The organism is Corynebacterium sp. LK31, assembly GCF_014335015.1.
GTDB lineage: Bacteria > Actinomycetota > Actinomycetes > Mycobacteriales > Mycobacteriaceae > Corynebacterium > Corynebacterium jeikeium_D.
This window is the reverse complement of the sequence record NZ_PDGW01000025.1, coordinates 57672-115342: the sequence shown is the minus strand read 5'-3', so window position 1 is coordinate 115342 and position 57671 is coordinate 57672. Positions and strand designations below refer to the sequence as shown.

Below are 57671 nucleotides of genomic sequence, written 5' to 3'. Positions count from 1 at the left end.
GGCTCCGGCCCGTCTTCACGCTGCCCAATCAGCTTCAGCCGCGAACCGGCGATACGCCCCTGCGCACGGCCGATGACATTGTTGGCCAGCTCGACGACCTGTGGGGTCGATCGGTAGTCCCGCTGCAGGCGGACCACTGTGGCTTCCGGGTAGTCCCGAGAGAAGTTCATTAGGTACTGCGGAGTCGCCCCTGTGAAGGAGTAAATCGTCTGGTTGGCGTCCCCGACAACTGTGAGGTTGTCACGGTCTCCCAGCCAGGCGTTGAGAACTCGCTGCTGTAACGGGGTGACATCCTGGTACTCATCGACGACGAAGCACCGATACTGGTTGCGGAATTCCTCCGCCACTGCACGGGAATTCTCCATCGCACCGGCGGTGTGGATGAGCAGGTCGTCGAAGTCAAGCAATAGCCCGTCAGGAGTGGTTTTTATGTCCTCGTAAGCGCGATAGCAATCGACAATTTTTTCCGCAGACAGAGGCGCCGTGCGCCCATGTTGCCGCAACGCGGCCTGGTACTGATCCGCACCGGCCAGAGTGGCCTTCGCCCACTCAATCTCGCCCATGACATCGCGGATCGTTTCCTTGGAGGTGTCCAGGCCCACCCGGCGTACTGCTTGGGCGACGACACGGAATTTCTTGTCATCCAACAGCTGCCAGGGCATATCACCGGCGACTTGGGGCCAGAAGTAGCGCAGCTGGCGAAGAGCTGCCGAGTGGAAAGTACGCGCCTGGACTCCAGGCGTTCCCATCTTTGCCAGGCGATCGCGCATCTCCCCTGCTGCACGCGAGGTAAATGTCACCGCTAATACCTTCTGCGGCTGCACAAACCCCTGGTCAATGAGGTACTTGATGCGATGAGTAATTGTTCGGGTCTTACCTGTACCGGCTCCAGCAAGAATGCACACCGGCCCCATCGGAGCCGTTGCTGCCTCGCGCTGGTCTGGATCCAGCCCAGCTAGATAATCCGGCTCGTTCACATCCGCCTCTGAGTAAGTCAAAAGTTGTTAGACCCCATTTTTAAACTGGTCGAGTGCTATTCGTCATTGCTGTAGACACGGCGGACGTACAGCAGCCGGTCGCCTGGCTCCACCGATTCACACTCCGGTGAATCAATTCGGTACAGCTCACCCGAGCGCACCACGCCGAGTGCAATATCCGCGAGGTGCCGTGGGCTGGCACCGATTTCCTCTTCGGTGACCAGCCTCTCTGCAACAGAGAATCCTTCATCCGGGCTCAGGAGGTCTTCCATCATCTCAACCACCGAAGGAGTCACCGTGGCCAGCCCCAGCATTCGGCCGGCGGTTTCAGAAGAAATAACCACTTGGTCTGCTCCTGACTGCGTCAACAAGTGGCGGTTTTCTGATTCACGCACCGAGGCCACAATTGAGGCACCCGGCGCCAACTCACGGACCGACAACGTGACCAGCACCGCTGTGTCATCTTTGTTCGGTGCAACGACTATAGAGCGGGCACGCTGAATACCAGCTAACTTCAGCACATCGGATTTAGTAGCCGACCCATGCACCGTCGCCAAGCCTTGATTCGAAGCGTGGTCGAGTGCTTCCTTGTCCGTATCAATGACAACGATTTCTGCCGGATCTACGCCGTCCGCGAGAAGAGCTGCAATGGCAGAACGACCCTTGGTGCCGTATCCGATAACGACGGTGTGGTTGCGCAACTGTCTCCTCCAGCGCTGAATTTGCAGGGTTTTCCGAGATTCTTGGGTCAAAACGGTCAGAGTAGTACCGACCAAGAGAGCAAGGAAGGCCACACGCAGTGGCGTAATGATCAAAATATTGAGTAATCGAGCCCTCTGTGTCACCGGCGTGATGTCACCGTAGCCCGTCGTCGACAGACTGACAGCCGAGTAATACACCGCATCGATGAAGGTGAGAGGCTCCGTATATCCGTTGCGGTCGTAGTAAACCACGACGGATGCAATCAGCAGCAAAAATACGGCGTAGTTCAAACGACGTATGATTAGCCGCCAAGGATTCTTCGGCGCGGACTCAGGCAGGCCAATGACTCCCAGCAGTGCATGCCCGGGAAGATCATTGAGCCCGGTTTCGTATCCCGAAGATTTCCGAATTGGATTACGCAACCGCTCCTCGCCTGCCTTTCATGAAAACTCCTCCCGGTGAAAAATAGCGCATACAAACTGCTGCTTTCACCTGGATAACTGGCCACGGCCACGCGGCAGTTACATACGTAGATGATTATCCAATCAGCTCGCGCATCTTCCTGTCTAACTCTATCCTGCTTGGCAGTAGCGCTTCATCTGGTATTAGCGTCCGTCCTGCCGAAACGTAGAAGAACCCGGCTTCAATGTCTTCGGGGGCAGTTTCCATTCCCATCTCGCGCAGCCTATCCGACCACGCCAGGCGGTAAATCGCCAGCTGTAGCGCCGCTACTTCCCTTTCCTTTCCGCGCGGCATCTGGCCTGTCTTCCAGTCAATGACGCTCCACTTCCCGTTGTCGTTAAACACCGCGTCGATTCGGCCGACGACCCGCCTCTGCCCGATGGCAATTTCAAACGGCACCTCTACATGCGTTGGCGTGCGGTCAGCCCACTCAGATGCCTCGAAATTCGCCTTCAATTTCTCCAGTTCGCGTTCGGACGCGACTTGCTCTGTGCCGAGGAAGTCATCCAGTTGATCCCCGAAGAGATCCTCATCGTCCAGCAGACTGTGTGCACCGAAGCGATTCTCCAACCAAGCGTGGAATGCCGTACCTCGGCGCGCGAATCGGTTTGGCTTAAACGGCACCGGGCGTGCTTTCCGACGAGCAAACGCGACCGGATCCGCAATCATCGCTTGGTATTCGCTAGTGGACATGCTTGTCGGCATTGGTAGATGAATCTCCGCGGCCTTAGCTCGAAGGATTTCATCCACGAGAATGGTCGTTTCCGTTTCCCATACCTCAGACAGGTCACCTGCAATGGGGCGCTCATCCTGGTCTTCGCCCATGTAGCGCATGACGCTTTCGGCTGCTCGCTGCACACTATCTCGGCGGTTGCCCAGGGTATCGACGGGCCAGACCACCCCATCAACCGCAGTGTCGCAGTCCAAATCGACTTCAGTGTCCTCTACCTCAGGGTCCTCCCCATCTGTCCACGACACCACATAGTCACTGAATTGAGTGGCGATGGCTGCGAAGTCCGCCGACACGTCGGTGGGTTTCTTCAAGCTCGGATTAGGCCGCCTGCTTGCAGTGACAATGAGCTTTTTCGCGGAGCGAGTCATGGCAACGTAGAAGAGGCGCTGTTTTTCTTCCCTCTCCACTTCTCGCAGCTCTTCCTTGTAGGCTTTGATCACCTTGTTGAGGTCGGTCTGGTTATCGGTGCCTGATATGTCCAGTTCGGGGGCGTTGCTATCGACAGAATCAGCGACAGGAGCCCAATCGCCTGCTGCAAGCTGCGTTGCATCCTCTGTTGTTTCTGCACTAGCCGTTAGCGGATCCACTTGAGTAATTGCGCCAGGAGGAAGCTGAACTGAATTGGTGAGCCACGATGACAAATCAACTCTGTCGAACTTGCTAGTGGTGATGCCCGGAACAGCAACCGTTTCCCACTCCAAGCCCTTTGACTTGTGCATAGTCATGATTTGGACACAGTTTTCCGGCATGTTCATAGGTGCCCGTTCCAAGCCATCATCGTGTTCGACAGCGAATTCCAGATAGTTCAAAAACCCTGTCACATCGTCCGAGATATTTTGAGAATACGTCGCAGCGATATCGACAAACCTATCCAGATGTGCGGTTGTCGGCCTGGTTATCGCGGTAGCAGAACCGTACTGTCCAGCCGCTGCTTCTACGCGAATTCCAAACTCAGTAGCGATGTCCTCGACCAGTTCCGGCAGAGGCTTATTCAGCGAGAACCGGCGTAGTTTTCGTAGGCTTGCACCCAACTGTGCGATGCGCACCATTGCTTCATCTGTGTAGTTCAGTGACTCGCTACAGACCAACCGCCCATTTTTTTCCACACTGCCGCGCGCCAGCGGGGTGCCGTCGTAAAAACGAATATCCGGGTCGGCGATGGCGTGCCCCAACCCCACCGCAGACGATGCTGCTTCGGCATCTTCCACGAGCTTGTCATACTGGCGAGCGAGCTGGGAAAGCGGTGAGGAGTCTGAAGTCTCTTCGACATTGCCCTTCTTTCGGGCCAACTCGTCCTTGCCTGCCATTGCCAGCTGGTCTACACGAGTGCGAAGTGCCTCCACGTCCGCGGCACCCAAATTGAACTGTGGGCTGAGCAGCAGACGCAGAGCATCCGGGTCTGAACTGGGGTCGACCAATATCTTCATCACCGAGGTGATATCCATGACCTCGGGCAAGTGCAGCAATCCAGCGAGTCCCACAATGATTGCAGGCACACCCCGCTCAGACAGTGCCTCTAAATAGACAGCCGATTCAGCATTTGTCCGAACCAGGATGGCGGCATCGAGCTTGTTGCCAGCTGCTTCACATTCGCGTAATTGCGCCTCCATGCAATCTGCGATGTATGCAACTTCTTCCTCACCGGTTGCAGTGAAAGCAAGCTGCACCTCGCCCTGGCCTGCTTTTGGCCCTGCATCCAGTGCCTCTACCGTACGAGCCTGCCCCGCAAAAGCACGGTCGGAGACTGCGTTAGCAAGCTGCAGCACTGACTGCGGGTTTCGCCAAGAAATGGTCAGTTGCTTTTTCTCCGCTGGCTGCCCATCCGACCGCGGAAAATCATTGACAAACTGCACAAGGTTTTCGGCCGTTGCTCCTCGCCAGCCATAAATTGCCTGCATCGGATCGCCGACAGCGGTGACACAACCACCGGAGAACAGCGCACGCAGGAACAGCCGCTGTGTGTGCGACGTGTCCTGGTACTCGTCGAGCATGATGATCTTAAAGCGACGCCGCTCCTCCTCCCCGACTTCCGCGAAGTCGGTGGCTAGCCGGGCCGCCCGAGCCATCTGCATACCGAAGGTGGCGACATTTTCTTCATTGCACCGAGCTCGAACCTGCTCTACCAGCGGCAAAATCTCTAATCTCTCCCGCTGCTTATCGACGATGCCCTGTAGATCGCCAATTAGTCCCTCGCGTTTACCCTTCTGCGGGGTCTGCTCAATATTGCTGATGAACGCTTCGGTTTCCTCGCGAATCGCCTGCGGGGTAGATAAGTTTGAGTCGATGTTCGACCCCAGCTCAATAATGCGACTAGCCAGCGTTGATGGTGCAATATCGACATCAATTTCGGTCACATTGCGAGCTGTTTCCCAGGCCAACTGCCACTGCGTCGCGCCATCCATAATGGTGACCCCCGGCTCCGTCGGCAGCAAAAGACCATAATTGCTCACGACTTCAGAGGCATAAGCATCGTAAGTAAGCGTGGTTGGGGCAATGACCTCGAGGCTTGCTAATACCTCTGGTGAAGCTTGTGCACGAAATGCAGCGGAGGAAGCAAGCGCATTCAGCTGTTGGCGGATACGGACGCCGAGCTCGCGCGCTGCCTTCCTGGTGAAGGTCAAACCTAGAACTTCTTCTGGGCGGATAAAGCCGTTGGCGACCAACCACACGACACGGGCAGCCATTGTCGCTGTTTTACCAGCACCGGCACCGGCGACAACAAGCATTGGTTCCATCGGTGCACCGATTACCGCCGCTTGTTGCGGAGTGGGCGGAAAGTCCTGCCCCATCATCTCCGACAGGGTGACGGGATCAATGATGGTTCGTTCCTCCGACATGACTACCGATTCCCTTCTGCTGCCGGGCACGCCTTCGAAAGCGTGCAGAACTTGCAATGATCACCAGCGAGCGCCAAGGCACGCGGGCCAGACGTCGCACGTGCTACCTGCTCCACGCGACGCTCCCAGTCAGCCAACTTGTCTTCCGTGAGCTTTGACTGTTCTCGGCTAGTGATAATGGTCTTATTGTGTGACTTTCGCGGAAATACCAGGTATGCCCCAGATTGTTCAATGCCTTCGCCGTTGTCCACAGCGAGCCCATCTCCGCTTTCAACGAGCTTCCCCTTCGACAGCGCTAGTTGATATGTAGCTAGCTGTGCGTGTCCTTCTACTTCTTTACCGGAGGGCGCTGTCTTACCGGTTTTGATATCGACGATTTGAACTGCACCATCAGCGTCTTCAATCAACCGGTCGATTCGTCCGACAATCACGATGTCATCGTTGATGTTGACATTTACTGGGACCTCGGTTCCGATATCTTTCTTAGTCTCAATCCACCGCTGCCAATCCTCCAGCCCGGTCAACCAGGTCTCTTCCTCAGTACGCTTACGCCACTCCGGATCATCGGACAGGTCCCCAAAAACACGCCGGATCTCAGACTGAGCCTCAGGCACAGTCACTCCCTTCGCGACTGCTTCTACCGCCTGATGCAGTAGAGAGCCCAGATACATGGCCGATGTCGGTGCTGATTTATCCAACATGGCCTTCAACGGACAACTCAGGGTTGCTTCCACCTTGGAGGGATTGATCCTCATCGGCTTCTTGTCATTTACCGGCTTCGAAGTCGACGGTGCACGGAGCCCCCACCAGGTGTCTGGATGTGCGCCAGCAACCTCAACCTGCGCCAATCGCGCGAGTTGACGTGCAGCTTGTCGACGCCGCGTCTCAGTCTCCGCATCGTCCACAACGGCTGCACGCAGTTCTGCCAGCAGTGACTCCACAGAGAGCACCCGTGGCAGGCCTTCACCGGCCCATGCGACATCTTCTGCCTCTGCAACATCCGGATTGCCGGCGTTTACTTCATTAGCCGTAGCCCCGACTCCGTTCGCAGACGACGAGGCTTCCGATTGTTTCGCCAGCTCCGTCACCGAATTACCGAGCTTTTCAACGAGCTCGATAATAAACGGACTGGGAACTCCAACATCGTCAGGAGAATCGACTGCGGTCAGCAGTACCCTGTCGCTCGCCCGTGATACCGCGACGTGCAGCAAACGACGTTCCTCCGCCAGCGCATCCGCCATGGAATTGATGTACTCCCGCGGCTCAATTCCGTGATCGACGAGACCGATGAACTCGTTCTGCTTCATCACCGAGCCAGTCACACCGAGGCTGGGCCACTGGCCTTCCTGGACTCCGACAACCGCTACTGCTTTCCACTGCCTGCCCAGAGCCGCATGGGCTGAGAGAATGCGCACGGCATCGCGCTCTACCCCGCTACGGTCACGTGCGCCGATGGGCAGCTCCTGCTCTTCCACAGAAGCGATAAAACCGTCAACCGTCAGTTTTGGATTCAGCTCCACACGGTCACCAGCAAAGTCGAACAGTGCCATCACAGCATCCAAATCGCGGTCAGCCGATGCGCCAGCTGTACCGCCGCGCAACGATGCCGCCACCAGATGGTCTGCCAAACCAGTGGACTGCCAAATTGCCCACAAAGTTGCTTCCACACCATCGCGCAACGCTTCACGAGCTGCGCTCAACAGATCCAGCGGCACCTGCAGCGCCTGACGTTCACGCTGCGACAGAGACTCAATAAGCTCCAGCTGTTCAGCTGTGAGTCCCTCTGCCTTCAAGATTCCGATGAGCTGAGTCATCGCGGCCCCGCCGAACAGGTCGGCCTTCCGGATTCCGCGCAGCAGACGCTCTTTGACAATCGGATCCATGTTGACCAATGGGCCGGAGAGGAACTCGTCCCACTCCACGTCATCGAGCTGGTTCATAGTTGCCCGCAACGCCACCATCAGCGCTCGCACCAATCGCTGATGACTTAGCACGATGTCCGTTGGGTCAATCTGCACAGGCACACCCGCACGCGACAACGCACGGAACAGAGAGGACTCCCCTGCACCGGACCGGACGATGACCGCCATATCCTTCCATGCCACTCCCTCGTCAATATGAAGGCGCCGGAAGTAGTCCGCGACTGTGGCTCGCTGTGCACGTTCAGAAGGATGAATAGCTATGCTTACTGCACTTTTAGCTGCGTACGAGTTTTCCGCTGCGACGGTATCGCTGTTGTTTCCAACTTCGGATTCACGAGCTTCCTGTGCTCCAACTGAACCGACAATGCCACGGTATGCAGGAGCCTTAGGCAAGCGCTGAGAAACTGCGTTGACTAAATCCGCGATATCAGCGTTACAGCGGTAAGACTGCTGCAAGTGGATTGCCTTGTACTCGACCTCACCAGTCCCCCGGAGATAGTCATTATTAGCACCGCGGAAATGGAATACCGATTGATCTTCATCACCAGTAATGACGGCTACGGCCGCCTGCGACACAAACCGATCCACAAGACGCGCAGCTTCCGGGGATAGGTGTTCAGCATCATCGACCAGCACCACCGACTTTCCCCACCGAGCCAGTGCTTGCGCGTCTGTATCCAGCTCCATCAATGCCGCAGAGACAATCTCTGCAGCGTTCAGGCTGGGCTCCCACGCCAACCGCATAGTCTGCTGATACTCCGCCATAAACTTGCCAGCCGCACACCACGACTCAATGCCATAGTCCACGCCGAGCTGCTGAAGCCTCGGGGCATCAATCCCCCGCTCAGCTGCACGCAGCAGAAAGTCACGAACCGCACGGGAAAAACCGACTAACGGAAGAGCCGGGCGCAACCGCTCTGGCCAATACGCACCACCATCTTCCGCATGACCGGCCAAAAGTTGCCGCACGACAGCATCTTGGCGTGCACCAGTGGTCAACGATGGTTCAGGCTCTCCCCGACTGACGGCGGCATCACGTACTACTGCATAGGCAAGCGAATGCACGGCACGCACCATGCCACCTTGACCTGCCCCGACCGAACCGCCTTCCCCCAGTTCAGAGGCAAAACGCCTGTCAATATCCCGCCTCAATTCCGCGGCGGCCTCTTTTGACTGTGACACCACCAAAATGCTGTCCGCCGGAATGCCCGCCTGCATGTAGTCCACCGCGAGATCTGCCAGCAGCGAACTCTTACCGGTTCCTGGACCTCCTAAAACACGCACAACAGGCTGGTTTACAAGCTTGTTCTCTACCACGAGCGCCTGATTATGGGAAGGGAAGAGCGCCTCTACCGCAGTACCCAACCACTGCCGACGACGAGGAGGTTCCTCCTGGACGAACCGAACCTTCGGCATTCCATCTACGTTCATGTGCACCATTGTGGCACAACCCCCGGACCAACACTCGAACACCCATTCGAAATAGGGAGAAAACTACCCCCGCCCAAAAAACGCCTGTAAATACTGCCCGGCGTTACTTAGACACAAACGCGCGAACTAGCGAAGCCGCGCGGAACAGACCGCGATACGCACCCGGCTGCGATTCTGGACTAACAGCGTGGACAAAAAGTCGATAACACATCGCACGAACGAGCAACTGACCGAAATCCGGCAGGTGATCGAAGCGCCGCAGTAGCTCCTCATCAGCCCCCATCATGGACAGGCAATCCACTGCCGCCAAGGCAGCTGTCCAACCACGGACATGCCACGCTGGCACGATATCGGTGAGAACCGGGGCGGCCGTGCCGTCGTAAAGCAGCGTGCCGACGAGGTCTGCGTGACAGACCTGCAGAAGCTCCGTTGGCACAACCATCTCTGCCCGCAGCTGGAGAAGATCACCGGAGATCGTGAGAGCCTCGGCACAATCGGCGCGGGGGACGCTATCCGCGTCGAGAAGCTGCTCGAGGATGCCGATTGGGTCAGAGTCCCAAGCTGCGCGATTACACATGACGAAGTAATCGGGCTCCTTATCAAGGAGAAACTGTGGCCGTTCAATACTGGCAAGCGACTCTTCCACGCGACCAGCGGCCACAATGGTTTCATCGGCACGTGGCGCGAATCCCCCCGGGATGAAATGACGAGCCTGCCACCCAGCAATAACCAAGCGGCCGTCACTGGTACGCACAGATTTCGCCACTCGGACGCCATCGACATCTAGCGCACTGCGAACCTTTGCAGACCACAGCGCCTGCGCCGAATTATGTACCGGCGAAAGGACAATGGAATCGTCGTAGACCCAGCCATTGTCCCAAGCTCGCCCGGCACGATGCGGCTCGCCCTCGGCACCAAAGGCCTCTAAAACACGGTCGGGAGGAGTGGCGATCATAATCTGCTACTACCTTGCTTTCTGAGTCGGTGCGGCCGTATCGTCGTCCGCCCCAAATGGGTACGGCCAGCCGTTGACAGAACACGTCTTACCATCGACCTGATAGACCTCGCTGCTGTCGATTTTGTGCAGTTCATCGTTCGACACGCTCAGGGTCTGCTGCATCATGATTGGCGCGATACCGCCGTCCCTCGGACAGGGCTCGTGAACCGCGTACCCAAGTCCGTGACCAACCTCGTGATTAATAAGGTATTGGCGATACAATCCCAGGTCCCCCTCAAAAGGCAGGGCACCTCGAACCCACCGGGCGATACTGACGACCACGCGCCCAGGCTCACCTTCCCGCTGCCCAGACAGGTAACAGGAGGTCTCCATTCCCAAGGTGTTGCCGCACAGCTGATGTGCGGTTCCAGTCGCGGAAAGCTGCACGACAATCGTCGGATCCTGGTCGCGAGGCACTGCCTCGAAAGAAAAATCTGGATTAGCTGTCCAGCCACGTGGATCGGCCAGAATCGAGTTCACCGTCTCTGCAAAGGCGCGCTCGCCACCAATCGAAGGAACATCAATGTTGTCTTCAATTTCCACGGAATACCTGACCGCATTGTCGCGCCCCTCCCCAACACGGGGATGCGCCACGGTAACATCTTTAAAATTTCCCGAGGGTTCCGTGGCAAAGGCCGGACCGGGTGGCAACTGCCCTCCCTCGTAACCATCACCGTATCCCTCACCGGGCACCGGACCAGGGCGACCATTGCCACTCTGCGAGGCGACAGTGCCAGTGCCGGAACCTGAAGAATCATCTTCAGCAGTGAAGATGTCGAAGAGAATGATGACTGTGAGCACCACAAGTACAGGGATGGCATAGGCTCGCCACCCCCAACTCCTTGCAATGCGTACGAGAAAGGGTTCTTGCGTCATTAGGCGAAGAAGCCAACCTTACGGTCTGCGTTATTACCGGTACGGACGTAGGCGACCTTGTCAGCATTAATCAGGTACTCCTGACCAGCGCCGTCGCTGAGCTCAATCACACCTTCGCCAGCAGCCAGCTTCTGGGAGATCGCAGCCTTGACCTCCTCGCCACCAGCGACGTTTTCAATGTTCAGCTCACGCGTATTGTCTGCAAATCCAATAGTGATGTCCATAGGTGACATCATAACCATTCCCAAAGCGGCTAGGATTAGAGAGACCGATTAAGCCGTCGTGTCACGTGAGGTTACAAACAGCAAAGGAGTCGCCGTGGCAGAGTCCCAGTCCCCGACATTCGTCGAATTGGGGGTCGCCGCGGAAATCTGCGACGCACTCGCCGACGAAGGAATCACCCGCACATTTGCAATCCAGGAACTGACGCTGCCCTTGGCACTCGACGGCACGGACATTATCGGCCAAGCCCGTACTGGCATGGGAAAAACTCTTGGTTTTGGTGTCCCCCTTATTGACCGCGTCTTTGATGACGCCCGCATTCCAGAACCGGATGGCACTGCCCGCGCAATCATCATCGTCCCCACCCGTGAGCTATGTGTGCAGGTCGGCGAGGATTTGGCCCGCGCTGCGCACTCAACCAATCTGCGTGTGTGCACTATTTACGGTGGCCGCCCCTATGAGGAACAGATTGAACAGCTAGACCGCGGTGTGGACATCATCGTCGGTACTCCCGGCCGTCTCATCGATCTTTACCAGCGCAATAATCTAGAGCTGTCAGGCGTAAAGATTTTGGTTCTCGACGAGGCCGATGAGATGCTCGACTTGGGCTTCCTGCCGGACATCGAGAAGATTCTGGCTGCGGTGCCAGATGAACGTCAGACCATGCTCTTCTCGGCAACAATGCCGGGCCCAATTCTGACTCTCGCACGTACCTTTATGAATCGCCCGGTGCACATCCGCGCCGAATCAGGCGAGGAAGAGGCCACAGTCCACGAGACCACTAAACAGATTGTTTTCCAATCGCACCAGATGGATAAGGTCTCGGTCATTGCCCGCATCCTGCAAGCCAACGATCGTGGTCGCACCATCATTTTTGCTCGCACGAAGCGCGGCGCCGCCTCGGTTGCTGAGCAGCTCGGCGAGCGCGGCTTCCTGGTCACCGCCGTCCACGGCGATATGGGCCAGCCTGCACGTGAGCGCTCGCTGACGGCGTTCCGCAATGGCGACGTCGACGTCCTGGTCGCAACCGATGTCGCGGCTCGCGGTATCGATATCGACGATGTCACCCACGTCATCAACCACCAGGTGCCCGATGACGAAATGACCTATGTCCACCGCATCGGCCGCACCGGCCGCGCGGGACACAGCGGTGTCGCCGTTACGCTCGTCGGCTGGGATGAAACCACAAAGTGGAAGGCTATTTCAGATGCTCTCGACCTGGACATGGCCGAGATTCCGACGTGGTTTTCCACCTCCCCCGAGCTCGCCGAAGCTCTAGACATCCCCGAGGGGATCGATGAGAAGGTCGGGCCAGCCCGCCCGGTATTGGGTTCCCGGCCACCTCGCGGGCGTGGCGGAAGAGGCCCGCGAAACAACCGCTCACAGTCTCATCATCGCAATCGCGGCCAAGGACGAAGCTCAAAGCGGGACGGCCACTCCAATTCTCATCGTCGCAGCTAGGCCGCTGCGCGTGCCAACTCCCCACCTCACCTCTCGCCACGACCACTCGTCGACAGGACATTCCAACCGTGCTGCAGTCACCACAAGCCAACGCTGAGCCCACCACTGCAGAGACCCGACTGCGCCGCAATCGAATCGCATCAGTAGTTCTCATCATCGCCGTAGTGCTAGTCGTCGGTTGGACATGGGTCGCTTCTCCGGCTCGTAAGGTCGATCGCACTGAATCCACGGCACCGACGAGCAGCACAGCGCAAGCCCCGGCCGCGAACGATCCGGAGGCAATGCCACATACTCTCCGGCCGGTGTGGTCCACCGAATCGTCGGCAAGCACAAGCACGCACACCATCTCCCCGGCGCCACTGGTGATGGACAACTCCCTCATCGTTGCTGAGGACCGGGGCGTGCGTGCTATCTCGCTTAACGACGGCACGGAGCGATGGCACTATCGACGAGATATTCCGCTGTGTGCGCTCTCGGGCAGTGATGGCCAAGTTTTCGCGACTTTTCGCGGGGCAGCTGGCTGCGGTGAGACCGTTGCACTCAAACCCGATTCGGGGCAGTATGTCGCGACCCGAAAATCGATTGCGGCTGACAGCCCTGCCGCCGTGCGCTCGAATTCATACGCGGGTGTCTACGACTCTGGATTCCTGGAGCTGTGGCGTTCTGACTTGGTCCGAGTAGTCGAGTACGGCAAGATTCCAGCATCCCCGGAACCGAAGATGCAGCCACACCCAGAGTGTTCGATTATCAGTGCGCTCACACGCGTGGAGCTGCTGGCCGTTGTCAACAACTGCGATGGTCACGGACGCCTGGTCATGCAGGTGGCAAATCCGGAGGAATCGCGGAAACCAGAGGTCAAGAGCGATATTGACCTTGGTCCAGTAACTGCAGATATGTCGCTGGTATCGATTGGCCAGGACACGGCAGCGGTACTGGCAGACAATCGCATCCGCGTTTTTCGTATGGACGGCACGATGCTAACTGAGTTGGCGCTGGGTGAGACTACTCTGCGTCCAGCACCGGCTGAAGCTAACTCCGACGACGACGCCCCGCGTGCGCCTTTTACAACGGATCTCCCCCATCACATGACGTGGTGGTCGCCACGTGGATTACTTGGCTTCCGCCCGAGCACCCTGGCGCCGGATTTCGAGTTTCCTGAGGCCACAGGAACCCCAGCTCCATGGGGTGAGCATGTTTTCATGCCAGTCACTGACGGAGTTGCGGTATTGAATGCCTCAACTCTCGAAATTATCGGCACACTCCCGTTGCCTGCAGCTGCGAAGTCCACTCATGTAAATGATGCGGACAAGCCGGAACTGCCCGTGCGCCTTGCAGTTGTCGGTGACACTCTACTGGTTCAGCGCGGTGAGTCAGTCGACGCGTTCGCCATCGAAGCTTAAAAAGAGCGGGCAGCCCAATCAATCGCCTTCGGACTAAACATACAGGCCAGCGCAGCAATTGAAGCTGCCGCCGTCGGCAGAGCCAGCAGAAAAGCGCTCGAGCGGAACATGTAATAGGCCACCCCCAGCAAGCAGAGGTTGAGCATAATAATCGGCCCGCGCCCCCAACGGGCGCCACGCAGCAACATAATCGCACCAGCGAAAACAGCGCCGAAAATGAGAAGGAACCACAGCGCGGTACCCCAACCGGAAATGACCGCGGCCTCGTCGCGGTACCCCATCAAATCACGAATCAGAAGGAAGACTCCGTAGCCCAGACCGAGGGCACATTCGGCGACACCGATCCACGCACCGACCATGACAACCTGAGGCGCGGCCATCGGCCCGTCGGCTGCCGCAAGCTGTTCGGTAGTACGCGATTTGGGCACATTGCTGCTGTTTTTCTGGTTACTCACGCCCTACATGTTAGCCCGGTGCGAACCGATGAATACACCCTGGAGGCAAGTCGACCGATGCACCCATCACAAGTCTATTCATGCACTACTCTTGGTGCCTGTGCGTGCGTTGCTAATCTCCAATCCGAATTCGACCAGTAACTCTGCTCGACGCATGCCCAGCATTGTGCGGGCGCTTCGCTCAGTCGAGGGGATCCGCTTAACATCCATGTTCACCGCTTACCCCGGCCATGCTGAGGAAATGGTGGCGGGAATAACGGTTCGCGATTACGACGTCATTATTTCCCTCGGCGGCGACGGAACCATTAACGAGATTGTCAATGGGCTCATGGACTCCAACCCATTCTCCGCACTGCCTGCCACTGACCTGCCTGCCATCGCAACAATTCCCACAGGCAGCGCCAACGTCTTGGCGGGTGCGTTGGGTATTCCCCGCGACCCCGTAGATGCCGCGTGGTACATCGCAAGCCTGCTGCGCTCCCGAACCCGCAGCGCTATTAGCGTTGGACATGCAGCAGAGCGATGCTTCGTCGTCAATGCCGGTATCGGCATCGATGCGGAAGTCATTTCCACCATGGAACAGCTCCGACATAACGGCACCCGCGCCAAAGCCGTGCGCTATTTGCCGGCAATTTTCACCGCATGGAACGAGTTGCGCAAAAGCCCGCCACAAATCACCGCAACTATCGACGGCAAGGAATTTGGCCGCGATCTCGCAATGGCTGTGGTGTCCAACTCCAATCCATGGACATTCCTCGGCGACCTCCCCATCGTCACCAACCCCACTGTGTCACTGCGCAGGGGCCTGGGGTTTTATGGCTTCACTTCTTTAAAGGGAGTGACGGGGCTTGTCGCCGCAGCCAATTTGGCCGGTTTCTTCACCCGACTGCGCTCCCCCTTCCACATAGAAGCCCGCGAACGACGCGTTGACAACGCTCAGCACATCCAGCTCACCGCTACTGCTCCACTTCGTCTCCAATTGGACGGCGAGTACATCAATCAGCGCGATTCCCTCAACATCCGCGTTAAGCAAGGCGCAATCAATTTTGTGGCGCGTGCCGACGATTACACCGAGGACCAGTTCACCAAGAAGGTCGCTACCCGCCCCGTGGACGAGCGCTTGCTCGTTGTGGTGACCAAAAAGGCCATGGATCGCACACGCCGCCTGTTCAGTACAAGCCAAAAGACCGAGGCAAACCCGGCTTAAGCTGTAACTGTTTACTGACAAGCCAACAAAAACGCGCCATACACCCTCACTACTGCAATTACCAAAACTAAAATCACCCCCACAAGGGGCTAGTTTTGACCTGGCGTTTTAACCAAAACTTCACTTTTCTGTGAGGTTTGGCACTTTTATTCATTTTGCTCTTTACGAACCGCTCCAGTCGTGAAAACATGTAAATCGTCAGCGAGACAGGCACGCAGTTCACTGGATGTGCAACCATGCAAGTCTCGCCTTTTTAGGCGCAAACTCTTTGGTGAGTCCCCACTACCCTTCACGTCGCATAGGCGATGCAACAGGTAGCCCCTCCCAAGATGCCTAATACCCCTGGGCAACCGGGAATGAACCCCAACCCTCGTTGAGATACGGCGATTTGTCGTGTCTGACGAAATCCATTTCCGGAGCTGCCTTCCCGCAAGGAAATTTAACCCTGCCCTCACCCGGGGCTCGTAATGTTTTAGGAGTTTGTCATGGATTGGCGTCACAAGGCCGTTTGTCGTGAAGAGGATCCGGAGCTTTTCTTCCCGGTCGGTAACTCCGGCCCGGCTCTCGCCCAGATTGCTAAGGCCAAGGTCGTTTGCAACCGTTGCCCCGTTACTGCTCAGTGCCTGGCCTGGGCACTTGAGACCGGCCAGGATGCAGGTGTCTGGGGCGGCATGAGCGAGGATGAGCGTCGCGCACTGAAGCGCCGTCGCAACCGCGGTCGCACTCGCCGCACTCGCACCAGCACCGCAGTCTAATTAAAAGACTTACCCTCTTACCGTGTAATCTATACCGGTTGATACCTGTTTAACCCGATAGAAAGAGAGCCCAGCTATGAGCAAGCGTGGCCGTAAGCGCAAGGACCGTCGTAAGAACAAGGCTAACCACGGCAAGCGTCCGAACAGCTAAGTTGCCCTTAGTTGCAGCAGTCTTAGCCATCACCGGCTAAGACATCTCACTCCACCCCGGCACAACTCGGTATTGCACCGAAGGACGGGGTGGAGTTTTTTATGCCTCCAGCGGATACCTCAACGGGTAGCAGGTCTGAAAGTGACTAGGTTTATGACACATGAATTGAATTCACCCGCGGTTTTTTGTCATAAACCTAGTCACTTTCAACACCTTTTCGATGCCTCGTCGATACCGCATCCTCGCTTTCCGGATTAACCATCCGCCAGAACCTTACCAGCGAGTTTGGAGCCCAAACCCCACCGGAGTAACGTCTGAAACCAGAGCTTTTACAGCAGCTCCAGCTAGGTTGCTCGAAAGCAATGGGGCTATAGCTCAGTTGGTAGAGCGTCGCGTTCGCAATGCGAAGGTCAGGGGTTCGATTCCCCTTAGCTCCACAAATAGCTCCACAAAAATATCCCAGGCCACATCACCGTGACCTGGGATTTTCCCATTACGCATTACGCATTACCGTATTACGCAACATCGCATTAAGCATCAAAGGAATACGCGCCAAAAGATGACGCACCTAACCTAGCCGCCAGCAGCTACCTGCGATACTCCACCCGCGTATAGGACACGCGAATCCGAGTGGTAATGCGCTGACGGAGGTCCTCAGGGGCAGGTTGCTGGCAACACCGGCGTAGCAGCCGTCGTATAGCTTGCTCGGAACCGAACTCTTCCAAGCACTGAGGGCATTTGTGAATGTGTTCCTCGAGAAAGCGGCGTTCCTCCGAATCACACTCTCCATCCAAAAATGCGTGTAGGCGCGAGTGGGCATCCTGACAGAAAGCATCTTCACAGGCGTGTCCGCGCTCTGGCGTCTGCTCCATATCTTGGCTCGACTCTCGGCTCATCGCGGAGAATCTCCCTTCTCTTCTTTCAAGAATCCACGTTCCACGGCTACGTTGTGCAACGCGTCTCGGAGCTGTTTTCTTCCACGGTGGAGCCGACTCATCACAGTTCCGATGGGCGTGCCCATGATTTCGGCGATTTCCTTGTAGGGCAATCCCTCGACATCGGCGTAGTAGACCACCATCCGGTAGTCCTCTTTGAGGCTCATCAAAGCGTCACGAATTTCCTCATCAGGAAGCTTTTCCAGCGCTTCAACCTCAGCAGAGCGCAGCCCTATCGAAGTGTGCGACGCGGTTTCCGCGATCTGTGAATCCGTGATGTCATCGGTGGCGTACTCGGCAGGACGTCGCTGCGCCTTGCGGTAGCTGTTGATGTACGCATTCGTCAGAATGCGGTAGAGCCACGCTTTCAGATTCGTGCCCGGCTTGTAGGAGCGGAAGCCCTGAAAAGCCTTGATATAGGTCTCCTGCACCAGGTCTTCGGCATCGGCGGGGTTGCGTGTCATCCGCAGCGCCGCTCCATAGAGCTGATCCAAAAGCGGCATGGCATCACGCTCAAAGCGCTGCGCAAGCTCCTCATCCGACTCATCAGTCCGGATGGCCGATGTTCCTGTCTGATCACCTGACATGCTACCTATCCTAAAACATCCGCACCCACGAGTCGGCCAGACCCCCGTCACCAGGCATTTCGTCGCGTAGCTGCACTGGTGTGCAACGATGGGAAATTATGTCGAAGAAGTCCGCCAAGAAATCCGCTGCCGCCACCCCGGCAATCGCCGTCTGTCAGAACGCCGGAATCGACTTCCACGTTCACCAATTCCCCCACGGCAGCGACAACTTCGGCGAAGAGGCCGCCTCTTGGCTACTAGAGCATCTCGGAGTCGAGCCCGAACGCATCTTCAAAACTCTCATTATCGAGCTATCCGGCAAACGCACTGGGCTGGCCATCGCCGTCGTCCCCGCCACCGGAATGCTCAACCTCAAGGCCGCCGCCGCGGCTGTCGGGGCTTCCAAGGCAACGATGGCCGACCCCCATGACGCGTCACTTGCCACCGGCTACGTTCCCGGCGGCATCTCCCCGCTTGGCGGTCGCCGCAAGCTCCCCACCGTCATTGATGAGACCGCTACTCTCGCCGACACCGTGTTCGTCTCCGGTGGTCGCCGCGGGTGGGACATCGAACTGTCACCCGCTGATCTGGTTTCGCTTTGCGACGCCACGGTCGCCGACATCGCCCGCTAACCCTGCGGCTACTCCTGCAACCTCCCCGCTGATACGGCCTTAAAACAGCTCCTCGTTGTGGCCGGGTGCTGCTCCATCGGGCCCATTCAGCAGGTGCGATCCTTCATTCGCAACATTGCCGACGGCGCGGTTGACCGGTCGGATGGTCAGCTTGTCCACCACTTCTGCGCTGGTCATGCCAACATCTCCGTCTGCTGCCCAGGCCGAGAGATCCAACCAGTCACTGACTTCGTCGTCGGCAAGCACGCGCGGCATACGATGATGAAGATCCGCGAGCTGTCTCACGGCGTCGGTGGTGAGAATTGTGGCGGAGACGATATCGCCCCAGCGCGCCCACAGCCCCGCGACGGTGAAAAGCGGTGCGTCATCGCTGAAGCTGACGAAGTAGGGCTGGCGATTCTTCCACTCGTACCAACCGTTCATGGGGATTGCGCAGGGCAGGCTGTCCCGGAAAGTCGGTTTGGACTGCCAGGTTTCCGCACGAGCATTGAAGAAAGGTGTTGTTGGCACTTCGCGGGCCCACTGCGGAATTAAACCCCAGCGCACGGTGGCAGCAATGGTTCCTGTGCGGCCGGGGTGCTCGCGGGCAAGAGCAACTATTGGCATGGTCGGTCCGATGTTGTAGCGGGAGGTGGGCAACGGGCCGTCGGCACGCACGGGCGCCAAACCGGGAATCTCAGCCGTGGTGCTGAGCAGTTCTTCGGCGACTGTGAAATTGACGAAACGACCACACATACCAACTGATTGTGCCGTTGACTCCCCCTCTAGTCGAGGTATGGAGTGAAAGTGTTCCATAATTGGTTGTGTGTGTTCCCAAAATCAGAATTGGTCCGCCCCTACTGTAAGTGTCGACGGTGCCGAGGCCGGTCGACAGCCTTTTAGTGCCACGGTGCAGATTGCCGGCTCGAAGTCGATTACGAACCGTGCCCTTGTCATCGCGGCGATATCTTCGACACCATCGGTTATCCATGGTGCTCTGCGCTCTCGCGATACCGATCTTATGATTCGCGCACTGCAGGCTCTGGGAACTGACATCAGTGCCGACTCGACATATTCGGGTGCCCCGAACCACACGCTCCGCGTCACTCCACGCATGCTTCGCGGTGGTGTCGTGGAATGTGGTCTCGCAGGTACGGTTATGCGCTTCGTGCCACCTATCGCAGCTCTTGCGCAGGGGTCGGTGTTCTTCGAAGGCGACGTAGAAGCCAAGGCTCGCCCGATGTCGGCCGTGCTGGATGCCCTGCGCAGCCTCGGTGTGAACATCGCGGGCAATGGGCTTCCCTTCACGGTCAATCCGCAGGGTCCGAATCAGGGCAACCGCCTCGGTGACTCGGTCCAGGAGCAGGATCTGCCGGACATCGGCGGCGAAGTGGAAATTGACGCTTCGGCTTCGAGCCAGTTCGTCTCTGGCCTGTTGCTGTCAGCACCGCGCTACGGCCGTGGCCTGGTACTTCGCCCGACCGGTGAGATTCCTTCCCGCCCGCACATTGACATGACCCTGGACATGCTTCGCGAGGCCGGTGTGCAGGTCGAGGAGACCACGGCCGACACACCTGAGGGACCACGCACAACGTTCACCATTCACCCGACCGAAATGATGGGTCGTACTTGGCAGGTCGAGCCTGATCTGTCCAACGCCGCCGCCTTCCTGGCCGCTGCGGCTGTCACTGGTGGCAGCGTCACCGTGCCCGACTGGCCAGAGCACACCACGCAGCCGGGCGACCGCATCCGCGAGATCCTCACCGCTATGGGCGCTACCGTGACGTTCAACCGTCACGAGAGTGGCCGCACCAGCCTCACCGTCGTGGGCCCAAAGCCGTCCGAGCTGCGCGGAATCACGCTGGACATGTCCGAGATTGGCGAGCTGACCCCCACCGTCGCGGCCATCGCCGCCTTGGCCACTACCCGCACCGAGCTGACGGGTATCGCACACCTGCGCGGTCACGAGACCAACCGTCTCGCCGCGCTCACCACGGAAATCAACCGTCTCGGCGGTCGCGCCACCGAGCTTGACGACGGCATTGCGATCGACCCCGTTCCGCTCCACGGTGGCCTCTGGCACAGCTACGCCGACCATCGAATGGCCACCGCTGGTGCCATTGTTGGCCTGCGCACGGAGGGCGTGGAAGTCGAAAATATCGGTACCACTGCTAAGACCATGCCTGGATTCGACCTGCGCTGGCTGGAGATGCTCGGACTGGCCTCCCCCAGCCCTAGTTCGTTGGAAAAGTCAGTCGAAGCTCGACTTGATGGTGTGGACAACGGAACCGAGGCAGGGAAATAACAGTGGCGGCACGCAGGCGTGGACGGCAATGGGACGAGTCCGATGTACGCATCCGCCCCGGTAAAGGGTCGCGACCACGGACGAAGGATCGCCCCCGCCACGCCGATGCCCACTGGGGCATGGTGGTGACCAAGGATCGTGGTCGTTGGGGTGTAGTCCTCGATAACAACCCTGATGTTGCAGTGACATGCATGCGTGCCCGCGAGCTCGGCCGCACCAATATCGTTGTCGGTGACCGTGTCGGTGTCGTAGGCGATGTCAGCGGCCGTGAGGGCACACTGGCCCGCATCGTCAAGCTGGCAGAACGCAGCACGGTTTTGCGTCGCACCGCCGATGACAATGACCCGTATGAGCGCATCGTCGTGGCCAATGCCAGCCTGCTGCTCATTGTGTGCGCAGTCGCCGATCCTGAACCTCGCACCGGTTTTGTCGAACGCGCGCTGGTCGCGGCCTACGCCGGCGGTGTCCGCCCCGTGCTCTGTCTGACTAAATCCGATCTGGCCGACCCAAAGGAATTTGCCGGGGAGTTCTCGGCACTCGGAGTGGATGTCGTTGTCTGCGGTATTAATGATGACTTGGCTCCCTTGTCAGAGCTCATCGATGTCCCCGGACGAGTGACAGCTTTGGTTGGGCATTCCGGTGTGGGGAAATCAACCCTTGTCAACCGGATTGTTCCTGAAGCCAACCGTGAGACCGGCGAAGTCAGCGGTGTGGGTAAGGGCCGCCATACCTCCACACAGTCGGTGGCGCTGATGCTGCCGTCGGAAAGCGAAGACAGCGCGACGTCGTGGATCATTGACACCCCGGGCATTCGTTCCTTTGGTCTAGCCCATGTGACACCGGAGACGCTGCTGGCGGCGTTTCCAGATATCCAGGCAGCGACAGATGAATGCCCACGTGGTTGCACCCATTTGGGACCGCCCGCGGATCCAGAGTGTGCCCTCGACAAGCTGGAGGGAGTTCAGCACCGCCGAGCGATGGCTGTGCGTCGCCTGTTGAGTGCAATCAGCGACAACGAGGATTGGGAGCTGGACATTGAAAGAGACTAGCCACACCGATTCTGTGGAGACGCCCACTGAAGCTTCGGCTGGTGCTGAGTCGGACAAAGCGGGCTCCGGACTCTACCCTGCTCCCGGCAGTTGGATTCGGCTGTGTATCTACACGCTTATCGTGGGTCTTGCGACAGGACTCGGCGCAGCCGGCCTCGCACTAATAATGCACGGCATCGAGTACGCAGTTTACGGACAACATGAGGGCGACGTAGCCGTCGTGACCGATGGCACCACTGGCCTCCAGCGCTTTGTCGGAATTGTGTTGGCGGGACTGATTGCAGGACCGGTGTGGGCAGCGCTGCGCACAAAGGCCACGCCCATTGAGAGCGTTGAGGCAGGCATGAACGGTCGACTCATGCCGGTGTGGTCAACTCTTGTCAATGTGTTTTTGCAGATGGCGACCGTCGCTGCAGGTGCATCCATGGGACGCGAGAATGCCCCGCGTGAGCTCGGTGCGATGGTGGCTTCACAGATGTCGCATCGACTGCGCATCGATCCGCTACACCGCCGTATTCTGGTCGCAGCAGCAGCCGGTGCCGGCCTGGGGGCGATTTATCACATCCCGTTGGCTGGAGCGGTTTTCTCGTTGGAGATTCTGCTGGGCTCACTGAGCATTACCGCGGTGATGGTGGTGCTGGCGTGTTCAGCCATCGCCACGGTGACGTCGGGCATCGTGGTCGGCAGTAGCCCGCTCTACAGCCCAATTAATCTCTCAGACGGCTGGGGCAACCTCGGGGCAGCACTGCTCATCGGTGTTATCTGCGGTGCCATTGGCTACGCATTTCGCATTCTCAGCTCTCGAATGTCGGACACAGCACCGACTGGCTGGCACTCTGCCTGGGCCATCCCCCTCGCATTTACGCTGGTTGGTGTGATTTCACTGTGGGTTCCAGAAGTGTTGGGCAATGGCCGTATCGCTGCGACCACAGTTCTCATGGACCGCCCGCTGCTGGGTTTTGCAGTCATCCTGCTGATTGCGAAAGCTGTCGCGGTTCTCGTTACTTTCCGTTCTGGTGCCGTCGGTGGTCTCTTGACTCCCGGCTTTGCCCTTGGCGCGCTCAGCGGTTTCATCGTCGGCTGCTTCGTACAGCCATTGATGCCCTCAGTTCCGCTGAGCGACTTTGCGATTCTCGGCGCGGCGGCCTTCCTGTCGGCGTCCATGGCAGCACCACTTTTCGCACTGATCGTGACCGTGGAGTTCACCGGCCAGAATTCCTCGGCTTACTTAGCACTCTTCCTCGCTGGTGCAACTGCGACGCTGACCGTGACCATGATTCGCGCCTGGCTACGGCTCCCCCACAAGCAATCAATGCCATGGAACCGCGAACCAGCAGTCGCGGCTGCGGTTCGCAAGCGGGCCGAGGGCTAACCGCGCGCAGCAGTGTGCGTCGAGCGACCGGTGTAGGCCCGGACAATTTCCCGGACACCTGGGCGAAGACGGCGGAGCATTCGCAGGCCCGTCGCTAAGCCCTTGCGTTGCGGGGAACTGGACTGGAGCTCCGCTTCAACCTGCGGATACTTCTTGAACGCCGCCTCCGAACGTACCTCTGGGGCGTTGTCCGGGTCAGCGACTAAGAAACGATCCGGCAGCGACAACTTCAGCAGCGTGCGCTGGACCTGGAAGAACTGCTTCGGGAACGACCCCGTGTTGTATGGCAGGTCGTATTCCCGGCAGATCTGCTGAACCTGCTTCGAAATCTGCGCGAGCCTGTTGGACGGCATGTCCGGGAACAGGTGGTGCTCAATCTGGTAATTCAGATTTCCTGAGAGCACCGACAGCGCCAGCCCACCGTGGAAGTTCGCCGAGCCCAGCATTTGGCGCAAATACCACTCACTCTTGTCCTCGGTGTTGTACTGCTCCTTGGTGAAAGTCTCGGCATCATCCGGAAAGTGTCCGCAGAAGATGACCGCGTAGGCCCAAAGATTACGGGCGAGGTTGGCCATCATGTTCGCAAAGGCCACCTCACGGTAACGCGGACCCGCCATCGCCGGGAAGAGAACGTAGTCCTTGAGCACCTGGCGCCCCGACTTGTTGAGCACCTCCATGAGCTGCGGTCGGGCCTCATCCCAGGATTTCTTGCCGGCGAACACGCGCCCGAGCTCGACGTCATAGAAGGCCACTGCCCATTGGAAAAGGCTGGCCAACACCACGTTTGTCACCGGCTGCAGCAGCGTCGATGGCTTCCAACGGCGGTCACGAGTCACCCGGAGAATGCCATATCCCACATCGTTGTCCATACCGAGCACGTTGGTGTACTTGTGGTGGACAAAGTTGTGGGAGTGCTTCCACCCGCTGGATGGGCAGGAATTGTCCCACTCCCAGGTGGCCGAGTGAATCTCGGGGTCATTCATCCAGTCCCACTGACCGTGCATGGTGTTGTGTCCGATTTCGAGGTTTTCCAAAATCTTTGCCAACCCCAGCGCTGAGACGCCCGCCCATTTGAAACCCCAGTGCGCGGTGTTCTTCCACGACTTCGGCAGCATCCCCAATTTGTTCAGGGCCATGCCGGCGGTCGGCACCATCAGCAGGCCTCGACCAGTCACCTCAAGGGTGCGCTGAATGCGGATGAGCGTGCGGATGTAGCGAGCATCCTTCTGTCCCAGCGAATCGCGGTGTTGCTTTTCGATTTCCGCAAACCGACGCCCAATCTCTGCGACGTCTTCTTCGCTCAAGTGCGCATACGATGCGATATCGGAAATTGCCATGGGAAGGGTCCCAACTCCTTTAGGTAGTTTCTCCTGGTTAATGCAGGTTGAGATAGATGTGGGGCGAACTTACAGTTCGATACGCGCGTGCCCCGCCGGCGCACAGACGCACGTTCGGACCCGCTCGCCCGCCACAAACGTCGCCCCGGTGCGGATGTCCCGCGCTGCGCCGTCGGAGAGTTGCTGCACGCACGTCGCACAAATTCCCATCCGACAGCCGTACGGCAGGTCAACCCCGACGCTCTCGGCCGCCTCCAGGATGGTCGTTGCACCGTCTACGTCGATATCGCCTCGGCTGCCGAAACTCACCGTGCCGCCGACCTCCCCCGCCGCCGAGCGGTCAACGGTGAAACGTTCCGTCCGCAGCCCGGGAAACTCCGACTCAAGGTTCTTCAACAGTTCAACCGGACCACAGGAATAGGCGCTTGCCGACGATGCCAGCGCTCCAAAGTCAGCAATGATGTCGGTAACCGCCGCAGCGTCAATCCGCGGCTGCGTCTCGGTATTCCGGGCATGCAGGTGATACTTCAACGCGCTAGTAGCGCTGCGCTGTTCCAGCTCGCGAAGTTCGTTGACAAACACAGCTTCTGCCTCGCCGCGGTAGGAGTGAATGTGCTCGACTTCCACCGAGGCATTGCGAGCTGAAAGATCACGCAGCATCGAAATCACCGGAGTGACGCCGGAGCCTGCGGTAACAAACGCAATGCGGGCTGGGAGCGGCTCCGGAAGATGGAAATCCCCAGCCGGGGCAGCCAGGCGGACGACAGTACCCGGCTTGACATTGGCGACGAGGTGTTGGGACACGTAGCCGTCGTTGAGCGCACGGATGTTGATAGTCAGCAGCCCGTCATGAGGCCGCGGCGCATTTGTCAGCGAGTAGGAACGCCACAGGTATTTCCCCTTGACCTCTACGCCAAGTCCGATGAACTGGCCTGGCTTGAAGTCTGTTGGCATCCCCCAACCCGGACGGATTATCAACTCTGCTGAAGTAGGAGATGTGGGATTAATGGCCTCAATCTGACCGCGCAGCTCGCGACTTGACCACAGCGGATTTAGCAAATGCGTGTAATCATCGGGCAAAAGTGGCGTGGATAAATGCTTGAATACCCGGGAAACTTTGGTCTTAAGCCCCATTTTTGGCCCTCCTGACTGTCACGGGCGAACAAGTAATAACGCTGTTCATCAGTAGGCATGCCCCACCCGATTCATTATTACGTGTCCGTAGGTTACTTAGACGTAGACTACGGAGCGGTAAGTTATTGGTCAAGAGAAACAAATGATTTTGACACAAATAGCGAAATTGTCATTACCCCCACCCTCGTGCGAAACACCCCCTTTGACATGGAGCTTATCTACACAAAACAATCCCGCCTTTTATACCCCCGCCGAAAACACTTGTGCCATACAAAAAAGGGGCTGGGTTCCTAAACCCAGTCCCCTTCATCAACGCCAAGCACGCGCTACTACAGGAAGTCGACCACCATGCCGAGCTCAGCTACGTCGTACCACGCCAGCGGGATCTCCAGCGCATCGCCGACAGTGAGCTCCGCATCCTCGTCACCGAGATCCGCCTTATCGACGGCATCAATCGCAGCCTCAACCTTGTTTTCCGCCTCTTTCACATCAATGTGGAGCGCTGCAACGTCGGCAAGCGAAATTGGGCCGCCGACCTTAACCACGGCATCTCCCATATCCGACTGCGGCTCCGCCTCCACATCAACGGAAATGACCACTCGACGGTGCGGGAACTTCTCTTCTGCGGCATCGAGCAGACGGAGCGACGCACGCGCAGCCTCATCAAAGGCTACGTCTGCCAGTTCCTCATCATCGCCCTCAGTAAAGAAATCGCGCAGCGATTCAGTGACAGCAAAGCCCCAACCACCGCGGGCGTGGAAGAGCTCATCCTCCTTCAGCGCCTCAAGCATGGAGAAAGTCGCTGGGATATAGACGCGCATTAGAACTCGCCCTCGAGACCCAGTAGACCGGCAATCTCGACCACTGCGCGGTCGAACTGCTGATAGAAGACTCCCACCATGCCGTTAGAGACGGCCGCATGGATGTTCTCAATCGAATCATCTACCAGCACGCAGTCCCGTGCCGGCAGTTCAATAGCCGCAGCGGCTGCATTAAAAGCCTCTGCCGAAGGCTTCTCATGGCCAATTTCACCAGAGAGCACAACTGCGTCTACCAGGCCCTCATCTTCGAGCTTGCGAATCGGATCCGCCGATGGGCCACCTGGGTCATTCGACAGGACTGCCAGGCCAACACCATTTGCACGCGCCTCTACCAGCAAATTACGCCAACGTGCCTGGTCTTCATCCGTGCCGTCAAGGACACCACAGTAATCGATAATCATTCCGCGCATGGCCTGTAGTTTATCGCATGACCTGCACGTTTGCCTTTTTTCCAGTTCAGCGTGTTAATTGGCTGTTCGTTACGCCCAATTGTAGGCGACCAGAACGGCCTTGACGGAAACCGATAGGACCATTAACAGCGAAACACTCAGCCCATTTCGCGACTGCGCCTTCTCCCCAATCCCCCCCCCACGCCGGCCGTGAATTCCCCTTCACAAGCTGCACACTTAAAGCACTTGTAGGACAATGGTCTTCAGCAAGGGGGAACTTGCCAATGGAGCGTTTTAGGGGGATTAATCCATGGCACCAACGTCTCACGTACCAAAATCTCAGACACCGATGCCTTACGCGCTGTCGCACGCCGCTGAGCACCGCTCCAGTGGCAGGGAATCCATTGAACCGGCAACGGGCTTTTCGCTTCTCCACACAATTCAACTCGGCCAGTCAGCTAATGCCGCCGCCTCTCAAACCGCAAAAGTGGCACCGACCTACAGCGGATGCTCGGCTGCCACCGGAGCCGCTGTCATAACGGCATTACCGCCCGTCGCGGCCGCTCCTGCTGCAAAAAAGACGCCGCAAACACCGCACGTCGTCCAGCACTGTGAACAGAATCTGAGACAGGAGCTTGGCACGATTACTCGCCGCGTCTTCGACATCATCGCGGGTCGCAGGCGAGTCAACGATCTACGTCGCATCAATATCGACCCGATTATTCACGCTGCGATACTCACGCTGTCGAAGAACACCAGCCTCAAGGGTGTCGCGTTGCAATCCTTCCACGCCAGCGCTTCCGCGGACGGCAAAAAGGTCGAGTTCCTGGGTAGTTGCCGTGTCGGTCCGAAGGTTCGCGCGTTCACTGGCACGTTCCGCCGCGGAACAGCAAAAACGCGGCCATGGACCATGACCGCGTTTCGTGTGCTTTAGTGCTTAGCGACGGCGCTTGCGAGCCGCCTTCCGACGCTGTGCTCGGTTGCCCTCAGACTCTTGATCCACGCGCTGTTGCTCTGCACTGCCGTCCTCGCTGGGACCGGAGTAGGTCATCTGCTGATTTTGCTCAGCAGCTTCCGTCGGCAGAGCTGGAGCCTGGTTTTCCTGTCCCTCAGTGTTTTCCACTGCGGGCATAACCTGCTTACGGATTAGGAACAGCTGACGAACCGATTCTTCCTTGATGCCGTCCATCATCGCGGTGAACATGTCGTAGCCCTCACGCTGGTACTCCACCAGCGGGTCAGCCTGGGCCATGGCGCGCAAGCCAATGCCCTCCTTGAGGTAGTCCATCTCGTAGAGGTGCTCGCGCCACTTCTGGTCCATGACGTTCAGGATGGTGAAGCGCTCGATGTTGCGCATCTGGTCGTCGCCGCCAATTGCGGAGACCGCATCCTCAAGCTGGTCGTAGCTGGCCGAGATGTCCGTGTGCAGAGCCTTGGACAGCTCATCGGCCGAGAGGTCACCCGGGGTACCGAAGTCAGAGCCATCAATAAGCTCTTGCGCCGTAAACGTCGGGCTATAGAGCTGCTCAAGGGCATTCCACAGCTCGTCGAGGTCCCAATCCTCCACGTAACCGTCAGCGGTGGCACCGTTGACATACGCATCGACTACGTCGTCCTGCATGTCACGGACCTGAGTCTTCAAATCCTCACCTTCGAGGATGCGACGGCGCTCAGCGTAGATGACCTTACGCTGCTGGTTCATAACCTCGTCATACTTCAGAACATTCTTACGGATTTCGAAGTTCTGGCTTTCCACCTGAGCCTGGACGCTCTTAATGGAGTTGGAGACAACCTTGGAGTCGATAGGAACGTCATCCGGAACATTCAGAGTGTTCATCAGCGCTTCCATGCGCTGACCGTTGAAGCGAACCATGAGATCATCGCGCATGGACAGGTAGAAGCGGGTAACGCCCGGGTCACCCTGACGACCGGTACGACCACGCAACTGGTTGTCAATGCGGCGTGACTCATGACGCTCAGTACCCAGGACGTAGAGGCCACCGGCCTCACGTACCTTGTCAGCTTCTTCCTTCGACTGCTGACGAACACGCTCAATCTCAGCGTCCCACGCCTCTTCGTACTCTTCCGGAGTTTCCACCGGGTCCAGACCACGAGAGCGCAGATTCAGGTCAGCGATGATGTCCGGGTTACCGCCCAGCACAATGTCAGTACCACGACCGGCCATGTTAGTTGCCACGGTAACGCCTCCGAGACGACCCGCCACTGCGACAATCTCAGCTTCCTTCTCGTGGTGCTTAGCGTTCAGCACAGAGTGAGGAATACCTTCGCGCTGCAGGAGCTTGGAAAGGTACTCGGATTTCTCAACTGACGTCGTACCAACGAGAACTGGCTGGCCCTTTTCATGGCATTCGCGGATGTCCTCGACAACAGCGGCAAACTTTGCCTCCTGCGTTTTGTAAATCAGGTCGGGCAGATCCTCACGCTGCTTCGGGCGATTCGGCGGAATCGACATGACATTCAGCTTGTAAATCTGGTGCAGCTCAGCCGCTTCGGTCTCAGCCGTACCGGTCATACCGGACAGCTTGTCGTAGAGGCGGAAGTAGTTCTGGAGCGTAACGGTTGCCAGCGTCTGGTTCTCGTTTTTAATCTCCACCCCTTCCTTGGCCTCAATTGCCTGGTGCATGCCCTCGTTATAGCGACGGCCTGCCAGCACGCGACCGGTGAACTCATCGACAATGAGGATCTCACCATTGCGGATAATGTAATCCTTGTCGCGGGTGAACAGCTCCTTGGCCTTCAGGGCATTGTTCAGGTAGCTGACCAGCGAGGAGTTTTCCGGAGCATACAGGTTGGCAATACCCAGCTGATCCTCAACGAATTCAACGCCCTCTTCACGAATACCGATGGTGCGCTTACGCTCATCGACTTCGTAGTGAATGTCGCGCTTCATACGCGGCACAATCTTGGAGAACGCCAGGTACCAGTGCGGATCGCCATCTGCCGGACCGGAAATGATTAACGGGGTACGGGCCTCGTCAATCAGAATCGAGTCAACCTCATCGACGATGGCGAAGTGGTGCCCACGCTGCACCAAATCGTCGAGCGAATGCGCCATGTTATCGCGCAGGTAGTCAAAGCCGAACTCGTTGTTCGTGCCGTAGGTGATGTCGGCAGCATAGGCCTTGCGGCGCTGGTCCGGACTGAGCTCAGAGAGAATCACGGAAGTCTCAAGCCCCAGGAAGCGGTGGACTCGACCCATCCACTCCGCGTCACGCTTAGCCAGGTAGTCATTAACCGTAACGACATGAACACCCTTGCCTGCCAACGCATTGAGGTATGCGGGCAGCACACAGGTCAGGGTCTTACCTTCACCAGTACCCATCTCGGCAACGTTGCCGAAGTGCAGTGCCGCACCGCCCATAACCTGGACGCGGTAGTGCTTCTGCCCCAGCACGCGCCAGGATGCCTCGCGCGCCGTGGCGAAAGCATCCAGAAGCAAATCGTCTACATCGGCACCGTCAGCCAGCTGCTTCTTAAACTCCTCGGTCTTGGCACGGAGTTCATCGTCTGAAAGAGCTGCGTACTCGTCTTCCTTGGCGATGACCTGATCTGCAATATTGCCAAGCCTCTTGACAGCGCGGCCTTCACCAATGCGGAGCAACTTGCTGAGCGAAAACACTAAATTGGGACCTTTCCGGCCGATTCACGTCGAACTTTAATGTGCAACGGTTGATTATACGACGAACCCGCCTTCCCTTCTAAGAGAAGACGGGCTCATGTGAGCAATTACTTACCAATACACAGCTCTGCGCGGTATTGCGTGCTCTTTTTGGTGAAGACTTACTTCTCGTCTTCGTCTGCCAGCTCAATCAGACCGTAGTCGTATGCGTGACGACGGTAGACCACGGACGGACGAGAGGTTGCCTCGTTAACGAAGAGGTAGAAGTCGTGACCGACGAGCTCCATCTCAGACAAAGCATCTTCCACCGTCATCGGAGTTGCGGAGTGCTGCTTGGTACGCACAACCTGACCCGGGGTCACGTCCTCGACCAGATCCTCGTACGGATCAGCCTTTTCCGGAGCCGCTGCCTCAGCCTCTGCAACCAGCGAAGCAGTTGCCTCGCCGACGGACATCGGTGCACGGTGGCCAGAACGGCTAATCTTGCGGCGAGCCTTCACCTTACGCAGGGAGCGCTCCATCTTGCCCAGAGCAGACTCCAGTGCAGCGTAGAAGCTATCTTCCTTGGCTTCCGCACGAGCCAGGTGACCCTTGCCAGTAGCGGTGATCTGAATACGGTCAGAGCGGTCTGCACGGCGCGGATTCGGCTCGTGCTGGAGCTCCACGTGGAAGAAGGTCAAAGTCGGGTCGAGGCGCTCAATCTTCGCCAGCTTCGCCTTAACACGATCTGCGAAGTGCTCTGGAACCTCAACATTGCGCCCGGTGATGGTCACCTGAGCGTTCGGGCTGAGTACCTCGTTGTTGTCAGCAGGTGTGGACACTTGCTACCTACCTCCCGGTATGGCCACCGCCCTTCCGTGAGCGGGATTACTCACGGCGTCTACGGTGACGAGTCTTTCTGCACCCCCAGGATACAGTTCCGGGGGTAACCAATGCCACGTTCCCCTCGTTTATTTTTCGCTTGCCGACGACACCCCTGCGTCTACGCCCGGGCGAGCACCAACACCATGTCGATGCGAATCCCCAATGACGCTGCCACCAACTCGGTTTCCGCTGCAGTGGCACCAGTAGTGGCCACATCATCAACCAGAATTACTGTCGCCTGCGCACAGCGTTGTCGCAGCTTGTCGCTAATTCCGCGCTTGAATTGCGTCAGCGGCACAATGTGGCCAGAAAGATTTCGTCTGCGTTGAGAAGCCCCCAGCTCCGCGGAATCCCGCGTGCGCCCGCCAATGCGCACCAGGGGCAATACCGAACTGGAGGGGAGCTGACTGCAAGCAAAGTCGCAGGCAATTGTTACCGGGTCCCCACCCCGTTGTCGACGGGATGACGATCTTGTCGGCGCGGGAATCAAAATGACGGGGGTAATTTCCGGGGGCATTATATGGCCATCAGAGGCTAGCCTTCGTACCGCAGCGGCGAACACGGCCCCCATGATTCGTCTGGCTTCACCACTGCCCCGTTCTTTGGCCGACAAAATGAGATGTCTCCTCGCACCCGAGTACGGACCGCAGGTCCACGCTGCTGCGCGTAACGCAGCCCGCGGTGAAAACCGCACTGGAGGTTGCTGAAGATCGTCCTTGCAATCGCGACACAGCGTCCCGGAGCAGCCGCACACCGGACAGGTTTCCGGTATCACGAGGCCGATTGCATCGCGGGTAACGTCGTAAAGCACGCGCAGAAATTCCTGCGATGACCTCCCCTGCGCCATTAATCCCCTCCCCGATTTGCGCTTATTCCACAGACACCGGAGCCATTCGACCACGCGCACCCGGAACCTGGCGCCAGAACTGCTGCTGCCCCTCGCTGGAGATCAGCTCCATAACACCGGTGGCATCTAATGCGTAACGCTTCGACGAGGTCGCGGTAACCACAGGAATTGGCGGTGTCAGGTTGAGCTTCGGCAGAACAGAGCTGGTCGCACCGTCCGGGAAGGCGCTCCACATCGGGGTGTCCCCGCTGTAACCGCCCACCGTGACCGTTTGATTCGGCGACCACGTCAGCGACACCGGGGAAACGTTTTCAGGGAGCGGCAGAGCACGCGGGTGCGTCAACTTCCACGGTTTATCGTCATGCCTTTCGATGGTGGCGATATAGACTTCACCAGCGATAATCATCGCTACCTGCGTGCCTGAAGAATCGACGCGGAATTCAGAAATACCGGCGCTCGGGCGCCCCGTGCCTGCGCCGCCGTCAAGAAGGTGATTGAGCTCAGAGGTATCAACCTCCTCCTGCTGAATCCGAGATGACGTCGACTGCCGAACCAGGCGTACGACGGTTGTACCGTCCTTCACTGTCCAGACCGCCTCGGCGTCTGGAGACCATGTCGGACGGGTGAGACTCTCGCCAGTCAGCACAGGAACCGGCTGATCTTGTATTCCGCCGAGCATCAATGTGGACTCCCCGAGGTCATACGACCCAGCACGACCATCCACGGCCGAGCGGAACACGGCGGCAATGAGCTCGCTGCCATTGGGGTTGGTGCCCACTGCCGCGGAGAACACCGCGGTGCTGCCGCTGGCGGTCCAGCCGCGTCCCACAGGTGTGGCGTGGCCGTCAGCGATCTCGTAGATACCGCTGCGGTCGACCGTCCGTAACGGTGCGTTATCAGCCGGTAGATGATTCGGGTCGTAGAGCTGGATTGTGTCGGTGTCCTTCGTCCACGGCTCGTCGTGGCTGGCAACTAGTGGTTCGCCGTCGGCCATGAGGATCCACGGACCACGGAAATCTGCCGAGTCGAGAGTCCAGATAATCTGCGCCGCGAGCATGACACGCAGTTCCTCGGAAACATCACCCAATCCGGTGATTTCGACCCTGCGACCGTCCGCGTTGGACACAGGTCCTGCTTCCACCGCAATTGAGGCATTGGGCTTGAGCACGGTGGTGACGCCCGGCCGCAGTGGTGCTGATGGGCCGTTCTTCAGCTTCGTCAACAGATTGGTCGCGCCATCGGTGACGCCACGATAGAGCCAACGACGATCTGTGACCAAATGATTACCCGCCGGATCGAGGAAATAGATATTGCGAGGCACATTGTTTTCCAGGAATGCCTGACGCTCCATGACAACACCGTCGGGCAGCGAGGAAATGCGCCACTGCCCATCCGAACCAAGCTTCATCTCCACGGTTTCCTCATAGTCACCGGACTGGGGCTCATACGCACCATCAGTACCGAATTGACCAACGCTGCGACCTCGGGCAACGAAGGACTGTCGCGATCCTCCTTCATCCCTCTGGGCGATGAGGTTGACACCGTCGAGAATGCGGGCACTATCCTGCGGTTTCCAACTGGCCGCAAGTTCCGGGGTCATGAAGGCACGCATAGCTTGAAAATCATCAACCGGATGCGCGGCCGCGGCGAAAAAGTCGCGCAGGACAATGTCTGCATTGACATTCGGTCGTGGCTGAGGAACTTCAATACGAACTTGGGGCGGCTCAAACGGACGCAGCACCTGGGGGCTGGTGTTTCTCGGAATGGTGGTACATCCTGCGGCCGTGCCCAAAATGATCACTGAGCTAAGCGCCACTGTCTTACGCAGGACGCGACGAGCCTTTGACTGTTGCTGCGCCGTCATTTAAATATCCTCCTCTCGTGCCTGTCGGGATTCGCTATCGCTAGTCGGCTGCCCCTTACCCTGATCCTGGCTCTTGACTTGCGGTGCAATCGAATCCGATTCCAACTCCCGTGCACCAATTTCCTGCTGATGCGGAATCTGATCGGGCAGCGGCGGAACTTCCAGGCCGAGCGGATGCTCACCGAAGCTCGCATCAGGCTCCAGTGGCACAGTCAGGCGGAAACAGCTACCGACCGTCGGCACGCCAAATGCCTCCAGTTCCCCACCATGCAATTGTGCGTCCTCACGCGCGATCGCCAAGCCAAGTCCGGTCCCGCCGGTGCGTCGGACACGCGAGGGGTCAGCGCGCCAGAACCGGTTAAACACCAGCTCTTGCTGTTCCGGCTTTAGCCCCACACCGTGGTCAACGACCGTAAACGAGACCGCGGAATTGCTCGCCCGCACTGTGACATCCACCGGATTGCCCTCACTGTGGTCAACAGCGTTGGCCATAAGGTTGCGTAGCACGCGCTCGATACGACGCGAGTCGACTGTTGCCATTACCGGTTCATCGGGCAGGTGGAAGCGGATGGGTGTACCGGTCTCCTTAGCCACGACCGTTACCTGCTGATAGGCAGCATCCACGCAGCGACGGACATCGACCTTTTCTGCGGACAGATCAGCAACGCCGGCATCGTGGCGTGAGATCTCAAGCAGGTCATTGAGAAGCATCTCAAAACGCTCAAGCTCCTCATTCATCAGCTCAGCTGCGCGGCGAGTCGCCGGATCGAGGTCCTCAGCGCCGTCAGCAATAAGGTCGGCGGCCATACGCACCGTGGTCAGAGGCGTCCTCAACTCATGCGAGACATCGGAGGTGAACTGTCGCTGCAGACTGCCGTATTCCTCCAGCTGTCTAATCTGCGTCGACAGCGATTCGGCCATCTTGTTAAAGCTCATGGCCAGTCGCGCCATGTCATCTTCACCCTGCACGACCATGCGTTCGCGCAAGTGGCCGTCGGCAAAGCGCTGGGCAATCTGGGCGGCGGAACGCACTGGTGTCGTCACCTGATTGGAGAAGAACCAAGTAATACCGCCGAGAAGCGCCATGATGACTACTGTCGCACCGGCGAGGAGACCACGAACCAACTTAATAGTCGATTCCTCTGCAGCCATAGAGGTGACCAGATAGAGCTCGAGCCCATCAACCGAGGTAGAAGTAGGGCTACCGATAATTAACGCCGAGTACGTATCGCCGCGGTTATCAGTGACTTGGCGTACCTGATACGCAATTTGCCCTTGTCGGACTACTTCATGCAATCGTTCTGGAACATCGGCCTTAATCGGCGATGAAGCCAACACCGTGCCTCGTGGCACCGGCGCCACGAGCAGCGGTTCATAACTTGTCAGTGGCGCAGCACCGGAACCGGCTGCACGGTTCACAAGGGCATCGCGCCCCACGTTGAGAAGAGCTTGCAGCTCGTTGGACGAAGAGTTCTCAATCGCCTGCTCCACCACCGCGCGAGCACGGTCAATTTCCTCGTCGGCAGCGGTAACCTTTGCGTCGATAAGCCGCTGGGTAACAATAGTCGCCAGCGCGAAACCGAGTACCGCAATCACCATCGCGCTCAGTACCACCACAGAGGTCAGAATGCGCGCTTGGATAGACGTGCGCCAGAGCGTAACCGCCCAGGTCACTCCCCTGTTGGTGAAGTCTCGAAGCTTCGTTATTAATCGACGCAAGAATCGGCTCCCACTAAAGCTGACTGACCTTGATTAGTCACCCGTCTTGTACCCGACACCGCGGACGGTCAGCACAATCTGGGGGTTTTCCGGATCCAATTCAATCTTCGAGCGCAGACGCTGAACGTGAACGTTGACGAGTCGAGTATCCGAGGTGTGCTGATATCCCCAGACCTTTTCCAACAACTCATCACGGGAAAAGACCTGCTTCGGACGGGATGCAAGAGTGTGCAATAGGTCAAACTCCAACGGGGTCAGAGAAATCTCCTTGCCATCGCGAAACACTGCGTGACCGGGCACGTCGATGGTCAAGTCGCCGACCTCGAGGGTCTCGCTCGGGCTGTCCTCCTGACGACGCAGCCGAGCGCGCACACGCGCCACGAGTTCCTTCGGTTTAAAGGGCTTCGTGACATAGTCATCCGCACCGGATTCCAGGCCGAGGACCACATCGACCGTGTCGGTCTTCGCAGTCAACATGATGATCGGCACCGCCGATGTCTCTCGCACAGTGCGACAGACATCGACACCACTCATGCCCGGCAACATGAGATCCAGCAGAATCAAATCTGGGTTCTCCCGCTCTGCTGCCTTGACAGCTTCGAGGCCATCGTCGACTACTACTGTGTCGAAGCCCTCGCGCTCCATCACCATCGTGAGCATTTCGGCGATGGCCGGATCATCATCAACAACCAGGATTTTTGAGCTCATGCGTCATATTCTAAACGTAAAGCTATCTAGTTCTGTAGTTTCCGGTTGAGGTGGCTAGCGCAGGCGTGCACTGATCCATTCCACAAGACGGTCCGCCCCATCATCCCCCGTAAGCATCAACCATGGTGACTGCCACGAGCCCCCCGCGAACTTCTGGTACGCCGCCAGCGTGCGCTCCTGCAAACCCGAGTCCTTTTCGTAGGTATCCCTAGTTCGCTGCACATCAGCGGCTTCCCGATTGCGTGCGCGGTCGGCTGCCACTCCCACCGACGTGGCCAGACAGACCTGAACGTCGGGAAGCGGAAGCTGGAAATCTCCGAATTCGGTCTTCTCAATCCACTCAACGATCGCCGAATCCTGTGTGCGAGCCAGGGAGTAGGCCGCGTTGGACGCGACGTAGCGGTCGATAATCAGAACATCGTTCTCGCGCGCTGCATCAACAATCGCTTGACGACGTTCTTTGCGGTCCAGAGCGAACAGGAGTGCCATTGCCCAGGCGGAGTCCGCAGTGTCGCCGAGCTGACCGTGCAAGGCTTGATCGGCGAAATCAGCGAAGATTGTCTGCCGGTACGCCGGAAAGGTCATCGATGAAACGGAGTGCCCTTGACTTCGGAGTTGATTGGTAACAGCTGTGACAAGCGTGTTCTTGCCAGCACCGTCGATTCCTTCGACTGCGATAATCAAATTTTTCTCCTCGCACACATGGCTACGGCCTAGCCTTGCTTAGAACTAGTAGCGGTAGTGCTCTGGCTTATACGGGCCCTCGACATCAACGCCGATGTATTCGGCCTGTTCCTTGGACAGCCGGGTGAGCTCGCCGCCAAGTGCCTCGACGTGAATGCGAGCGACCTTCTCATCCAGAATCTTCGGCAGACGATGGACAGAGTTGTCGTACTTATCACCGTTGCAGTAGAGCTCAATCTGCGCGATCGTCTGGTCGGCGAAGGAGTTCGACATTACGAAGGACGGATGTCCGGTGGCATTGCCCAGGTTGAGCAAACGCCCCTCGGAAAGCACGATCAGAGAGCGCTCTTCGCCGTCTGCATGCGGAAAGATGTACTCGGTGACCTGCGGCTTGATCTCCACACGACGGACATCATCGCGATGGTGCAGGCTATGCATGTCAATCTCGTTGTCGAAGTGCCCGATGTTGCCCAGCAGCGCGTGGTTCTTCATCTGCTGCATGTGCTCGAAAGTAATGACGTCCTTGTTGCCTGTGGCGGTGATGACAATGTCGACATCTGCGATGACGCTCTCAGTAGCGACAACGTCGAAACCGTCCATCAATGCCTGCAATGCGTTAATCGGGTCGGCCTCGGTGACCTGAACGCGAGCGCCCTGGCCAGCCAGTGCCTCTGCGCATCCCTTACCCACGTCACCGTAGCCACAGACCAGTACGTTCTTGCCGCCAACCAGCATGTCGGTACCGCGGTTGATGCCGTCCAGAAGGCTGTGACGGGTGCCGTACTTGTTATCGAACTTGGACTTGGTGACCGCATCGTTGACGTTCATGGCCGGGAATGGCAGCACTCCCTGCTCTGCGAAGTGGTAGAGGCGGTGGACACCAGTGGTGGTCTCCTCTGTGACACCCTTGACCGACTCTGCAATTCGGTGCCAACGGCCGGCATCCTTCTCCAGGCTGGCGCGAAGCATGTCCTTGAAGGCAATAAACTCATCCGAATCCGACTCTTCTGCAGGCGGCACCAGGCCAGCATCCTCGAATTCCATGCCCTTAATGACAGCCATGGTGGCGTCGCCGCCGTCGTCCAGAATCATGTTGGCATCTTCATCGCCCCAGTCGAAGATGCGGTCGAGGCACCACCAGTACTCTTCCAGTGTCTCGCCCTTCCAAGCGAAAACCGGAACACCCTGCGGGTCCTCCGGAGTGCCGTTTCGCCCAACGACGACTGCCGCAGCGGCCTCATCCTGTGTGGAGAAGATGTTGCACGAGGCCCAACGGACCTGTGCGCCCAGCGCCGTCAACGTCTCGATGAGCACTGCGGTTTGAACCGTCATGTGAATGGAGCCGGAAATACGGGCACCGGCCAGTGGCTGCTGCTCTGCGTACTCTTCGCGCAGCGCCATTAGACCTGGCATCTCGTGCTCAGCCAGACGAATCTGGTGACGACCGGCCTCAGCCAGGGAGAGGTCTGCAACCTTGAAATCAATGTTCTTCGAGGACATGTAACGCTTTCTCTAGATTCTTTGACGTGAGATTCTTCTTAAAGAATTACTACTGGGGACGCGAGAGTTACTCTACCGCTTCGACGCAGTTTTCCAGCGCCGCCTGGTCAGACTCACTGAGTTCCCCCAGAAGACTATCGAACACCTCGGATGCGATAGCCAACGCATCTTCCTCGCTGCCGTGCGCCTCCGAGATTCCCTCCCGGATGAAGCTGTAGTCCTCCACAATGTCACCGCCGCTAAATGGCGCACCATTCCAAATTGCAATAATCACAGCCGCCGCGAGTGCGCATGCTTTCTCATCGCTATTTTCGGAATCCACTCCAATGCGGCCAGCATCAATCAATGCACCAACACGATCCTGTGAGTCGAGATCCTGAACCTCATCGAAGAGTTCAATGACCGAATCGCTACCAAAAATCTCAGTATCCCAGATGGACATGATAGGTGGCCACGCTCCTTTCGCGCTTCGAACCAATAGCCAGTTTCGTCTATCGACGAGCGCTTTCCAAAGAGCGCTTTTCGACGAGCCCACGGTAATCTGGCCGCCGACCTAAGGGCTGTCGCCTGCACGTACCGCTAGCCGGAAAACCGCATGTGGCCTTACCGAAGTTCTACCCGACTTTTCGTCACTTTTACAGTTCGAGAGACATATTTAATCCCCTCAACACAATTTTCACCCTAGAGAGACGATAACGGGCATGTTAAGTTAGTTCCCAGACCTCGTAATGCAACTGTTATCTTTTTCGTTACAGGGCGACCCCACGCATGACACGAAAGGAGTACCTACCATGGTGAAGAAGGCTTTTGGAGCTCTTCTGCTCGCAGCCCTTCCCCTGAGCGCTACGCTCGTAGGCTGCTCCGATAGCAGTGCCGCCAAGGGGGCGAATCCGGAAAACGCCGGATCTCAGTCGGAAATGGAGACCTCTGCTCCACTGCCTCCAGTTCCTAGTGATGCCGAGCTGCAGCAGACCACTGAACCGAATTCAGATTCCTCGCTGACTGAGACGAACGACAGTCTAGTACCTCGTCCGACCACGTCATCGAGCACCGAGATCGTTGAGGATCCGTACCTGCCACCGCAGGCGTACATCCCCCCGACTTCCACAAGCTCAAGTGCGACAACTCCGACGTCGACGACATCGACACCTCCGACGACCACGGAGACCACAGAACCCACCTCTGACGACATATCTTCGCCGACGCCCAGCAAGCCGGTGCCACTGCTACCGGAAGATAACTCGGAAAAGCCGAACGACAGTCTTCCGGAAGGCGACGGTGGTGCAGCAGCGGAGCCGAAGCCGCCTTCATCGCAGGCGCAGTCCCAGTCGGGTACGCAAACCACAACTCCGTCCGAGACTCCTCAGAAAACTCCTTCGAAGGAGCCGACGTCCCCGAAGGAGCCGACACCTCCGAAGAGCCAGACCTCTTCGCAGGAAAAGGACACCAATAGCGGCAATGGGGCTAGCAATAGCAAGATTCCCCCAATCCCGGAAAAGCCCAAGGACTCCGGATTCCTGGGAAATCTCTTCGATAACGACGAGGACTAACCCACCCGCGGGACTGTCGCGACAAAGACGGTTGCCCCGTCTTGGCGCGCAGTCAGCTCAATATCGACTGCGTCGACAGCCGGAACCCAGGCCGCATGGCCGCTGGGAACCTCAACCACGGAGTCGTCGTGACGCAACGTCACCGTGCCCGCTGTAGACAACACAACCGTGGCGGATTCTTCGTCGAGCAGAACATGTTCGCCCGGCTCCAGGTCCCGCGAACGAAGGCGGAACTCGCGCACCGGCGCGTCATAGTCATTCCAGCCATCATCGGTCAGCCGCGACTGCAGCACTGGATCTGGCAGCGGTCGGAAAGAGAGCACGCGCAGTAGCTCCACGACATCGACGTGCTTAGAGGTCAGCCCTCCGCGCAGCACGTTGTCGGAGTTGGCCATGATTTCCACGCCCATGCCATTGAGGTAAGCATGCAGCTGTCCAGCACCAAGGTAGATGGCTTCGCCCGGCTGTAAGCGAAGGCGATTAAGCAGCATCGACCCCAGGACTCCCGGGTCCCCCGGATACTTTCGAGCCAGTTCGCAAGTGGTCTCGGCCACTCGCGAGAACTCCTCGTCATCGCCACTGTAATCCGCGCACTTGGCAGCCACGGCCTCGACCAGCTCATCGAGGACATCCTGGGGCAATGTCAACCACGTTGTAAACAATGCCCGCAGAGCACTCTCGTCATCAGCGGCATCGAGCAGTCCCATGTAGTGGTCGAGCTCCGGTACCGCCAGCGTCGCGAGTAACTCCTTCGTGCGCTCCACCGGGCGGAATCCGGCCAACGCGTCGAAGGTCGTCAGGGCGACAATAAGTTCTGGCTTGTGGTTGTTGTCCCGGTAATTTCGGAAATGTGCAGTGGCCGGAATGCCCTCCGCATTTTCGCGTGCAAATCCCTCCTGAGCTTCTGCCAAGGTGGGGTGTGCCTGCAGCGATAGCGGCTCATCAGCTGCGAGCAGCTTCAACAGGAACGGCAGCCTGCCGTTGTCGGTGTCAATTGCATATCCGAGCGCAGCTGCCGGATCCTGCGCAATGAGCTCATCCAGCGGCGTGCCGGCGACCGTGGCCGATGCCAGTGCATGCGCACCAAACCACAGTTCCGCCCAGGGCTTCGATGTGGGAGCGTCCGCACCGGTGATTCTCGCCAAATGTGTACGAGACCCCCAGGGGTACGACTGCAGCACGGGGTCCAACAGCTCCATGCCCGTATCACTCCTCTAATAGTCACTTCTGGCGCGAGCACGCCAATCTCACCGAAGGCCCAAAAGCCTTCGGTGACACCCGGCGATTACGCAGAAAACGCCGCAATCGCACCAACTCTGGCTGCAGCAACACATACTTCAACCAATGGATGATGAGTCTCCGCGTCGAGCGCAGGGCACTCCACACGAGCCCATCCAACCTCGCCGTAGTGGTCCCGGTAGTGGCCCACATTGTTCGGCGCAGCTAAAACAATCGCCCCCAACGGTAGCACTGTCGCCCCTTCATCCCCACCATCAATAAACGGGTCATAGAAAATATCGCGGCTTTCCTGGGGTTCTGCAGCGAGCAACGCGCCCACGCTAAGAGACAATTCGCTTATCGACGACGCTGCCGAGACCACGCCTGCCTCAAGCATCTGTAACGATGCCAGTTCCGCTACCGGTGCCAGCGCCGAGGTCGTCGACACTGCAAGCATTCTGCGGCCTGCCACCCACTGCGCTACCTGCCGCGCGGGATTAACTGTTTCATCTCGCGGCGGAGCACAGGCGGCAATATCGGCGTCCACCGCATCAGCGACTTCCTCCACTACCCCGGCCGGAGCCAGGGTGGTGGCACCACATTCGGTGAGCGCGCTGGCGATGGCACCGACATAGGCGGTAAAGGACGCGGACTCCGCCATCGCCGGGCGCGGAACCACAACCGTATCGGGGCTACCGGCGGCACGCAGTGGCCCTTCACCGGGATCCACCACGACCGTGGCAGCACCTCGCCTATCAGCTTCAGCCAGAGCTGCCCTCAGTGGGCTGCCGGGGTTGTCGTCACAGACGATGACCAAGTCGAGGGCACCGACATAACTGGGCAACTGATGCGCAATTACCACCGGGCAGCGGATGTCGTCGGCAAGCGCGCGCACTGATTCGGCGGCGAGCTGCGCCCGACGATTTCCCACAAGGATGACCGCACTGCGCGGCAGCGGAAGTTGAGCAAACGCACCCCCGCGAGTCGCGGAAGCAGCAGCTCTGAGACCTGCACCGGCAGTGGCCATACGATAGAACAGGGCCTCTTGGCGCGGGTTATGGGAGGAGTTAAATGACGAGGTCATACTCCCAAGCATGCCTTAAAACGCGCGCGTGGGGTTGATTAACCGCGGATGATGCCGAGAACTTCGTCGACAAGAGCGTCGACCTCAGCACGCGTCGGAGCCTCGACGTTCAGACGCAGCAGCGGCTCCGTATTGGAGGCCCGGACGTTGAACCACGCCTTGGAGTCCGCCAGCTCAATGGTCAGGCCATCCATCCAGTCCGAGGACTCCGTGCGATCGGCAAACGCGGCCTCGATTTCCTTCTGCTTGGCCTGCTGCTCCTCGGCGCTGCCCAGGCGGGAATTAATCTCACCGGAGGCCTCGTAGCGGTTGTACTCGGCCATGAATTCACTCAGCGGCTTATCCTGCTCGGCCAGTGCGGCCAGGACATGCATGGCAGCCAGCATGCCGGAGTCTGCGTTGAAGAATTCCTTGAAGTAGTAGTGCGCTGAATGCTCGCCACCAAAAACAGCACTGTGCTCGGCCATTTGCGCCTTAATAAAGGAGTGCCCAACACGGGTACGAACCGGAGTTCCGCCGTTTTCCACAATCATCTCCGGCACGACGTGCGATGTGATCAGGTTATGGATGATAGCCGCACCCGGGTTCTGCTCCAGGTAGCGGGTGGCCACCAACGCACAGATGGCCGATGGGCTGACCGGGTTGCCCTTCTCGTCGACGACGAAGCAGCGGTCAGCGTCGCCATCGAAGGCAATACCGATGTCTGCGCCCTGCTCCACCGTAAACTTCTGTAGGTCAACGAGGTTGGCGGGCTCCAACGGATTGGCCTCGTGATTCGGGAAGTTGCCGTCGAGCTCAAAGTAGAGGTCAGCAACATCCATGTCTTCTCCGAGCACTGCCGGAACTGTCAGTCCCCCCATACCGTTACCGGCATCGACTGCAACCTTCAGGCGACGGCCGGAGCGAATGTCGACCAGCCCATGGAGGAACGCCGCGTAATCCTGCAGAACATCCTCACGATCAATTTCGCCCGGAGTGCCGGTGTACTCCGGAATTCCGTCGACAAGCAGATCCTTAATCTGAGCAAGCCCTGTCTCCTGCCCGATTGGGCGGGCCAGCGAACGGCACATCTTGATGCCGTTGTATTCAGCTGGGTTGTGGCTGGCAGTGAACATCGCGCCCGGGCATTCCCTAACTCCGGAGGCGAAATACAGCTCGTCCGTAGAGGTCAGGCCGAGCAGGGTGACATTGAGCCCCTGCGCTGCCGCGCCATCGGCGAAACTAGCCGCCAACTCCGGCGAGGACTCACGCATATCGTGGCCAACTACGGCACGCGTTGCGCCCTCTGAACGCATGATGTGCCCAAAGGCGGCGCCGATGGCTCCGACAAGGTCCGCGTCGATGCCCTCACCGACAACACCGCGCACGTCATAGGCCTTGATGACGGCATCCAAATCGGAACGATTGTAAGTGCCCACGAAAAACCTCTCTGGGTAAGTATCAGTGTTGTGAAAAATGATACTAGCCACAGAGAGGCTCTCACAAAGAAATGCCGCGGCAAGATGGCATGAGCTGGGGCACGGCACCCGCCCCGTTAGTCGTCCGAATCCTCCGGATCGCGAACTACATGCAGGTGACCGCGCGCGGATTTCCGCGTCGACGGGTGACGGCTGGAATCAATCTTGTAGGTCTGAGGACGGTTGTCGACCTCATCCCGCAGCACCAGGCCAGTCGCGTTGCGGCCAGCTTCACGGACGGCTTCCGCCAATGCGGTCAAATCATCATCGTCCTGGGCGGGCGTCGGCACGTCGTAACGCACGAGCTCCCAACCCAGCGGTGCGGTGATGGAACGCGCGTGCTTCTCACAGAGATCCCAGCTATGCGGTTCGGACGCGGCGGCGAGCGGCCCCACCACAGCCGTCGACTCCGCGTAGGCATACGTCAACGTAGCTACGGCAGGTTTGCCACAGCCGGGCCGGCAACAACGTCTAAAAACACTCACGGCATCAAAGTCTAGACCCTAACTTTAAGTTTCGATAGTTTTTCTCCCACTCCGGGCGTTTTTCGCTTTCCGACGCTCCCCGGGGCACCCCAGCCTTACCCAGCAAACCCGCGACATGGCCGAAAGTTGACCTCACCCACGTTGACAGGCCGACCGATTATGCTCAACAAATATGAATTCATCGGCTTATACTCCGCGCTCTTTGCGACGCTCACTGCGACGCGGTCGCGGACCTCGGGGACCTCTGCTGCCGCCGGAAGTACCTCGTTGGAAGAGCCGTTCAGAAGCTTTTGACCAGGCGGTTATTGACGCCTATGCCCCATTGGATCAGCGCTGGTCCCGACAACTGTCGCACCTGGACATCGCCATCGACACGATTCCTCGCATGCAGTTGCGCCCGGACATGTACTTCCCGGAAGAGATTGTCGCTGATGGACCTGTTCCGCTGGGACGACTTATCCCTGCTGGCATTGACCGCGTAGGCAACCCCACCCGCCCCTGCGTAGTAGTGTTCCGCCGCCCCATTGAGCGCCGTGTCTCGGGCCGAGTGGAACTGGACCAGATGCTGCAATATGTACTGATCCGCCTGGTGGCGGTATATCTGGGCATTGATCCGGTTGAGGTGGACCCTAGTTTCGACGAGAACTTCCTGTAGAAAGCTTTCTTCTAAGGAGCTCCCTAGAGACCGGGTTAATAGACAAACAGTGTGTGATTCTCAAGATAGTAACTGGTCAGGCCCCATAAATTACCGGCTGCACGCGTGAATACGGGCTGCAAATGTGAAACTGTGCAAGTTTATGACACTTTCAGGCCATTTTTCGGGCGATTTTTGTCATAAACGCAGTCAGTAACTCGCATTAAGAACTAAGCGACAAAAGGGCCCACCCAGCGACATGCTGAGCGGACATATTTTCGTCTATTAACCCTAGAGAGCAGGAAAAACTCGTTCACCGAAAAATCCCCCAGGGTATTACCCAAGGGGAAACTGCGAGGTCGAGCGAAGGATAAAATACAGACCCGGCTGCCCTAGCCAATCTGCCGCTTCAAACGGCGGCGCTCACGCTCAGAGAGGCCACCCCAAATACCGAAGCGCTCATCATGCTCGAGAGCAAACTCCAGGCATTCATCTCGCACACCACAAGCACGACAAATACGCTTTGCTTCGCGAGTGGATCCACCCTTCTCAGGGAAGAAAGCTTCTGGATCGGTCTGGGCACACAGAGCTTGCTCCTGCCAGTCCTGATCGACGGCTTCAAACAACCCCGAAAGGTCATCTGCCCACTCTGTCAACGGCCGAGGCTGGTTTTCAGAGGAGCTATCATTCACAGCGATGTCACCCGCATTCGTCTCACTATCCACAGCAGAGCCGCCATCAAACATGCTGGACTTTTCCATGCCGAGGGCCTCCTGATGGTTGTTGCTGCGGGTCTTTAAATTGGGCTTAGTGTGCGAAACACACATTTGTGATTACACACGTGTAACCCACCATCGGTCAAGCCGAATAGAGAATTTGCCCCAATACTTTTCATTGCCCCTGAAGCCCCTCCCCCCGCGTTGGGGATTAAGTTCAGGTTGAAGGATGGCGCCCGAACCCTAAACCTGCCACCTGAACTCAATCACATTCGCCACATGCCTCTCACCAGCAACTTTGACGACACTTCGGCAACTCTAATCAGATATTGCCGACAAAAGTCTGACACGCCGAAGGCTGCAGACTAGACATCCGTCGAAAAACGTACTCCGTGATCGGGGATCTGGACGCCCGGCCACACACGGATACCGTTGATCAATTCACAGCGAGCACCAACGACGGCACCCTCGCCGATAATGGCATCACTGATGACCGTTCGCGGGCCGATATCGGCGCCATCGGCAATCACAGAGCGCTCGATCACAGCACCGGCACCGATGCGTGCGCCGTCGAAGATCACCGATTGATCAATCCGAGCTCCCGCACCAATCTCCGCCCCACGGCCGACAACAGAGCCACCGTAGAGAAGAGCACCGCCACCGACCGACGCAGATTCGTCGACAAGCGCTTCGCCGTGCTTACCCTCTAGAAGTGGTGACGGCGCGATACCGCGGACCAAATCGGAGGAGCCGCGGACGAAGTCACCCGGAGTCCCCATGTCACGCCAGTAGGCGTAATCAACGTGACCGTAGACGTTCATACCGCGGTCAAGCAGCGCTGGGAAGATTTCACGCTCAACGCTGATGGGGCGACCAGCCGGAATCGACTCGATAATCTCGCGGCGGAACACGTAGATACCGGCATTAATCTGATCGGTCGGCGGATCCTGGGTCTTCTCCAGGAACTCCAGGACGCGCCCATCCTCATCGGTCGGAACACAGCCGAACGCGCGTGGATCCGGCACACGGACGAGGTGCATCGTGACGTCCGCATCCTTCTCCGCGTGGGTGCCCAACACCGCGCGCAAGTCGGTACCGCCGAGGACATCGCCATTGAAAATCATTGCGGTGTCATAGCGCAGCTTGTCTAGGACGTTTCGGATACCGCCACCGGTACCCAGCGGCTCAGCCTCAAAGACGTATTCAATTTCGAGACCCAAATCCGAACCGTCGCCGAAGTGTTCTTCAAATACTTCAGCTCGGTAGGAGGTGCCCAATACCACGTGCTTCATACCTGCTGCACGAATGCGGCCAAGCAGATGCTCCAGGAATGGATGCCCTGCCGTGGGCAGCATCGGCTTCGGCGTATTCACGGTAAGGGGACGCAAACGCGTACCTTGCCCGCCAACCAGAATGACAGCGTCAGTCTGTTCAGCCAACGTGGCTCCCGCCTGCTGTGCAGCATCCGCTCCCGGCTGGAAGGCGGAGCCATGCCCAGCACTCGGACGAACTTCGGTAGTCATGAAATCGGTAACTTTCTTCGATGGATCATTCCAACAGTTAATTAATTCCTACGCTTTTTGACCGCGATTATGACTTTGCCACGCAGGAACAGCCCCAAACGCAATGCCAGTCGCACAGGTGCCAGCGCCGGCCCCGGCAGGCGATCTGACATAAAACGGTATGCCGACTCGTGATGGGCCTTTACGGTAATTTCCGGGTGCTTACTGGCAGAATGTCCCTGCGCGTGACGTATCTCTGCACGGGGACAGAAAACATTGCTCCAACCGGCCTTGCCCAGTCGGTCACCCAAATCCACGTCCTCCATGTACATGAAGTAGCGGGTATCAAAGCCATCAATCTGGTCGAACGCATCCCACCGCAGCAGCAGGCATGCGCCCGACAACCATCCCGCCGATCGCTCACGATCCATATCCGTGTCATCCCGGTAGTGACGTGAGAAAGGGTTAGTAGGCCAGATATCGGCAAGCAGCGCGTGTCCGATACCGCTGACAAGTTTAGGAACCGCGCGTGCCGACGGGTACACGCTGCCATCCGCCTCGCGAATCAGCGGACCAATCGCTCCAGCTTTGGGATTGCGCTGCGCGCATTCCAACAGAACATCGATTGCGCCAGGGGCAAACACCACGTCAGGGTTGACCAGCATGACGTAATCAGGATTGATTTCACCAGCACGGCGAGCCCGCCCCAGCTCCGCAATGCCACGGTTGGCGGCCGCGCCATAGCCAATGTTGCCGCCGGTGCGCAGAAGCTGAACATCCGCTCCGGTCTCCTTGGCCCGAGCTTCTTCCTTCTCCACGGAACCATCCGTCGAGCCGTTGTCGGCCATAATCAGACGCGTGGAGGCACTGGCGGCGGGGCCCAGCGAATCCACCAGCTTGCTCAGGTGCTCACCGGGCGAAAAGGTCACGGTGACCACACCGAGCGGAAGCTGCGAGGGTTGCGGGGAATTCGAGGTTTCAATCACAAACCTAGACCCTAGGTCAGGACTGCTCGCAAAGTGTCCTGCCACTCCGGAAGTGCATGTAGACCTACCTCACTCCATGCCGAACCATCCAACACGGACCAGGCCGGACGTGGGGCCGGACGTGGGAACTCACTGCTGGTACAAGCCACCACACGCTGCGGATCGTGACCGGTGAGCCGAAACACTTCGCGAGCCACCTCGAACCATGTCGCCTCACCGCTGCCCGTGACATGGAAGGTGCCGGTCGGTGCGCTGCTCGGTTCAGACAACACACGTTCGGACAACTCCCAGATAGCCCCGGCGAGATCACCAACAAAGGTGGGGTTACCGTGCTGATCGTCAACGACCTTAATAATTGCCGGGTTGCCCTGGTCGTCAGTCGCCGTCTCTGCCAGACGAATCATCGTGGAAACGAAGTCCTTGGCCTCCGGCTGTGTGGGCCCCGACCAGACCCACGCCGTGCGCAAAATAGCGAAACGCGCACCCGAATCATGCACATTACTCTCCCCCACTAACTTGGTACGTCCGTACATAGTCCGAGGCGCGGTGAAATCATCAACTCGCAGCGCTCGACGCTGCCCCGTCATCTCATCGATTGCTACATCACCAAAGACATAGTCGGTGGAGATGTGAATGAGATACGCGTCTTCCTTTTTCGCCCGAGCCGCCAAGTACTTCGGTCCAAGTGCATTGATAAGGTGCGCCGAACCGGGATCGGATTCTGCGCCATCGACATCGGTCGCCGCTGCCGCGTTAATGATGATGTCGACGTCGTCAAGCAGAGGCGTTGCCTCCACAGCAGCCGAATCAGTGATATCCAACTGTGCCCGAGTGAGAGCGCGCACCTCAACATCGGCGGCAAAAGGATCACACTGAAGCGCAGTACCCAGCTGTCCCGCCGCACCAGTTATGGCGACAATGGGACGCCGCGAGTTGCTGTGGGTTGGTCCAGGAGTGGCGAAATGCGAGACTGAAATTTCGGACATATTCTTCTTTATCACTATCGTAGATACGATTGACACTGTGTTGAGGTGTAACCGCACACGGTTGGACGGTTAAGGTTTATGTAGTTTCCGCAGCTGCTTACTGCGCTCCACGATGTGTGGAATGCCCACGCAGACATGCAGCACAAATTATATTTTCGAAAAACGGTTTAAGAGGAGCCCCGGTTTGAGCAGCCACACGCCACGCGCGCGTCACGCACGCGATATTCAAGCGCCACCGTCCTCTGCAGAGAGTACAGCCCAAGCTTGGCCGCCGATGCTACGCAATGCGCTTGTGCTGCTCTCAGCCATTATCCTGGTTATTTCCGCAGTTGGCTGGTGGACACTTGGTAGAACCACCGACAACTTGGGTTCGGGTGGCGACTTCGGTCTGGGCAGTGAGAAGGACGGTGCAACCGATATTCTGCTCGTCGGCTCCGACTCTCGCACCGATGCCCAGGGCAACCCGCTGACTCCGGAAGAAGTTGAGCTTCTGCGTGCCGGCGACGAAGAAGCCACGAATACAGACACGATTATTGTGATTCGTGTTCCTGCCGATGGTTCTTCAGCGACGGCAATTTCCATTCCGCGCGATACCTATGTCCACACCAATCGCCTAGGCAACACAAAGATTAATGGTGTCTACGGCAACACAAAGCAAATGGTGGAAGAGGAACTCGCAGGAAGCGGGGCCTCGCCGGAAGACATTGAGCGTCGCTCGACCGAGGCCGGACGTAGAGCTCTGATTGAAACCATTAGCGACCTCAGCGGTATCACCGTTGACCACTACGCAGAAGTTGGCCTGCTCGGCTTCGTCCTGCTCACCGATGCCATCGGCGGTGTCGATGTATGTCTGAATGAGGCTGTCTACGACGAGTTCTCGGGTGCAGATTTCCCAGCGGGCTCACAGACATTGAAGGGCGCCGACGCGCTCTCATTCGTCCGCCAGCGCCATGGTCTGCCCCGCGGTGACCTCGACCGAATTACTCGCCAGCAGGTCTTCATGGCCTCGTTCACCAATAAGCTGCTCGGCGCTGGCACGCTGTCTAATCCCGCGAAGCTGTCTGAACTGGGCAACGCCGTCCAGCGTTCGGTGGTGCTCGACGACAACTGGGATGTCACCGGATTTGCCACCCAGATGCAGGGCCTCAGTGGTGGCAACGTGAAGTTTGAAACTATCCCGGTGACCTCGATTGACGGTGTCGGTGACTATGGCGAGTCGGTGGTCACAATCGATAAGGGCCAGGTTCACCAGTACTTCGAGACCCTGCTGGGCACCAAGGAAGAAAAAGCTCCGGCGAAGGAAGAAGACGAAAAGAAGGCTGACCCCAACGCGGCTGAAACTACAGTCAGCGTTTACAACGCCACAGGCATCGAAGGTTTGGCCAGCGGCGTCTCAGGCTTCTTAACGGAAAAGGGCTACACCCAGGGAGAGGTCGGCAACGCTGAGTTCGCCGGCGTTGCCTCCAGCCAGATCAATGCGGCTGACCCAGAGGATCCGGCAGCTCAGGCCATCTCTGAAGCACTCGGTGGCGTACCGATTGTCCACGATCCATACCTCGATCCACACCACATCTCAGTGACAATTGCCGGTGACTACGACGGCCCAGGATTGACATCAGAGGGAATGGCCACTGATTCGGGCGACGGTGCCGAACCTGCGCCTGAAGTTGAAGATGGTTCCAATGGCGACATCATCGGCCAAGAGGGCGGCGAAATTCCGCAGGAAGATCGCCCCGCTATTGACGCCGCTGGCGTGACCTGCGTGAACTAGGTCCGCCCCTTCGGGGAGACCTCAGCGACATGTTCGATGAGGTTATATTCCTCAATTGCGGCTAAGGACTCCTTGGCCTCCTGTTCGTCCAGCACGTTCATGATGAACCCGTTCTGGACGAACACCCAATCACCTGCCACCAGCTCAGGCACGTACATTGCCGAGCATTGCCGCTTCTGCCCCGCCATATCCACTGTCGCCATCGGCAGTGGACCATCGGCTATTGCCAAAACCCGGGCAGGAATTCCAAGACACATCGTGTTACTTCGTCCTCTCCGCTACAGTCGGGGCGTCCGCCGAACCACGGCTATCCGTTGTCATATTGTCCGCAGGTGCACCGGCATGTTCCTGCATCGTGAATGTCATCACTCCCGCAGGTGCCGAACTACACGGTAAGCACGGATCAGCGGCCCAGATGGACTTCTCGACCCCCGCAGCCTCTCCGCCGCCGCACAGCTGCTCGGTGAGCATACGAGTCAGCCAGGGTTCGTTCTGCGCAGTTGGTGTCATGATCTGACAATCCGTGATGATGCCGTCAGCCCCTGCCGTATAGCGATGCACTAACAGCCCGCGCGGCCCGTCAATCATCCCGACACCACTGCGATGCCCTTCAAAGTCAGCATTCTCAATCGCTGTCGCAGCATTCGGATCGCACACATGCTCGCCGAGCAGTTCCCCGTCGGAAAGCACCCGCCTCGCCCAAGCCACGGTGTCAGCGAGAAGCTGGCGTTGGGCGTCGCGTGGGCTCACCCCACGCTTATCGACGACAACCTGTCTGGAGACCGGCCCCACCCGGTAGAAATCGGCCCGCTGACCTTCACAGCCATGCTTGCCCAACTCCTTCGAGGCATCAAACACCGGTCTGGGAGCGGCATCGCCCGGACGGGATTCACGAACGCGTGTGGGCCAATCAGCAGCCGGGAAAATCTCCGCCGCGGTATCGGTGTCATGCCGCGCGACTGCGAGGTAATTTCCCAGCGGCGCAAGCTCACCGTCGGCATCGACAACTGCCACGTCGAGGCCGTCAAAAGTATCCGTCCAAGCATCAGGGGCATCGGGAGTGGGAAGAAGCTCCACTTCCTTGATTACCGCCGTCTCAGCCAGTACCTCCAGAGCAGTTTCTGCCTCAGAAACCAGCGTCTTATCCACTGTCGCGCGCACACCGCCGGGGACGGCGACATCCGGGAAGTGCGACGGTGCCCCCGCTGCACGCATCAGAGCTTTTCCGGCACGCTTCATTGCCCGCGCCCCCTCGCGGTCGACGGCCACAAATTTGGTCGCTAGATTATCCAAGGTCGACCCGGCCGCCAGCAGCTCTCGAATCAACTGTGCGGTTCGAGGAATGTCGAAGACCCCGTAAAGGTCCTCTACCGCCCGCACGCCTGCAAGATGATGCACAACCGGGCACAGGCCACACAGCCGCTTGGTGATATCTGGTACAGCCAGCGCCTGCTTGCCCACGAGCATCCCGTCGATACGCGGTAGCCCTGAAAGGTCGAAGGACACCTGTGTGATGGCGCCGTTGTCATCGCGATAGACATCCAGTCGTGCCTCGAATGGGTCAACAAGCTCATCGAGCTGGATGTGCTGGGTAACCGGAACGGATTTGGATGACATGGTCCGCCTGCGCCTCCTTTGCGCTGAGTGCTTCGCCATAATGGTATCTGTGCATGAGCTTGGATTGTTGACCAGCGTGGTGGAAAAGATTGCCGAGGTCTGCCCGGGACGTACCGTGACAAAGGTGTCAATGCGTGTGGGCGACCGCTCCGGGGTCGTCTACGATTCCCTCATCGCCGCATGGCCTGTGGCCAGTGCCGCGACGCAGTGTGAGGGCGCCGAGTTAGATGCCGAGCTCATTGTCTCGACGGTCTACTGCCCCACCTGCGAGGCTGAGCATGAAATTGATGAATTCTATGCTCTAACCTGCCCTGTCTGCGGCACCCCAACTGCGGATTTGCGGCACGGCCGCGAGTTTGAAATCTCCAGTATTGAGGTCAGCGCTGAGGGCGAGGGTTAGACGTCACTGTCGCGCTCGTCGGCAAGCCAGCTGTCGATGAGCTCGCGCGCAACCTCAGTCGCCTCCTCAATGCCGCCAAGTGCCGTGTTGCTGAGCCCCACCACCATGTCGGCAGACTCGTAGACCACTCCCACCACACCGACGCGCTCAGGCTCCTGCCCCAGCAGTCGCGCCGCGGTGAGCAAATCCAGCAAGCCGACCTGATGCGCGGACAGCTTTGCCGCCAATAGTCTAGGGATCTGGTCACCGACGAGCTTGACGACGGTACCGGGATCCCCCGGACCAGCGAGAGCGTCGAGCAACAATAGGTTCTTGGCCTCCTGCACGATGGGCAGCAACTCCATACCGCAGGTGCCACCATCGATGTAGGCAACCGCACCCGTCCATTCGTCCCCTCGCCCGGCGAGGTTCGCAGGATCATCGAGGTTGGAGGGCGACCAGACCAGATGCGCAGAATCCCCGGCCTGCGTTGTCTGCCCCATGCCTGCAGATTCCAGTTCTGGGGCAAGGCGCCTCAGCAGCTCGAGACCAATGCCGTCGTCGCCCATGACGGGGTTGCCGATGCCAAGAACCGTCACCAACGGAGTGCCAGCATCAGCACCGGTGACTGCGTCGGACACCTTATCGTTACCCAATGATCTCCTATCCAATGCGTGGAGAGTCAACCGGTTGCGTGCCGCGCGGTAGCCAGACAGAGCCACCAATCATCGAGGACAGACCACCGTGGTTGTGTACCGCATCAGAGCGGATAACCAGGTAGACGTGAATGATGGCGAAGAGCCAAATCAGGTACATGATGATTGTGTGAATCAGGCGGAAGTAGCCGATGCCAATCCAGTGCGTGGGCATAGCCAACAGCTGGAAGAACCAGTTGGACTGGTCCATCATCGCGTATAGCGACAAACCTGTGAGCATCTGGATGAAACACATCGCGTAAATGCCGGTGTACGCCAGCTGCTGCAGCGGATTGTGTGCGAAGTAGAACGGCCCTTCCTTGCGCAGGAAGAGGTAGTACTGCATCGTGTGCCAGAGGTCTTTAACATCCTGCTTGTTATAAATCGGCCATAGCGCACGCCATCGTGTTTGTCGGTCGTGGGTAACAAACAGCAGAATGACACGCCATAGCCCCACCGCGATCCATAGGAATCCGGCTAAGAAGTGCGCGAAACGGACATATCCCATCGCGAATCCCGCGGCCGAGCCGTCATAGGTGCGCTCAGTCAAATAGGGCTGCATGATGTACCAGCCAGTAAAGGTCATCACCAACATCAGCGCCAGGTTCAACCAATGTTGAACGCGCAGCGCCCATCCCCACAGGTGAACCTCGACCCACGAACCGGAGCCCTTCTTGTTCTCCGCAATGGCCTCGTCGAGTTTCCGCAGCCCCATTGCCACGAATCCTTCGAAGATGAACTCTCCGATGATATTTCCGTCTTTGTCAATGGGCGCAAGCGCGACGCCCATGCTGCGGTGCCCGCGACCATGATGCATGTTCGCGTTACGACGAAGTAGAACGCCTTCCTCACGGGACATCGTGGATGCCTCAACGACCGCATTCAATTCACCGCGCATGATGGCGACATCGACCGTTTGATCCGCAATGTTGAGGCCGTGCACCTTGGCAATGGAGTAACGGCGGTCAGGCGTCGCCGGGTCGTAGGAATCCGGGGTCAGTTTCATCAGTGGCGTGCCGTCGAGGTGGAAAAGATCGTCACGACGACGACGCAAGCTGACCTTTAGCGCAAGGTCGACAGGATCGCGGGAGTCGTCCGGGACAATTGCTGCGGCCTGAATGACCTCGGATGGCGACAACCAGTGGCTGGTGTGTGCGTCAATAACCGCAATAACCAGGGGGTTGCCCTTGGAATCTTTTAGTCGCAGTTCCGGATTTTCACTCACTGGGGGTGTCATGCCGTCGTCACCTTAAACATTTCCTGACCAGCCGGATCCAAAATGTGGACTGCGCAGGCCATACATGGATCGAAGGAATGAATCGTGCGAAGTGGTTCAAGCGGCTGCTCGGGATCAACCAGCGGATGTGTGCCATCGCCAGCCAGCGCGTGCTCGTATGGGCCAAGCTGCCCCTTCGAGTCACGGCCACCGGCCAGCCACGTGGTGGGAACCACGGCTTGGTAGTTGGTCACCTTGCCATTTTCAATTTTGACCCAGTGGCTGAGCATGCCACGAGCGACCTCGAGGAAGCCCACGCCCTGGCACTTTTCCGGCCACGTGGTCGGCTCCCAACGGCTGTTGTCGAAGACATCGATGTCGCCGTTCTTCAGGGCCTCAACGAACTCCGGGAAAATGTGATCTGCCAAGTAATTGGCGGTGGTCACAGACTCCACAGCACGTGCGTAGGTGCGTCCCGCAGTGGAGTTCATCTGCTCAATGCGCAGGTCGAGCTTATCCATGACCTCGTCGACCAGGCGCATTGTCTCCGGCTCCTTCTGCAGGTATGCCAACAGCACACGAGCAACCGGGCCAACTTGAACAGCGCGACCGTCGTAACGCGGCGCCTTCGACCAGGTGTACTTTTCATTGTCCGACAACCACTCGTACGGCGGCTTCGGGCCGGTGTAGTTCACAGTTGTTTCGCCGTCATACGGCTTGAGGCCGACATCATCGCCGGCTTCCTGCGTATACCAGGCGGAGTTGATGAATTCCTCGATCTTTTCCGGCTGGAATGGGTGGAGCTTGGTGTAGTCACCGTCGAGAATGACACCGGGCTTGATGTCTGGATGCACGGTCTGGACACGGGACTTAGCCGGGTCGCCGGAGTAAGTGGCGCCGGCCATGCCTACCGCCAGGAAGCTGTCGGAGGAGCGACCGATGTCGAAGTAGTCCTTGTAAACGCTCATGATGGCGACTGCATCTGGGTAGAAGCAGTCATTGACGAACTCCACAATCTCGTCGATCCAGGACTTGATCTGATCAATGCCGACTTGGTTGACCGTCTCAGAGCGTTCCGGGTCGATGGAGCACGCCATGCCTCCGACCAGGAAGTTCGGGTGTGGATTCTTACCGCCGAAGACGGTGTTAATGCGGATGATAGAGCGCTGGAAAGCCAAGGCGTCGAGGTAGTGCGACACTGCCATCAGGTTGGCCTCAGGCGGCAAGCGGTAGTCCTCATGTCCCCAGTAGCCGCCGGTGAAGATGGACAGCTGGCCGGAGTCCACAATGCCCTGCACGGTCTCCTTGACCCGGGCGAAGGTTTCTTCGTTGTTGCCCTTCCACGTCGAGCCGATCGACTGCGCGAACTCAACGGTCTTCTTCGGATCTGCCTCGAGAGCCTTCGTGACATCAATCCAGTCCAGACCGTGAAGATGGTAGAAGTGCACGACGTGGTCGTGAATCTCCTGCGAGCCAATCACCAGGTCGCGAATACGACGTGCCTGCGGGGGCGGTGTCGAGCCAATGGCATCTTCGACAGCGGCAATGGACGCCACCGAGTGAGTACCCGTGCACACACCACAGATACGACCAACGAATGCCCAGACATCGCGAGGATCGCGGTTTTTCACAATGGTTTCGATACCGCGGAACTGAGTAGTCTCACTCCACGCGGTTTTGATCTGGTCTCCCTCGCGTTCCAGCTCAATGCGAAGGTGTCCCTCGATTCGGGTAATCGGGTCGATTACAACTTTTTCCGTAGCCATGTCCTATGCCCCCTTAGTTGTCCTTCGAATCGGATGCTGTCTCGCTCTGCGTGCCTGGTGCGTTTGAAGGAAGGTCGACCATCGGTGGCTTCCGGCCTTCCACACCACCAAACGCAGCCAACACCTTTTCTTCGCCGTTGGAGCGCCTTATCTTCAGTTCCTTCACCAGTGTGAGTCCGCCATGGACCGCGGCACCTGCGGCAGTGGCAGCCAGCAGTCCAACGCCGACCGTGTTCACGCTGGACTCCACTCCAATACCCGGGATTCCCGGCAGCTTGTCGTAGAACGGAGTGAACTGGTCGAAGAAGTCCTTCTCAGTACAGCCAATACATGGGTGACCAGCACCAATTGGCCAACCGGACTTAAGGTTCCACTGCACGATTGGGCATGGGCTAAACGTGGATGGCCCCTTACAGCCGACCTCGTAAAGGCACCAGCCGTTTCGTGCGCCTTCGTCGTCGAAGGTTTTCACGAACTGACCGGCATCGTAATGCGCGCGACGCGGGCAGGAGTCGTGAATACGCTGGTCATAGGCAAACTTTGGCCGCCCCTCAGCGTCGACCTCCGGTGTCTTGCCATAAGTGAGTACGTACGTCAGGGTGGCCGTAATCACCTCACCAATCGGCGGACAACCAGAGACGTTAATCACCGGCTTGTCCTTGATAATCTCATCGAC

52 protein-coding genes and 1 tRNA gene (2 of these 53 cut by a window edge) are annotated in these 57671 nt (G+C 58.2%); 15 read left to right on the top strand and 38 right to left on the bottom strand.

All coding sequences use genetic code 11. The annotated features are described in order from the left end of the window. From CRD18_RS10325 to CRD18_RS10295, 7 genes are all read right to left on the bottom strand, one after another. Positions 1 to 914, bottom strand: partial view of an ATP-dependent DNA helicase UvrD2 gene (locus CRD18_RS10325; protein WP_065421676.1) — the 5' portion only. It extends 1156 nt beyond the left edge of the window; 914 of the gene's 2070 nt are visible here — the first part of the coding sequence; the start codon lies at positions 912 to 914; its stop codon lies beyond the left edge, outside the window. Positions 915 to 1033: 119 nt separating this feature from the next. Next, complete coding sequence (locus CRD18_RS10320; protein ID WP_016422233.1) at positions 1034 to 2101, bottom strand: TrkA family potassium uptake protein; 1068 nt, start codon at positions 2099 to 2101, stop codon at positions 1034 to 1036. 115 nt (positions 2102 to 2216) lie between these two features. Further along, complete coding sequence (locus CRD18_RS10315) at positions 2217 to 5711, bottom strand: ATP-dependent DNA helicase (RefSeq protein ID WP_048733333.1); 3495 nt, start codon at positions 5709 to 5711, stop codon at positions 2217 to 2219. A gap of 2 nt (positions 5712 to 5713) precedes the next feature. Further along, complete coding sequence (locus CRD18_RS10310; RefSeq protein ID WP_242458712.1) at positions 5714 to 9064, bottom strand: ATP-dependent DNA helicase; 3351 nt, start codon at positions 9062 to 9064, stop codon at positions 5714 to 5716. A gap of 103 nt (positions 9065 to 9167) precedes the next feature. Next, positions 9168 to 10019, bottom strand: a complete 852-nt coding sequence (locus CRD18_RS10305) for a TIGR02569 family protein (RefSeq protein ID WP_049191104.1) — start codon at positions 10017 to 10019, stop codon at positions 9168 to 9170. 9 nt (positions 10020 to 10028) lie between these two features. Beyond that, the gene (locus CRD18_RS10300) at positions 10029 to 10937 is read right to left on the bottom strand and encodes a DUF3152 domain-containing protein (RefSeq protein ID WP_049172838.1); all 909 of its coding nucleotides are present in this window, start codon (positions 10935 to 10937) and stop codon (positions 10029 to 10031) included. After that, positions 10937 to 11161, bottom strand: a complete 225-nt coding sequence (locus CRD18_RS10295) for a DUF3107 domain-containing protein (protein ID WP_042388469.1) — start codon at positions 11159 to 11161, stop codon at positions 10937 to 10939. The genes CRD18_RS10300 and CRD18_RS10295 overlap by 1 nt, the downstream gene beginning before the upstream one ends. A gap of 94 nt (positions 11162 to 11255) precedes the next feature. Between CRD18_RS10295 and CRD18_RS10290 the strand changes: the two genes are divergently transcribed. Together CRD18_RS10290 and CRD18_RS10285 are read left to right on the top strand one after the other, a co-directional pair. Next, positions 11256 to 12620 (top strand): DEAD/DEAH box helicase, encoded by a 1365-nt coding sequence (locus CRD18_RS10290; RefSeq protein WP_049172835.1) that lies wholly within the window; start codon positions 11256 to 11258, stop codon positions 12618 to 12620. Positions 12621 to 12688: 68 nt separating this feature from the next. Further along, on the top strand, positions 12689 to 14020 hold the full coding sequence (locus CRD18_RS10285; RefSeq protein ID WP_187406714.1) for a PQQ-binding-like beta-propeller repeat protein: 1332 nt from the start codon (positions 12689 to 12691) through the stop codon (positions 14018 to 14020). Here the strand turns inward: CRD18_RS10285 and CRD18_RS10280 are convergent. After that, positions 14017 to 14475 carry a hypothetical protein gene (locus CRD18_RS10280; RefSeq protein ID WP_239393021.1) on the bottom strand — a complete coding sequence of 153 codons (459 nt, stop codon included), beginning with the start codon at positions 14473 to 14475 and terminating at the stop codon, positions 14017 to 14019. The genes CRD18_RS10285 and CRD18_RS10280 overlap by 4 nt on opposite strands. A 7-nt stretch (positions 14476 to 14482) precedes the next feature. On the opposite strand from CRD18_RS10280, the gene CRD18_RS10275 reads away from it, so the two are divergent. From CRD18_RS10275 to CRD18_RS10265, 4 genes are all read left to right on the top strand, one after another. Next, complete coding sequence (locus CRD18_RS10275) at positions 14483 to 15682, top strand: diacylglycerol kinase family protein (protein ID WP_242458711.1); 1200 nt, start codon at positions 14483 to 14485, stop codon at positions 15680 to 15682. Positions 15683 to 16167: 485 nt separating this feature from the next. Continuing rightward, on the top strand, positions 16168 to 16437 hold the full coding sequence (locus CRD18_RS10270) for a WhiB family transcriptional regulator (protein ID WP_005511107.1): 270 nt from the start codon (positions 16168 to 16170) through the stop codon (positions 16435 to 16437). 76 nt (positions 16438 to 16513) lie between these two features. Continuing rightward, positions 16514 to 16588: a 50S ribosomal protein bL37 gene (locus tag CRD18_RS11235; RefSeq protein ID WP_014300525.1), complete on the top strand. Its 75-nt coding sequence runs from the start codon at positions 16514 to 16516 to the stop codon at positions 16586 to 16588. Between the two features lie 364 nt (positions 16589 to 16952). Further along, positions 16953 to 17025 (top strand) — tRNA-Ala (locus tag CRD18_RS10265). 150 nt (positions 17026 to 17175) lie between these two features. Here CRD18_RS10265 and rsrA read toward each other — a convergent pair. Both rsrA and CRD18_RS10255 read right to left on the bottom strand, forming a co-directional pair. After that, complete coding sequence (gene rsrA, locus CRD18_RS10260; protein ID WP_242458716.1) at positions 17176 to 17460, bottom strand: mycothiol system anti-sigma-R factor; 285 nt, start codon at positions 17458 to 17460, stop codon at positions 17176 to 17178. A gap of 20 nt (positions 17461 to 17480) precedes the next feature. After that, entirely contained in the window at positions 17481 to 18110 is a 630-nt protein-coding gene (locus CRD18_RS10255) for a sigma-70 family RNA polymerase sigma factor (protein WP_049172829.1), read from the bottom strand. Positions 18111 to 18208: 98 nt separating this feature from the next. Here CRD18_RS10255 and ybaK point away from each other — a divergent pair, with 98 nt between their 5' ends. Beyond that, positions 18209 to 18721, top strand: coding sequence for a Cys-tRNA(Pro) deacylase (gene ybaK, locus CRD18_RS10250; RefSeq protein WP_049193314.1), 513 nt, complete (start codon positions 18209 to 18211; stop codon positions 18719 to 18721). A 39-nt stretch (positions 18722 to 18760) separates the two neighbouring features. On the opposite strand, the gene CRD18_RS10245 is transcribed toward ybaK, so the two are convergent. Further along, positions 18761 to 19456: an SOS response-associated peptidase gene (locus CRD18_RS10245; RefSeq protein WP_049193311.1), complete on the bottom strand. Its 696-nt coding sequence runs from the start codon at positions 19454 to 19456 to the stop codon at positions 18761 to 18763. A 70-nt stretch (positions 19457 to 19526) separates the two neighbouring features. On the opposite strand from CRD18_RS10245, the gene aroA reads away from it, so the two are divergent. Genes aroA through CRD18_RS10230 form a run of 3 tightly spaced genes read left to right on the top strand, consistent with a single transcriptional unit; the run spans position 19527 to position 23426 of the window. After that, positions 19527 to 21005 (top strand): 3-phosphoshikimate 1-carboxyvinyltransferase, encoded by a 1479-nt coding sequence (aroA, locus tag CRD18_RS10240; RefSeq protein ID WP_065428883.1) that lies wholly within the window; start codon positions 19527 to 19529, stop codon positions 21003 to 21005. 2 nt (positions 21006 to 21007) lie between these two features. Then, a complete protein-coding gene (gene rsgA / locus CRD18_RS10235; protein ID WP_070429789.1) occupies positions 21008 to 22054 on the top strand; it encodes a ribosome small subunit-dependent GTPase A in 1047 nt (348 codons plus the stop codon). Next, positions 22041 to 23426 (top strand): chloride channel protein, encoded by a 1386-nt coding sequence (locus CRD18_RS10230; protein WP_187406711.1) that lies wholly within the window; start codon positions 22041 to 22043, stop codon positions 23424 to 23426. The genes rsgA and CRD18_RS10230 overlap by 14 nt, the downstream gene beginning before the upstream one ends. Here the strand turns inward: CRD18_RS10230 and CRD18_RS10225 are convergent. The 4 genes from CRD18_RS10225 to CRD18_RS10210 form a co-directional block, all read right to left on the bottom strand. Beyond that, positions 23423 to 24763: an acyl-CoA desaturase gene (locus CRD18_RS10225; RefSeq protein WP_070429791.1), complete on the bottom strand. Its 1341-nt coding sequence runs from the start codon at positions 24761 to 24763 to the stop codon at positions 23423 to 23425. The two genes, CRD18_RS10230 and CRD18_RS10225, sit on opposite strands and share 4 nt — an antisense overlap. A 69-nt stretch (positions 24764 to 24832) precedes the next feature. Continuing rightward, the gene (locus tag CRD18_RS10220; protein ID WP_049191133.1) at positions 24833 to 25897 is read right to left on the bottom strand and encodes a flavin reductase family protein; all 1065 of its coding nucleotides are present in this window, start codon (positions 25895 to 25897) and stop codon (positions 24833 to 24835) included. 329 nt (positions 25898 to 26226) lie between these two features. Next, the gene (locus tag CRD18_RS10215) at positions 26227 to 26718 is read right to left on the bottom strand and encodes a hypothetical protein (protein WP_070429792.1); all 492 of its coding nucleotides are present in this window, start codon (positions 26716 to 26718) and stop codon (positions 26227 to 26229) included. Continuing rightward, the gene (locus tag CRD18_RS10210) at positions 26718 to 27128 is read right to left on the bottom strand and encodes an HAD-IA family hydrolase (RefSeq protein WP_038627918.1); all 411 of its coding nucleotides are present in this window, start codon (positions 27126 to 27128) and stop codon (positions 26718 to 26720) included. The genes CRD18_RS10215 and CRD18_RS10210 overlap by 1 nt, the downstream gene beginning before the upstream one ends. Before the next feature lie 289 nt (positions 27129 to 27417). On the opposite strand from CRD18_RS10210, the gene CRD18_RS10205 reads away from it, so the two are divergent. Further along, positions 27418 to 28041 (top strand): hypothetical protein, encoded by a 624-nt coding sequence (locus CRD18_RS10205; RefSeq protein WP_070429793.1) that lies wholly within the window; start codon positions 27418 to 27420, stop codon positions 28039 to 28041. Between the two features lie 3 nt (positions 28042 to 28044). On the opposite strand, the gene secA is transcribed toward CRD18_RS10205, so the two are convergent. The 9 genes from secA to CRD18_RS10160 form a co-directional block, all read right to left on the bottom strand. Continuing rightward, entirely contained in the window at positions 28045 to 30747 is a 2703-nt protein-coding gene (secA, locus tag CRD18_RS10200; protein WP_070429794.1) for a preprotein translocase subunit SecA, read from the bottom strand. Between the two features lie 161 nt (positions 30748 to 30908). Further along, on the bottom strand, positions 30909 to 31568 hold the full coding sequence (hpf, locus tag CRD18_RS10195) for a ribosome hibernation-promoting factor, HPF/YfiA family (protein ID WP_016422210.1): 660 nt from the start codon (positions 31566 to 31568) through the stop codon (positions 30909 to 30911). Positions 31569 to 31729: 161 nt separating this feature from the next. Next, positions 31730 to 31987, bottom strand: a complete 258-nt coding sequence (locus CRD18_RS10190) for a hypothetical protein (protein ID WP_141737802.1) — start codon at positions 31985 to 31987, stop codon at positions 31730 to 31732. A gap of 493 nt (positions 31988 to 32480) precedes the next feature. Next, complete coding sequence (locus CRD18_RS10185; protein ID WP_049193303.1) at positions 32481 to 34322, bottom strand: LpqB family beta-propeller domain-containing protein; 1842 nt, start codon at positions 34320 to 34322, stop codon at positions 32481 to 32483. Beyond that, entirely contained in the window at positions 34323 to 35996 is a 1674-nt protein-coding gene (gene mtrB / locus CRD18_RS10180) for an MtrAB system histidine kinase MtrB (RefSeq protein WP_070429795.1), read from the bottom strand. It abuts the gene before it with no gap. Between the two features lie 78 nt (positions 35997 to 36074). Beyond that, on the bottom strand, positions 36075 to 36749 hold the full coding sequence (gene mtrA / locus CRD18_RS10175; protein ID WP_016422206.1) for an MtrAB system response regulator MtrA: 675 nt from the start codon (positions 36747 to 36749) through the stop codon (positions 36075 to 36077). A gap of 54 nt (positions 36750 to 36803) precedes the next feature. Continuing rightward, positions 36804 to 37433 carry a dTMP kinase gene (locus CRD18_RS10170; protein WP_069359479.1) on the bottom strand — a complete coding sequence of 210 codons (630 nt, stop codon included), beginning with the start codon at positions 37431 to 37433 and terminating at the stop codon, positions 36804 to 36806. Positions 37434 to 37478: 45 nt separating this feature from the next. Next, complete coding sequence (gene ahcY, locus CRD18_RS10165; protein ID WP_069359453.1) at positions 37479 to 38933, bottom strand: adenosylhomocysteinase; 1455 nt, start codon at positions 38931 to 38933, stop codon at positions 37479 to 37481. Positions 38934 to 39000: 67 nt separating this feature from the next. Then, entirely contained in the window at positions 39001 to 39375 is a 375-nt protein-coding gene (locus tag CRD18_RS10160; RefSeq protein ID WP_038627901.1) for a DUF4259 domain-containing protein, read from the bottom strand. Positions 39376 to 39724: 349 nt separating this feature from the next. Here CRD18_RS10160 and CRD18_RS10155 point away from each other — a divergent pair, with 349 nt between their 5' ends. Continuing rightward, complete coding sequence (locus CRD18_RS10155; protein ID WP_070429796.1) at positions 39725 to 40483, top strand: hypothetical protein; 759 nt, start codon at positions 39725 to 39727, stop codon at positions 40481 to 40483. Here CRD18_RS10155 and manA read toward each other — a convergent pair. The 4 genes from manA to CRD18_RS10135 all read right to left on the bottom strand — a co-directional run bounded on the left by manA (position 40480) and on the right by CRD18_RS10135 (position 44727). Beyond that, positions 40480 to 41682 (bottom strand): mannose-6-phosphate isomerase, class I, encoded by a 1203-nt coding sequence (gene manA / locus CRD18_RS10150; RefSeq protein WP_070429797.1) that lies wholly within the window; start codon positions 41680 to 41682, stop codon positions 40480 to 40482. The two genes, CRD18_RS10155 and manA, sit on opposite strands and share 4 nt — an antisense overlap. Before the next feature lie 86 nt (positions 41683 to 41768). Then, on the bottom strand, positions 41769 to 42785 hold the full coding sequence (locus CRD18_RS10145) for a hypothetical protein (protein WP_070429798.1): 1017 nt from the start codon (positions 42783 to 42785) through the stop codon (positions 41769 to 41771). Between the two features lie 38 nt (positions 42786 to 42823). Then, complete coding sequence (locus CRD18_RS10140) at positions 42824 to 44203, bottom strand: phosphomannomutase/phosphoglucomutase (RefSeq protein WP_082149737.1); 1380 nt, start codon at positions 44201 to 44203, stop codon at positions 42824 to 42826. A gap of 116 nt (positions 44204 to 44319) precedes the next feature. Beyond that, positions 44320 to 44727 carry a DUF3499 domain-containing protein gene (locus CRD18_RS10135; protein ID WP_005509890.1) on the bottom strand — a complete coding sequence of 136 codons (408 nt, stop codon included), beginning with the start codon at positions 44725 to 44727 and terminating at the stop codon, positions 44320 to 44322. A gap of 172 nt (positions 44728 to 44899) precedes the next feature. Here CRD18_RS10135 and CRD18_RS10130 point away from each other — a divergent pair, with 172 nt between their 5' ends. Further along, positions 44900 to 45382 (top strand): metallopeptidase family protein, encoded by a 483-nt coding sequence (locus CRD18_RS10130; RefSeq protein WP_070439494.1) that lies wholly within the window; start codon positions 44900 to 44902, stop codon positions 45380 to 45382. 371 nt (positions 45383 to 45753) lie between these two features. Here the strand turns inward: CRD18_RS10130 and CRD18_RS10125 are convergent, their stop codons facing one another. The 4 genes from CRD18_RS10125 to rfbD form a co-directional block, all read right to left on the bottom strand. Beyond that, positions 45754 to 46122 (bottom strand): WhiB family transcriptional regulator, encoded by a 369-nt coding sequence (locus tag CRD18_RS10125; RefSeq protein ID WP_005510060.1) that lies wholly within the window; start codon positions 46120 to 46122, stop codon positions 45754 to 45756. Between the two features lie 320 nt (positions 46123 to 46442). Next, positions 46443 to 47600 (bottom strand): sugar phosphate nucleotidyltransferase, encoded by a 1158-nt coding sequence (locus CRD18_RS10120; protein ID WP_048731655.1) that lies wholly within the window; start codon positions 47598 to 47600, stop codon positions 46443 to 46445. 41 nt (positions 47601 to 47641) lie between these two features. Continuing rightward, positions 47642 to 48565: a glycosyltransferase family 2 protein gene (locus tag CRD18_RS10115; protein ID WP_069359449.1), complete on the bottom strand. Its 924-nt coding sequence runs from the start codon at positions 48563 to 48565 to the stop codon at positions 47642 to 47644. An 11-nt stretch (positions 48566 to 48576) separates the two neighbouring features. Further along, entirely contained in the window at positions 48577 to 49551 is a 975-nt protein-coding gene (gene rfbD, locus CRD18_RS10110) for a dTDP-4-dehydrorhamnose reductase (RefSeq protein WP_016422193.1), read from the bottom strand. Positions 49552 to 49735: 184 nt separating this feature from the next. Here rfbD and CRD18_RS10105 point away from each other — a divergent pair, with 184 nt between their 5' ends. Beyond that, complete coding sequence (locus tag CRD18_RS10105) at positions 49736 to 51322, top strand: LCP family protein (protein WP_187406710.1); 1587 nt, start codon at positions 49736 to 49738, stop codon at positions 51320 to 51322. Here the strand turns inward: CRD18_RS10105 and CRD18_RS10100 are convergent. Both CRD18_RS10100 and CRD18_RS10095 read right to left on the bottom strand, forming a co-directional pair. Beyond that, entirely contained in the window at positions 51319 to 51579 is a 261-nt protein-coding gene (locus tag CRD18_RS10100) for a HypC/HybG/HupF family hydrogenase formation chaperone (protein WP_049172782.1), read from the bottom strand. The genes CRD18_RS10105 and CRD18_RS10100 overlap by 4 nt on opposite strands. A 4-nt stretch (positions 51580 to 51583) precedes the next feature. Beyond that, a complete protein-coding gene (locus tag CRD18_RS10095; RefSeq protein WP_049172780.1) occupies positions 51584 to 52939 on the bottom strand; it encodes a nickel-dependent hydrogenase large subunit in 1356 nt (451 codons plus the stop codon). Positions 52940 to 52979: 40 nt separating this feature from the next. On the opposite strand from CRD18_RS10095, the gene CRD18_RS10090 reads away from it, so the two are divergent. After that, entirely contained in the window at positions 52980 to 53339 is a 360-nt protein-coding gene (locus tag CRD18_RS10090) for a hydrogenase maturation nickel metallochaperone HypA (protein ID WP_172954599.1), read from the top strand. On the opposite strand, the gene CRD18_RS10085 is transcribed toward CRD18_RS10090, so the two are convergent. From CRD18_RS10085 to CRD18_RS10070, 4 genes are all read right to left on the bottom strand, one after another. After that, on the bottom strand, positions 53336 to 53920 hold the full coding sequence (locus CRD18_RS10085) for a hydrogenase maturation protease (RefSeq protein ID WP_049191165.1): 585 nt from the start codon (positions 53918 to 53920) through the stop codon (positions 53336 to 53338). The two genes, CRD18_RS10090 and CRD18_RS10085, sit on opposite strands and share 4 nt — an antisense overlap. A gap of 61 nt (positions 53921 to 53981) precedes the next feature. Beyond that, complete coding sequence (gene cybH / locus CRD18_RS10080) at positions 53982 to 55250, bottom strand: Ni/Fe-hydrogenase, b-type cytochrome subunit (protein ID WP_016422187.1); 1269 nt, start codon at positions 55248 to 55250, stop codon at positions 53982 to 53984. Beyond that, a complete protein-coding gene (locus tag CRD18_RS10075) occupies positions 55247 to 56995 on the bottom strand; it encodes a nickel-dependent hydrogenase large subunit (protein WP_049193295.1) in 1749 nt (582 codons plus the stop codon). Before CRD18_RS10075 ends, cybH begins: the two co-directional genes overlap by 4 nt. A gap of 13 nt (positions 56996 to 57008) precedes the next feature. Further along, on the bottom strand, positions 57009 to 57671 hold the 3' portion of the coding sequence (locus tag CRD18_RS10070) for a hydrogenase small subunit (protein WP_016422185.1). It continues 576 nt past the right edge of the window; the window shows 663 of its 1239 coding nt (coding positions 577-1239); the start codon falls outside the window, past its right edge; it ends in the stop codon at positions 57009 to 57011.

Bases quoted from the DNA above. Each gene is read 5' to 3' on its own strand.
- CRD18_RS10315 (WP_048733333.1), bottom strand. From the start codon at position 5,711: ATGTCGGAGGAACGAACCATCATTGATCCCGTCACCCTGTCGGAGATG.
- CRD18_RS10310 (WP_242458712.1), bottom strand. From the start codon at position 9,064: ATGAACGTAGATGGAATGCCGAAGGTTCGGTTCGTCCAGGAGGAACCT.
- CRD18_RS10305 (WP_049191104.1), bottom strand. From the start codon at position 10,019: ATGATCGCCACTCCTCCCGACCGTGTTTTAGAGGCCTTTGGTGCCGAG.
- CRD18_RS10300 (WP_049172838.1), bottom strand. From the start codon at position 10,937: ATGACGCAAGAACCCTTTCTCGTACGCATTGCAAGGAGTTGGGGGTGG.
- CRD18_RS10295 (WP_042388469.1), bottom strand. From the start codon at position 11,161: ATGGACATCACTATTGGATTTGCAGACAATACGCGTGAGCTGAACATT.
- CRD18_RS10275 (WP_242458711.1), top strand. From the start codon at position 14,483: ATGTTAGCCCGGTGCGAACCGATGAATACACCCTGGAGGCAAGTCGAC.
- CRD18_RS10270 (WP_005511107.1), top strand. From the start codon at position 16,168: ATGGATTGGCGTCACAAGGCCGTTTGTCGTGAAGAGGATCCGGAGCTT.
- rsrA (WP_242458716.1), bottom strand. From the start codon at position 17,460: ATGGAGCAGACGCCAGAGCGCGGACACGCCTGTGAAGATGCTTTCTGT.
- CRD18_RS10255 (WP_049172829.1), bottom strand. From the start codon at position 18,110: ATGTCAGGTGATCAGACAGGAACATCGGCCATCCGGACTGATGAGTCG.
- ybaK (WP_049193314.1), top strand. From the start codon at position 18,209: ATGTCGAAGAAGTCCGCCAAGAAATCCGCTGCCGCCACCCCGGCAATC.
- CRD18_RS10245 (WP_049193311.1), bottom strand. From the start codon at position 19,456: ATGTGTGGTCGTTTCGTCAATTTCACAGTCGCCGAAGAACTGCTCAGC.
- CRD18_RS10225 (WP_070429791.1), bottom strand. From the start codon at position 24,763: ATGGCAATTTCCGATATCGCATCGTATGCGCACTTGAGCGAAGAAGAC.
- CRD18_RS10220 (WP_049191133.1), bottom strand. From the start codon at position 25,897: ATGGGGCTTAAGACCAAAGTTTCCCGGGTATTCAAGCATTTATCCACG.
- CRD18_RS10215 (WP_070429792.1), bottom strand. From the start codon at position 26,718: ATGCGCGTCTATATCCCAGCGACTTTCTCCATGCTTGAGGCGCTGAAG.
- CRD18_RS10210 (WP_038627918.1), bottom strand. From the start codon at position 27,128: ATGCGCGGAATGATTATCGATTACTGTGGTGTCCTTGACGGCACGGAT.
- CRD18_RS10205 (WP_070429793.1), top strand. From the start codon at position 27,418: ATGGCACCAACGTCTCACGTACCAAAATCTCAGACACCGATGCCTTAC.
- CRD18_RS10185 (WP_049193303.1), bottom strand. From the start codon at position 34,322: ATGACGGCGCAGCAACAGTCAAAGGCTCGTCGCGTCCTGCGTAAGACA.
- mtrA (WP_016422206.1), bottom strand. From the start codon at position 36,749: ATGAGCTCAAAAATCCTGGTTGTTGATGATGATCCGGCCATCGCCGAA.
- ahcY (WP_069359453.1), bottom strand. From the start codon at position 38,933: ATGTCCTCGAAGAACATTGATTTCAAGGTTGCAGACCTCTCCCTGGCT.
- CRD18_RS10160 (WP_038627901.1), bottom strand. From the start codon at position 39,375: ATGTCCATCTGGGATACTGAGATTTTTGGTAGCGATTCGGTCATTGAA.
- CRD18_RS10155 (WP_070429796.1), top strand. From the start codon at position 39,725: ATGGTGAAGAAGGCTTTTGGAGCTCTTCTGCTCGCAGCCCTTCCCCTG.
- manA (WP_070429797.1), bottom strand. From the start codon at position 41,682: ATGGAGCTGTTGGACCCCGTGCTGCAGTCGTACCCCTGGGGGTCTCGT.
- CRD18_RS10145 (WP_070429798.1), bottom strand. From the start codon at position 42,785: ATGACCTCGTCATTTAACTCCTCCCATAACCCGCGCCAAGAGGCCCTG.
- CRD18_RS10130 (WP_070439494.1), top strand. From the start codon at position 44,900: ATGAATTCATCGGCTTATACTCCGCGCTCTTTGCGACGCTCACTGCGA.
- CRD18_RS10125 (WP_005510060.1), bottom strand. From the start codon at position 46,122: ATGGAAAAGTCCAGCATGTTTGATGGCGGCTCTGCTGTGGATAGTGAG.
- CRD18_RS10120 (WP_048731655.1), bottom strand. From the start codon at position 47,600: ATGACTACCGAAGTTCGTCCGAGTGCTGGGCATGGCTCCGCCTTCCAG.
- rfbD (WP_016422193.1), bottom strand. From the start codon at position 49,551: ATGTCCGAAATTTCAGTCTCGCATTTCGCCACTCCTGGACCAACCCAC.
- CRD18_RS10100 (WP_049172782.1), bottom strand. From the start codon at position 51,579: ATGTGTCTTGGAATTCCTGCCCGGGTTTTGGCAATAGCCGATGGTCCA.
- CRD18_RS10095 (WP_049172780.1), bottom strand. From the start codon at position 52,939: ATGTCATCCAAATCCGTTCCGGTTACCCAGCACATCCAGCTCGATGAG.
- CRD18_RS10090 (WP_172954599.1), top strand. From the start codon at position 52,980: ATGGTATCTGTGCATGAGCTTGGATTGTTGACCAGCGTGGTGGAAAAG.
- cybH (WP_016422187.1), bottom strand. From the start codon at position 55,250: ATGACACCCCCAGTGAGTGAAAATCCGGAACTGCGACTAAAAGATTCC.
- CRD18_RS10075 (WP_049193295.1), bottom strand. From the start codon at position 56,995: ATGGCTACGGAAAAAGTTGTAATCGACCCGATTACCCGAATCGAGGGA.